This is a genomic window from Pseudogemmobacter hezensis (assembly GCF_013155295.1).
Lineage (GTDB): Bacteria > Pseudomonadota > Alphaproteobacteria > Rhodobacterales > Rhodobacteraceae > Pseudogemmobacter > Pseudogemmobacter hezensis.
Map to the genome: position 1 here is coordinate 56,114 of NZ_JABJXT010000014.1, position 55,954 is coordinate 112,067.

General features: G+C 63.6%; 54 protein-coding genes (1 of these 54 only partly in view). 35 read left to right on the forward strand and 19 right to left on the reverse strand.

Annotation, left to right across the window (positions count from 1 at the left end; all coding sequences use genetic code 11):
- Positions 1-21: 21 nt before the first annotated feature.
- The 6 genes from dapA to HOY34_RS15400 all read left to right on the forward strand — a co-directional run bounded on the left by dapA (position 22) and on the right by HOY34_RS15400 (position 5,223).
- The gene (gene dapA, locus HOY34_RS15375; protein ID WP_172364392.1) at positions 22-897 is read left to right on the forward strand and encodes a 4-hydroxy-tetrahydrodipicolinate synthase; all 876 of its coding nucleotides are present in this window, start codon (positions 22-24) and stop codon (positions 895-897) included.
- A gap of 60 nt (positions 898-957) precedes the next feature.
- Positions 958-1,851, forward strand: coding sequence for a DMT family transporter (locus HOY34_RS15380; RefSeq protein WP_216654784.1), 894 nt, complete (start codon positions 958-960; stop codon positions 1,849-1,851).
- A 71-nt stretch (positions 1,852-1,922) separates the two neighbouring features.
- Positions 1,923-2,399, forward strand: a complete 477-nt coding sequence (gene smpB, locus HOY34_RS15385) for an SsrA-binding protein SmpB (RefSeq protein ID WP_172364396.1) — start codon at positions 1,923-1,925, stop codon at positions 2,397-2,399.
- A gap of 189 nt (positions 2,400-2,588) precedes the next feature.
- Positions 2,589-2,891 carry a hypothetical protein gene (locus tag HOY34_RS15390; RefSeq protein ID WP_172364398.1) on the forward strand — a complete coding sequence of 101 codons (303 nt, stop codon included), beginning with the start codon at positions 2,589-2,591 and terminating at the stop codon, positions 2,889-2,891.
- A 237-nt stretch (positions 2,892-3,128) separates the two neighbouring features.
- Positions 3,129-3,986 (forward strand): 3-mercaptopyruvate sulfurtransferase, encoded by an 858-nt coding sequence (gene sseA / locus HOY34_RS15395; RefSeq protein ID WP_172364511.1) that lies wholly within the window; start codon positions 3,129-3,131, stop codon positions 3,984-3,986.
- Positions 3,987-4,047: 61 nt separating this feature from the next.
- Positions 4,048-5,223: an amino acid aminotransferase gene (locus HOY34_RS15400; RefSeq protein ID WP_172364400.1), complete on the forward strand. Its 1,176-nt coding sequence runs from the start codon at positions 4,048-4,050 to the stop codon at positions 5,221-5,223.
- A gap of 77 nt (positions 5,224-5,300) precedes the next feature.
- Here HOY34_RS15400 and HOY34_RS15405 read toward each other — a convergent pair whose 3' ends face one another.
- Positions 5,301-7,601, reverse strand: coding sequence for a transglycosylase domain-containing protein (locus tag HOY34_RS15405; RefSeq protein ID WP_172364402.1), 2,301 nt, complete (start codon positions 7,599-7,601; stop codon positions 5,301-5,303).
- Between the two features lie 270 nt (positions 7,602-7,871).
- On the opposite strand from HOY34_RS15405, the gene HOY34_RS15410 reads away from it, so the two are divergent.
- Positions 7,872-8,210 carry a P-II family nitrogen regulator gene (locus tag HOY34_RS15410; RefSeq protein WP_172364404.1) on the forward strand — a complete coding sequence of 113 codons (339 nt, stop codon included), beginning with the start codon at positions 7,872-7,874 and terminating at the stop codon, positions 8,208-8,210.
- 33 nt (positions 8,211-8,243) lie between these two features.
- On the forward strand, positions 8,244-9,593 hold the full coding sequence (locus tag HOY34_RS15415) for an ammonium transporter (protein WP_172364406.1): 1,350 nt from the start codon (positions 8,244-8,246) through the stop codon (positions 9,591-9,593).
- 102 nt (positions 9,594-9,695) lie between these two features.
- Here the strand turns inward: HOY34_RS15415 and HOY34_RS15420 are convergent, their stop codons facing one another.
- Together HOY34_RS15420 and HOY34_RS15425 are read right to left on the reverse strand one after the other, a co-directional pair.
- Positions 9,696-10,307 carry an MlaC/ttg2D family ABC transporter substrate-binding protein gene (locus tag HOY34_RS15420; RefSeq protein ID WP_436645204.1) on the reverse strand — a complete coding sequence of 204 codons (612 nt, stop codon included), beginning with the start codon at positions 10,305-10,307 and terminating at the stop codon, positions 9,696-9,698.
- 16 nt (positions 10,308-10,323) lie between these two features.
- A complete protein-coding gene (locus HOY34_RS15425) occupies positions 10,324-11,115 on the reverse strand; it encodes an MlaA family lipoprotein (RefSeq protein WP_172364408.1) in 792 nt (263 codons plus the stop codon).
- 177 nt (positions 11,116-11,292) lie between these two features.
- Here HOY34_RS15425 and HOY34_RS15430 point away from each other — a divergent pair, with 177 nt between their 5' ends.
- From HOY34_RS15430 to HOY34_RS15455, 6 genes are all read left to right on the forward strand, one after another.
- Positions 11,293-13,062, forward strand: coding sequence for a type I secretion system permease/ATPase (locus HOY34_RS15430; protein WP_253944491.1), 1,770 nt, complete (start codon positions 11,293-11,295; stop codon positions 13,060-13,062).
- A complete protein-coding gene (locus HOY34_RS15435) occupies positions 13,059-14,399 on the forward strand; it encodes an HlyD family type I secretion periplasmic adaptor subunit (protein WP_436645205.1) in 1,341 nt (446 codons plus the stop codon). Before HOY34_RS15430 ends, HOY34_RS15435 begins: the two co-directional genes overlap by 4 nt.
- A gap of 125 nt (positions 14,400-14,524) precedes the next feature.
- Positions 14,525-14,983, forward strand: a complete 459-nt coding sequence (locus HOY34_RS15440) for a RidA family protein (protein WP_172364412.1) — start codon at positions 14,525-14,527, stop codon at positions 14,981-14,983.
- Positions 14,984-14,985: 2 nt separating this feature from the next.
- Positions 14,986-15,759, forward strand: coding sequence for a glycerophosphodiester phosphodiesterase family protein (locus HOY34_RS15445; RefSeq protein ID WP_172364414.1), 774 nt, complete (start codon positions 14,986-14,988; stop codon positions 15,757-15,759).
- A 92-nt stretch (positions 15,760-15,851) separates the two neighbouring features.
- Positions 15,852-17,009 (forward strand): GNAT family N-acetyltransferase, encoded by a 1,158-nt coding sequence (locus HOY34_RS15450; RefSeq protein WP_172364416.1) that lies wholly within the window; start codon positions 15,852-15,854, stop codon positions 17,007-17,009.
- Between the two features lie 12 nt (positions 17,010-17,021).
- Entirely contained in the window at positions 17,022-17,378 is a 357-nt protein-coding gene (locus tag HOY34_RS15455; RefSeq protein WP_172364418.1) for a 4a-hydroxytetrahydrobiopterin dehydratase, read from the forward strand.
- A gap of 74 nt (positions 17,379-17,452) precedes the next feature.
- On the opposite strand, the gene HOY34_RS15460 is transcribed toward HOY34_RS15455, so the two are convergent.
- Positions 17,453-17,944, reverse strand: a complete 492-nt coding sequence (locus HOY34_RS15460) for a peroxiredoxin (protein WP_172364420.1) — start codon at positions 17,942-17,944, stop codon at positions 17,453-17,455.
- A 79-nt stretch (positions 17,945-18,023) separates the two neighbouring features.
- Between HOY34_RS15460 and HOY34_RS15465 the strand changes: the two genes are divergently transcribed.
- The 3 genes from HOY34_RS15465 (at position 18,024) to HOY34_RS15475 (ending at position 20,545) form a co-directional block, all read left to right on the forward strand.
- Positions 18,024-19,217, forward strand: a complete 1,194-nt coding sequence (locus tag HOY34_RS15465; protein WP_172364422.1) for an NAD(P)/FAD-dependent oxidoreductase — start codon at positions 18,024-18,026, stop codon at positions 19,215-19,217.
- On the forward strand, positions 19,217-19,783 hold the full coding sequence (gene rsmD / locus HOY34_RS15470; protein WP_172364424.1) for a 16S rRNA (guanine(966)-N(2))-methyltransferase RsmD: 567 nt from the start codon (positions 19,217-19,219) through the stop codon (positions 19,781-19,783). Before HOY34_RS15465 ends, rsmD begins: the two co-directional genes overlap by 1 nt.
- Positions 19,784-19,885: 102 nt before the next feature.
- Entirely contained in the window at positions 19,886-20,545 is a 660-nt protein-coding gene (locus HOY34_RS15475; protein ID WP_253944492.1) for an HAD family hydrolase, read from the forward strand.
- Between the two features lie 85 nt (positions 20,546-20,630).
- Here HOY34_RS15475 and HOY34_RS15480 read toward each other — a convergent pair whose 3' ends face one another.
- Together HOY34_RS15480 and rnr are read right to left on the reverse strand one after the other, a co-directional pair.
- The gene (locus HOY34_RS15480; RefSeq protein ID WP_172364425.1) at positions 20,631-21,860 is read right to left on the reverse strand and encodes a lytic murein transglycosylase; all 1,230 of its coding nucleotides are present in this window, start codon (positions 21,858-21,860) and stop codon (positions 20,631-20,633) included.
- Positions 21,857-24,103, reverse strand: coding sequence for a ribonuclease R (rnr, locus tag HOY34_RS15485; RefSeq protein WP_172364427.1), 2,247 nt, complete (start codon positions 24,101-24,103; stop codon positions 21,857-21,859). The genes HOY34_RS15480 and rnr overlap by 4 nt, the downstream gene beginning before the upstream one ends.
- Before the next feature lie 135 nt (positions 24,104-24,238).
- On the opposite strand from rnr, the gene HOY34_RS15490 reads away from it, so the two are divergent.
- Complete coding sequence (locus tag HOY34_RS15490; protein WP_172364429.1) at positions 24,239-24,583, forward strand: hypothetical protein; 345 nt, start codon at positions 24,239-24,241, stop codon at positions 24,581-24,583.
- Between the two features lie 15 nt (positions 24,584-24,598).
- Here HOY34_RS15490 and HOY34_RS15495 read toward each other — a convergent pair whose 3' ends face one another.
- Positions 24,599-25,075: a CAP domain-containing protein gene (locus HOY34_RS15495; protein WP_172364431.1), complete on the reverse strand. Its 477-nt coding sequence runs from the start codon at positions 25,073-25,075 to the stop codon at positions 24,599-24,601.
- A 172-nt stretch (positions 25,076-25,247) separates the two neighbouring features.
- Positions 25,248-26,015 (reverse strand): DUF1013 domain-containing protein, encoded by a 768-nt coding sequence (locus HOY34_RS15500; RefSeq protein ID WP_172364433.1) that lies wholly within the window; start codon positions 26,013-26,015, stop codon positions 25,248-25,250.
- 147 nt (positions 26,016-26,162) lie between these two features.
- On the opposite strand from HOY34_RS15500, the gene HOY34_RS15505 reads away from it, so the two are divergent.
- Positions 26,163-26,831, forward strand: coding sequence for a ribonuclease T2 family protein (locus HOY34_RS15505; protein ID WP_366926969.1), 669 nt, complete (start codon positions 26,163-26,165; stop codon positions 26,829-26,831).
- Positions 26,832-26,854: 23 nt separating this feature from the next.
- On the opposite strand, the gene HOY34_RS15510 is transcribed toward HOY34_RS15505, so the two are convergent.
- Together HOY34_RS15510 and HOY34_RS15515 are read right to left on the reverse strand one after the other, a co-directional pair.
- Entirely contained in the window at positions 26,855-27,853 is a 999-nt protein-coding gene (locus HOY34_RS15510; protein WP_172364437.1) for an NAD(P)H-quinone oxidoreductase, read from the reverse strand.
- 84 nt (positions 27,854-27,937) lie between these two features.
- Positions 27,938-28,642 (reverse strand): COQ9 family protein, encoded by a 705-nt coding sequence (locus HOY34_RS15515; protein ID WP_172364439.1) that lies wholly within the window; start codon positions 28,640-28,642, stop codon positions 27,938-27,940.
- 107 nt (positions 28,643-28,749) lie between these two features.
- Here HOY34_RS15515 and rpsU point away from each other — a divergent pair, with 107 nt between their 5' ends.
- On the forward strand, positions 28,750-28,956 hold the full coding sequence (rpsU, locus tag HOY34_RS15520; RefSeq protein WP_082400860.1) for a 30S ribosomal protein S21: 207 nt from the start codon (positions 28,750-28,752) through the stop codon (positions 28,954-28,956).
- Positions 28,957-29,134: 178 nt separating this feature from the next.
- Here rpsU and mscL read toward each other — a convergent pair whose 3' ends face one another.
- Positions 29,135-29,521 carry a large conductance mechanosensitive channel protein MscL gene (mscL, locus tag HOY34_RS15525; protein ID WP_172364441.1) on the reverse strand — a complete coding sequence of 129 codons (387 nt, stop codon included), beginning with the start codon at positions 29,519-29,521 and terminating at the stop codon, positions 29,135-29,137.
- A gap of 150 nt (positions 29,522-29,671) precedes the next feature.
- Here mscL and HOY34_RS15530 point away from each other — a divergent pair, with 150 nt between their 5' ends.
- Complete coding sequence (locus tag HOY34_RS15530; protein WP_172364443.1) at positions 29,672-30,379, forward strand: glutathione S-transferase N-terminal domain-containing protein; 708 nt, start codon at positions 29,672-29,674, stop codon at positions 30,377-30,379.
- A gap of 76 nt (positions 30,380-30,455) precedes the next feature.
- Here the strand turns inward: HOY34_RS15530 and HOY34_RS15535 are convergent, their stop codons facing one another.
- Entirely contained in the window at positions 30,456-31,277 is an 822-nt protein-coding gene (locus HOY34_RS15535) for an LOG family protein (protein ID WP_172364445.1), read from the reverse strand.
- A gap of 149 nt (positions 31,278-31,426) precedes the next feature.
- Between HOY34_RS15535 and dapD the strand changes: the two genes are divergently transcribed.
- Both dapD and HOY34_RS15545 read left to right on the forward strand, forming a co-directional pair.
- Positions 31,427-32,254 carry a 2,3,4,5-tetrahydropyridine-2,6-dicarboxylate N-succinyltransferase gene (gene dapD / locus HOY34_RS15540; protein ID WP_172364447.1) on the forward strand — a complete coding sequence of 276 codons (828 nt, stop codon included), beginning with the start codon at positions 31,427-31,429 and terminating at the stop codon, positions 32,252-32,254.
- An 82-nt stretch (positions 32,255-32,336) separates the two neighbouring features.
- Positions 32,337-32,681, forward strand: a complete 345-nt coding sequence (locus HOY34_RS15545) for a DUF8846 family protein (RefSeq protein ID WP_172364449.1) — start codon at positions 32,337-32,339, stop codon at positions 32,679-32,681.
- Positions 32,682-32,714: 33 nt separating this feature from the next.
- Here the strand turns inward: HOY34_RS15545 and HOY34_RS15550 are convergent, their stop codons facing one another.
- Complete coding sequence (locus HOY34_RS15550) at positions 32,715-33,968, reverse strand: DNA polymerase IV (protein WP_172364450.1); 1,254 nt, start codon at positions 33,966-33,968, stop codon at positions 32,715-32,717.
- A gap of 240 nt (positions 33,969-34,208) precedes the next feature.
- On the opposite strand from HOY34_RS15550, the gene HOY34_RS15555 reads away from it, so the two are divergent.
- Positions 34,209-36,551, forward strand: a complete 2,343-nt coding sequence (locus tag HOY34_RS15555) for a DEAD/DEAH box helicase (protein ID WP_172364452.1) — start codon at positions 34,209-34,211, stop codon at positions 36,549-36,551.
- 64 nt (positions 36,552-36,615) lie between these two features.
- On the opposite strand, the gene HOY34_RS15560 is transcribed toward HOY34_RS15555, so the two are convergent.
- The 5 genes from HOY34_RS15560 to hutI are packed head-to-tail and all read right to left on the reverse strand — an operon-like array spanning position 36,616 to position 42,399.
- Entirely contained in the window at positions 36,616-37,161 is a 546-nt protein-coding gene (locus HOY34_RS15560; RefSeq protein WP_172364454.1) for a HutD/Ves family protein, read from the reverse strand.
- Complete coding sequence (hutU, locus tag HOY34_RS15565; RefSeq protein ID WP_172364456.1) at positions 37,158-38,864, reverse strand: urocanate hydratase; 1,707 nt, start codon at positions 38,862-38,864, stop codon at positions 37,158-37,160. The genes HOY34_RS15560 and hutU overlap by 4 nt, the downstream gene beginning before the upstream one ends.
- Positions 38,865-38,873: 9 nt before the next feature.
- Positions 38,874-39,674, reverse strand: a complete 801-nt coding sequence (gene hutG / locus HOY34_RS15570) for an N-formylglutamate deformylase (RefSeq protein WP_172364458.1) — start codon at positions 39,672-39,674, stop codon at positions 38,874-38,876.
- The gene (gene hutH, locus HOY34_RS15575; RefSeq protein WP_172364460.1) at positions 39,674-41,203 is read right to left on the reverse strand and encodes a histidine ammonia-lyase; all 1,530 of its coding nucleotides are present in this window, start codon (positions 41,201-41,203) and stop codon (positions 39,674-39,676) included. The genes hutG and hutH overlap by 1 nt, the downstream gene beginning before the upstream one ends.
- Positions 41,200-42,399: an imidazolonepropionase gene (gene hutI, locus HOY34_RS15580; protein ID WP_172364462.1), complete on the reverse strand. Its 1,200-nt coding sequence runs from the start codon at positions 42,397-42,399 to the stop codon at positions 41,200-41,202. Before hutI ends, hutH begins: the two co-directional genes overlap by 4 nt.
- A gap of 92 nt (positions 42,400-42,491) precedes the next feature.
- Between hutI and HOY34_RS15585 the strand changes: the two genes are divergently transcribed.
- The 10 genes from HOY34_RS15585 to HOY34_RS15630 all read left to right on the forward strand — a co-directional run bounded on the left by HOY34_RS15585 (position 42,492) and on the right by HOY34_RS15630 (position 53,860).
- Positions 42,492-43,835, forward strand: coding sequence for a formimidoylglutamate deiminase (locus HOY34_RS15585; RefSeq protein ID WP_172364464.1), 1,344 nt, complete (start codon positions 42,492-42,494; stop codon positions 43,833-43,835).
- 124 nt (positions 43,836-43,959) lie between these two features.
- Positions 43,960-44,727, forward strand: a complete 768-nt coding sequence (locus HOY34_RS15590) for a glucose 1-dehydrogenase (RefSeq protein ID WP_172364466.1) — start codon at positions 43,960-43,962, stop codon at positions 44,725-44,727.
- A gap of 141 nt (positions 44,728-44,868) precedes the next feature.
- On the forward strand, positions 44,869-45,969 hold the full coding sequence (locus HOY34_RS15595) for an ABC transporter ATP-binding protein (RefSeq protein ID WP_366926970.1): 1,101 nt from the start codon (positions 44,869-44,871) through the stop codon (positions 45,967-45,969).
- 62 nt (positions 45,970-46,031) lie between these two features.
- Positions 46,032-47,138 (forward strand): ABC transporter substrate-binding protein, encoded by a 1,107-nt coding sequence (locus HOY34_RS15600; RefSeq protein WP_172364468.1) that lies wholly within the window; start codon positions 46,032-46,034, stop codon positions 47,136-47,138.
- Positions 47,139-47,290: 152 nt separating this feature from the next.
- A complete protein-coding gene (locus HOY34_RS15605; RefSeq protein ID WP_172364470.1) occupies positions 47,291-48,244 on the forward strand; it encodes an ABC transporter permease in 954 nt (317 codons plus the stop codon).
- Entirely contained in the window at positions 48,244-49,038 is a 795-nt protein-coding gene (locus HOY34_RS15610) for an ABC transporter permease (protein ID WP_172364471.1), read from the forward strand. Before HOY34_RS15605 ends, HOY34_RS15610 begins: the two co-directional genes overlap by 1 nt.
- 18 nt (positions 49,039-49,056) lie before the next feature.
- Positions 49,057-50,382, forward strand: a complete 1,326-nt coding sequence (hisD, locus tag HOY34_RS15615; RefSeq protein ID WP_172364473.1) for a histidinol dehydrogenase — start codon at positions 49,057-49,059, stop codon at positions 50,380-50,382.
- A 4-nt stretch (positions 50,383-50,386) separates the two neighbouring features.
- On the forward strand, positions 50,387-51,385 hold the full coding sequence (locus tag HOY34_RS15620) for a zinc-dependent alcohol dehydrogenase (protein ID WP_172364475.1): 999 nt from the start codon (positions 50,387-50,389) through the stop codon (positions 51,383-51,385).
- The gene (locus HOY34_RS15625; protein WP_172364477.1) at positions 51,382-52,680 is read left to right on the forward strand and encodes a hypothetical protein; all 1,299 of its coding nucleotides are present in this window, start codon (positions 51,382-51,384) and stop codon (positions 52,678-52,680) included. The genes HOY34_RS15620 and HOY34_RS15625 overlap by 4 nt, the downstream gene beginning before the upstream one ends.
- A 1-nt stretch (position 52,681) precedes the next feature.
- Positions 52,682-53,860 (forward strand): alpha-hydroxy acid oxidase, encoded by a 1,179-nt coding sequence (locus HOY34_RS15630; RefSeq protein ID WP_172364479.1) that lies wholly within the window; start codon positions 52,682-52,684, stop codon positions 53,858-53,860.
- 20 nt (positions 53,861-53,880) lie between these two features.
- Here HOY34_RS15630 and HOY34_RS15635 read toward each other — a convergent pair whose 3' ends face one another.
- A complete protein-coding gene (locus HOY34_RS15635) occupies positions 53,881-54,141 on the reverse strand; it encodes a hypothetical protein (protein WP_172364481.1) in 261 nt (86 codons plus the stop codon).
- A 655-nt stretch (positions 54,142-54,796) separates the two neighbouring features.
- On the opposite strand from HOY34_RS15635, the gene HOY34_RS15640 reads away from it, so the two are divergent.
- Positions 54,797-55,954: the beginning of an Ig-like domain-containing protein gene (locus HOY34_RS15640; protein WP_172364483.1), read on the forward strand. The gene runs 2,565 nt beyond the window's last position; the window shows 1,158 of its 3,723 coding nt (coding positions 1-1,158); it begins with the start codon at positions 54,797-54,799; the stop codon falls past the right edge of the window.

Sequence of the window (55,954 nt, forward strand, 5' to 3'; positions counted from 1 at the left end):
CCAGATGAGGAGACGCGTGCCATGATCCAGGGGTCGATTCCCGCTTTGGTAACGCCGTTCAAGGACGGCGCCGTGGATATGGACACGCTCAAGAAGCTGGTCGACTGGCAGATCGCCGAAGGATCCAGCGGTCTGGTGCCGGTGGGCACGACCGGCGAAAGCCCGACGCTCAGCCATGAAGAGCATGAGGCTGTGATCGAGGCGGTGGTGAAATTCGCCGCCGGCCGTGTGCCGGTGATCGCAGGCGCAGGTTCGAACAATACGGTCGAAGGCATTCGCCTGATCAGCCATGCCCAGCGGGTCGGCGCAGATGCAGCCTTGGTAGTGACCCCCTATTACAACAAGCCAAATCAGGCTGGTCTGATCGCGCATTACAAAGCGCTGCACGACGCCTGCAATCTGCCGATCATCATCTACAATATCCCCGGCCGCTCGGTCATCGATATGTCGCCTGCCACTATGGGCGAGCTGGCAAAGCTGCCGCGTATCATCGGGGTGAAAGATGCGACCGGCATTATTGGCAAGGTCAGCCAGCAGCGTGAGACCTGCGGGGCAGACTTCATCCAGCTTTCCGGGAATGACGATACCGCGCTGGCCTTCAACGCGCATGGCGGCACCGGGTGTATCTCGGTTACGGCCAATGTCGCACCGAAGCTTTGCGCCGAATTCCAGGCTGCAACTTTGCGCGGTGATTACGCCACTGCACTGAAGTATCAGGATCAGCTCTTCCCGCTGCATGAGGCAATCTTTATCGAGCCCGGCCTGGTCGGGGCGAAATATGCGCTTTCCCTGCTGGGTCGTTGCAACGAAGAGGTGCGGCTGCCGCTGGTTGGCCTTACCGATGGGACGAAAGCAAAGATCCGTGCGGCGATGATTCATGCCGGACTGCTCAACTAGCGCCCGGTTCCTTGCAAGGAACCGAGCCGGAGTTTTCGAAAACTCCGGGGTTGCGCGGTGATGGTCAGCGGGGCTTCACCCAATCTGAAGGGGGCGGCACTGATGACCGCCGCCATGGCCGGGTTTGCGGTCGAAGACCTTTTCATCAAGAAAGCCGCCCTGCATCTGCCGGTGGGGCAGGTGATGGCGATGATGGGCTTTGGCGGCGCGCTTATCTTCGTTCTGATGACGCTGGCCGCCCGTGAGCAGGTCTTCCCGGCGGCTTTCGTGTCGCGGGCGATGCTGATCCGCTCGGGGTTTGAGGTTGCGGGGCGTCTGTTCTACAGCCTTGCCATTGCCCTGACGCCGATGGCGACGACGGTGGCAATCCTGCAGGCGACGCCGCTGGTTGTTCTGGCCGGGGCGGCGCTTTTGTTCGGCGAAAAGGTGGGCTGGCGGCGCTGGTCAGCGGTGCTGGTAGGTTTTCTGGGGGTGATGATCGTGTTGCGCCCCGGGGTTGAGGGCTTTTCGGTGATGTCTTTGCTGGCGGTGGCCGGGATGGCGGGCTTTGCGGGGCGTGATCTGGCCACCCGCGCAGCCCCAAAGTCCCTGTCAAACCGTCAGCTGGGCATCCTGGGCTTTTCGATGCTGGGCACCGCCGGGCTGATCGTGCTGGCTTTCAGCGAAGGCGGCCTCAGTGGTGCGGCGCATTTGCCGGACACCACCGCTGCGGGCCTGGTGCTGGGGGCGACCGTTTTCGGCCTCTTGGGCTATAATGCGCTGACCTCTGCGATGCGGATGGGCGAGGTTTCGGCTGTGACGCCGTTTCGCTATACGCGGCTGGTCTTTGCGATGATCCTTGCCATGCTGATCCTGCATGAGCGCCCCGACCAATGGACCCTGATTGGCAGCGCCATCATCGTTTGCAGCGGGCTTTATACCCTGGTGCGGGCCCGCAAGAGCCGCGTGACCTGAGCCACAGCATCACGGCTGTTTACTCAGGCCGGGTTTACTCAGGCGGGGGCATCCCCTATCTCTGAGCGATCATGCAGAAGAAACACGATCCCAATTCGAAACTCATCGCTGAAAACCGCCGGGCCCGCTTCGATTACCATATCGAAAGCGATCTGGAGGCCGGGGTCATGCTGCAGGGCCCCGAGGTCAAAAGCCTGCGTCTGGGCGGCGCCAATATCGCTGACAGCTATGCCTCGGTCGAAGGTGGCGAGCTGTGGCTGATCAATGGCTATATCGCGCCCTATAAGCAGTCGAACCTTTGGGACAGCCATGAAGAGCGCCGCAAGCGCAAGCTGCTGGTCTCGAAGAAAGAGCTGTCGCGGCTTTGGAATGCCACTAAACGCGAGGGCATGACCATCGTACCGCTGCGGATGTATTTCAACGAGCGCGGCATCGTCAAAATCGCGCTGGGCGTGGCCAAGGGCAAGAATGCCGCCGACAAGCGTGAGACCAGCGCCAAACGCGACTGGGATCGTCAGAAGTCGCGCATCCTGAAGCAGGGCTTCTGAGGCGGCCCGCTGCTTTGCAGGTCGGCGCAATGGCAACGCTTATCTGGTAAGTTTTCGCGGATCGCATACAGGATTTGCTCTGGTGGGAAGGATCTGCCAGCATTCCCCCTGCCCGGCATGCCATTTTTCAGCCATCGTCGCCGGGTGTGAGGCCGGAAGATACCGGCCCTGAAAGAGGGATAGTTCTCTATGGATATGTCATTGATCATCCAGCTGGTCGCGGGTCTTATCGGCGGCAATGCTGCTGGGGCTGCGCTGAAAAACACCAATCTGGGGCCGATCATCAACTCGGTTCTGGGTCTTGTTGGTGGTTTGGGCGGCGGTCAGCTGCTGGCGCAACTGGGCCTTGGCGGCGCAGGTGAGGCCGCAGCGGCTGCAACCGGCTCTGGGCTTGATATCGGCTCGATCGTGCAAAGTGTATTGGGTGGTGGTGCCGGCGGCGGCGTTCTTGTCGCTATTGTTGGCGTGATCAAAAAGGCCCTGGCAAAGTAAGCCCGGGCGCAGCACAGGGCCCCCGGTGACGCCGGGCGCCTGGCTTTGAAACAACCGCCCCGGCATATGTCGGGGCGGTTTTTTGTGCCGCCGGGCCGCTGCTTTCGCCCCATCGCGGCCCCAGATCCCCCCTTCCGGCCCGAGAGCGGGCTTGCATGCGCAAACAGGCGGGCTATAGGTCAGTGACCGTTTTTGGTTCCCGTTTGATCCGAGGCTGCCATGTCGCTGACCCCCGCTCTGAAGGATGATCCGCAAACGCTGGTTTCGACCGGATGGCTGGCCAGTCACCTGAAAGACCCGGATCTGCGCATCCTGGATGCCAGCTGGTTCCTGCCGCCCACAGAGCGCAATGCGAAGGCCGAATATGAGGCCGCGCATATTCCCGGCGCGCGGTTCTTCGATCTGGAAGAGATTTCAGACCACCGCTCGAACCTGCCGCATATGGCCCCCCCGGTTGAGAAATTCATGTCGCGGATGCGGGCGATGGGCGTGGGTGACGGCCATCAGGTGGTGATCTACGACAGCAGCGGCATCTTTTCGGCCCCGCGCATCTGGTGGACCTTTCGCCTGATGGGCAAAACCGATGTGGCGGTGCTGGATGGTGGCCTGCCGAAATGGCTGGCCGAGGGGCATGAAACCGAGGATCTGCCCCCCGTCGTGCGTGATCGCCACATGACCACGCAGCGCCAGAACCAGCTGGTCAAAGACGTGACCCAGGTCGCCCAGGCCGCAAAGCTGAAACAGGCGGTGGTGATTGATGCCCGTGCCCCCGCCCGCTTTGCCGGAGAGGCACCAGAGCCGCGCCCCGGTCTGCGGGGCGGCCATATTCCGGGCTCTCGCAATCTGCCCTGGGGCAATTTGCTGAACCGTGACGGCACCATGAAAGAGCCGGCGGATCTGAAAGCGATCTTCCAGGAGGCGGGCGTCGATCTTTCCCAGCCGGTGATCACCAGCTGCGGCTCGGGTGTGTCTGCGGCCATTCTGGCGCTGGCGCTGGAGCGGATCGGCCATCGGAACTGGTCGCTCTATGACGGCTCCTGGGCCGAATGGGGCATGTATGAGGATTTGCCGGTCGAGACGGGTCCAGCTGCATAAGCCAGACCGCCGGGACGGGCGCAAATGGGGCCGATAGCTGGCCCGATCAAGTGAGGAAGATATGCTTGAGGCTCTGAACCCGCAGCCACAGGACAAGATCCTGCAACTGATCGCGATGTTCCGTGAGGACAAGCGCGATGGCAAGATCGACCTGGGCGTCGGCGTCTACAAAGATCCGACCGGCCTGACCCCGGTGATGCGTGCCGTCAAAGCCGCCGAGAAAAAGATCTGGGAGGCCGAGACCACCAAGACCTATACCGCACTTGCGGGCGAGGCGGGTTATAACGCGGCCATCACCACGCTGATCCTGGGCGAGGGTTTCGCAGATCGCGCCGCTTCGATCTCGACGCCGGGCGGCACGGGCGCGCTGCGCCAGGGCTTCGAGCTGGTCAAACTGGCCAATCCGGGGGCCAAAGTCTGGCTGTCGGCGCCGACCTGGCCGAACCACCCCTCGATGGTGAAATTCCTGAAGATGGAAATGGCGGAATATCGCTATTTCGACGCGGCGACCTCGGGGCTGGATTTCGCGGGTCTGATCGAGGATCTGGGCCGCGTGGCCGAGGGCGATGTCGTCTTGCTGCATGGCTGCTGCCACAACCCGACCGGCGCGAACCTTTCGCCCGCGCAATGGGATGAGGTGATCGCGCTTTTGAAATCGCGCAAGGCGCTGCCGATGGTCGATCTGGCCTATCAGGGCTTTGGCGACGGGCTGGACGCCGATGCCGAGGCGACGCGCAAAGTGGCGGCTGCCTTTGATGAGGTGCTGATTGCAGCGTCCTGCTCGAAAAACTTCGGCATCTACCGCGAGCGGACCGGCGTGCTGATCGCGCTTGGCGCGGCGGATCGCAAGGCGGTGGTGCAGGCCAATCTGAACTTCCTCAACCGCCAGAACTTCAGCTTTCCGCCCGATCACGGCGCGCGGATCGTGACCACGATCCTGGAAGATGCGGGTCTGACCGCCGACTGGAAGGCAGAGCTGGAAGAGGTGCGCCAGAACATGCTGGGTCTGCGCGTGCAACTGGCCGAAGAGCTGCGCAAAGCCACCAATTCTGACCGTTTCGACTTTGTCGCGGTGCATCGCGGCATGTTCTCGCGGCTGGGGCTGACAGAGGCGCAGGTCAACCGCCTGCGCGAAGAGCATGGCGTCTATATGGTTGGCGATTCGCGGATCAATATCGCGGGTCTGAACAAGGACACTGTGCCGGTGCTGGCGCGGGCGATTGCCTCGGTCCTGTAAGGATCCCGGGCTTTAAAGATGCGAAAAGGGGCGGGAGATCACTCCCGCCCCTTTTTCATGAGCCTGGCGATTGGGGATCAGTTCATCCCCATGGCTTCGCGGATGGCGCGGTCGATCTCTTCCTGGTTTTGCGAGGATGGTGCGCCCTGCTGAACCGAGCCGCCATTATAGACCGGGGCGTTGGAGCCGTCGAAATAGGGCACCTCCTCGGGCATGACGGGGCGGTCGACGCCGCCGAAATCGGGCGAGGGGCCGAAGGCGCCGCCATTCTGGACGGTGTTCTGCGGGATCTCTTTCGGCAGCGGCATCGGCGGCACGCCCTGATTGATCGAGACCATCACCTCGCGCCAGATTTCAGCCGGAAGGCCGCCGCCGGTCACACCTGTCAGCGGGCGGTTGTCGTCATAGCCCAGCCAGACGCCAACCACGAAATCCGAGGTGAAGCCGACGAACCAGGCATCGCGCGCCGAGTTGGTGGTGCCGGTCTTGCCTGCGGCCTCGCGGTCGGGCAGGCGGGCGCGGCTGCCGGTGCCGGAATTGATCACCTCGGTCATCATATAGATCAGCGCATGCGCCGCGGTTTCTGAGATCACCCGCTCGCCGATGCCGCCACCCTGGCCGAACAGCTCTTCATTCTCGCCGCGCAGTTTCAGCGCACGCAGCCCGTAGGGGGTGACCGAAGAGCCGCCGTTCAGGATGCCGGCATAGGCGCCCGTCATCTCGATCAGCGTCGATTCGCTTGCGCCAAGCGCCAGCGCCGGACCATCGGCCATCTTCGACGCCACGCCGAACTCTGACGCCACCTGTTTCACCAGATCGCGCCCGACCATTTCCGAGATCTTCACCGCAGGGATATTGCGGCTTTCCTTCAGGGCCTGAACCAGCGTGATCATGCCCTTGAATTTATTGTCGTAATTCTTGGGGCTATAGGGGCCAGAGCCGGGGACATTGATCGTATAGGGGCTGTCGTCAACGTAATCGAGCGGGCTATAGCCCAGGTCCAGCGCCACCGCATAGACGAAGGGTTTAAACGCCGATCCGGTCTGGCGCAGCGCCTGGGTCGCGCGGTTGAAATCACCCGCACGCGGGATCGCGCGGCCGCCAACCATTGCCCGCACTGCGCCGTCCGAACTCATGACGACAATCGCGGCCTGGGCGGTCGAGCCCTCTTTGACCTTGGTGTCAAAGACGCGCTTCAGCGCCTCTTCGGCCTTGCGCTGCAGATCCTGGTCAAGTGTGGTCTCGATCACCACATCCTCTGTGGTGTCGCGGGCCAGGTAGTCTGGCGTGGTTTCCATCACCCAATCGGCGAAATACCCGCCCGAGCGCTGACGCGCGGCCTCGGTCGGGGTGGCGGGATTGGCGCGGGCCTCATCCGCCTGGGCTTTGGTCAGATAGCCCTGTTCCTCCATCAGCCCGACCACCACATTGGCGCGGTTTTGCGAGCGCTGCAGGTTTGACGTCGGGGCCAGCGTTGACGGGGCCTGCAAAAGGCCCGCCAGCATCGCGGCCTCGGCCGGGGTCACGTCAGCGGCGGATTTGCCGAAATAGCGCTGCGCGGCAGCCTCAAACCCACGGGCACCGGCGCCCAGATAGGCGCGGTTCATATAGATCGCCAGCACGTCTTTTTTGGAGTATTTCAGCTCCATCGCGATGGCATAGGGCACTTCTTTCAGCTTGCGCTTGATGCCGCCGCCCCGGCAATCGGCCTCATATGCGGCCTCGGATTTCCACTCGTTCGGGTCATAGGGCACGCCAAGGCACAGAAGTTTCGCCACCTGCTGGGTGATCGTCGAGCCGCCATTGCCCTGGAACGCGCCGCGCCCCTCGGCCAGGTTGATGCGGATCGCGCTGGCAATACCGCGCGGGCTGACGCCCAGGTGCCAGTAGAAGCGCTTGTCCTCGGTCGCCACGATGGCATTTACCAGATGGGGCGAGACATTTTCGGTGGTGATCTGGCCGCCGAACATCTCACCGCGCCAGGCAAAGGTCTTGCCGTCGCGGTCCAGCATGGTGACAGAGCCGCGGGCGCGACCGTCAAGCAGCGCGTCAAGCGGCGGCAGCTGGCTGTAGAAATAGGCCACCGCCGAGCCGACGATCAGCACGCCGACCGCCGTCACGCGCCACAAAACGCCCCAGATCATCCGCCAGAAGAACAGGATCGTGCCCAGCACAAAACCATGTTTGCGCCGCGCCGCGCTGCGCTTTGGCTTTGGCTGCCGCTTTGGCGCGGGCTTTTGCGGCGGTTTCCCGCGCCCACCACCGCCACCACCGCTGCCGCCACCGCCCGTTCTGCCGCCTGCCGCAGCCGCGGGGGCGCGCGGGGGATATCGTCTGTCTGCTACCAGGGGGGTCCGGCCCCCGCCACTCGTCGCCATATGCCTGTTGTCCGCTTTGCCGCGTGCTCTTTCGTAATCCGGGCAGAATAGCGGGTTGTGGCGGCTTTGCGAAGGGCAGGCGGAAACGATTCGAATCCTCTCGCTGATTAAAAATCAGGCATCTGCCCGCATTTGTGCAAAAAATTTGCAACTGCACCGGAAAGCGCCTGTTCTGATTGCGCCGTTTTCTTGTGCTGCATCGGCAAAATACCGCCTCCTTTCGTTCAGAGGCCCGGTCGCTGCGGGCATGCTCTCAGGAAGGGGACAGATGTGAAACTCATCATTGCTGCACTGAAACCGTTCAAGCTTGACGAGGTTCGCGAGGCGCTGACCACGATCGGCGTGCGCGGAATGATGGTTACCGAGATCAAAGGGTTCGGCCTGCAATCAGGTCACACCGAAATCTATCGTGGTGCCGAATATGCGGTGAATTTCGTGCCGAAAGTCCGGCTTGAGATCGTCGTCGCGGATGCGCTGGCCGATCAGGTCGTTGAGACGATTTCGAAAACCGCAAGAACCGAGAAAATCGGCGACGGAAAAATCTTCGTGCTTGATGTCGAACAGGCCGTGCGGGTGCGCACCGGCGAAACCGGCGACGACGCGATCTGATCAGGGACCCGAGGGAAGGGGATTAAAGAAAAAATGAAAAATATCTTGAAATATTCAGGCCTTGCGGCAGCAGCATCGCTGCTGGCAGGCCTGCCCGCTTTGGCCCAGGAGGCCACAGAAGCAGTTGGGGAAGCCGTTGTCGAAGTCGTCGAGGCAGCCCCCACGCTGGATACCGGCGATACCGCATGGATGCTGATCTCGACCGCGCTGGTTCTTTTCATGATCCTGCCGGGCGTCGCGCTGTTCTATGGTGGCCTTGTGCGCACCAAGAACATGCTTTCGGTGCTGATGCAGACCACCGCCATCACCGCGATGTGTATCGTGATCTATGTGCTCTATGGCTATTCCTTCGCCTTTGGCGGCGCGGAAGGCCCCTATTTCGGCGGTTTCGGCAAGGTTTTCCTTGCAGGCATCACGCCTGACACGCTTTCGGGAACCATCCCGGAATATGTGTTCATCTCGTTCCAGATGACCTTTGCCTGCATCACCTCGGCGCTGATCATCGGTGGTTTCGCCGAGCGGATCAAATTCAAGGCCGTGATGCTGTTCATCTTCCTCTGGGTTTCGATCGTCTATTTCCCGGTGGCCCATATGGCCTGGGACGCGAATGGCCTGTTCTTCGGCTGGGAAGTCTTTGACTTTGCAGGCGGCACGGTTGTTCACATCAATGCCGGTGTCGCGGCTCTGGTTGGCGCGATCTGCGTCGGCAAGCGCGTGGGCTATGGCAAGGAAAACATGCAGCCGCATTCGCTGACCCTGACGCTGGTTGGTGCCTCGATCCTCTTCGTGGGCTGGTTCGGCTTCAATGCCGGTTCGGCGCTTGGGGCTGGTGCGGGCGCAGGCCTTGCGATGCTGAACACCTTCACCGCAACCGCTGGCGGCATCCTGGGCTGGGTGGTCGTCGAGACGATGCTGCGCGGCAAAGCCTCGATGCTGGGCGGTGCCTCGGGCATGATCGCAGGCCTTGTGGCCATCACCCCTGCTGCAGGCGTGGTCGGCCCGGTGGGCGCGATCGTTCTGGGCGCGCTGGCCTCGGTTGCCTGCTACTACTTCGTCGCCGTCGTGAAGCCGAAACTGGGCTATGACGACAGCCTCGACGTCTTCGGCATCCATGGCATCGGCGGCATCGTCGGCGCGGTTGGGGCTGGCATCTTCTGTGCGCCTTCGCTGGGTGGCCAGGGCTTTGCGGGCGACCGCGGCATGGGCGAGCAGCTCTTCTACCAGGTCGCAGCTGTCGGCATCACCGTGATCTACTGCGCCGTGGTTTCGTTCATCCTCTTCAAGGTGGTTGGCGCCCTGACAGGTGGTCTGCGCGTCAAGGAAGAGGCCGAGCGTGAAGGTCTTGACCTGACCTCGCATGGCGAGCGTGCCTATCACTACTGAGAATGCCGCCGGGGGGGCGCAATCCCCCCGGCCTTTCCAAAGAAAAAGCCCGCCGGATCAAACCGGCGGGCTTTTGTTATATCTTTGCGCGAAGGCTGCCGATCAGGACTTTTGCAGATCCTGGATCAGCGCGTCGATATTGCCTTTGCGGCGGTCCAGCATCGCGCCGATCTCGGTGCGTTCCGAGGCCAGCATGTTCACGCCCTCAATGATGATATTGAAGAACAGGTTGCGGCCCGATTTGTTCGAGACATGCCAGCGCACCTCAAACGGCTTCTCGCCGCGCAGATAGGCGGTCGAGATCACCTCAAAATAGCTTTTCAGCGGTTTCGCGCCGGTGACCTCAATCCGCCCGCCGATGAACTCGCGGAAGCGGCGGCCGTATTTTCGGCTGATATAGCCCTGGAAGGCCTGGGTGAAGGCTTTCATCTGCGCCGCCGAGGCCGATTTCGCCGCCGGACCAAGTGCTGAGCGTGCGATCTGCGCGACATCGGCATAGCTGGCGAACAGCTTTTCAAACTGCGGATACATCTGGGCCTCAGAGCGGCCCGAATTGATGATCGCGTTGATATCGGCCACGGCCTTGTCGATCAGGGCCCTGGCCTCGGCGTCAGACAGCGCGAAAGCGGGCATGGCCCCAAGCGCGGCAGCAGCAGCAAGGCCGGTGCCCAGGAAGTGGCGGCGCGAAAGGCCGGAAACCATATTAACAGACATGTCAGTCCTCGCAGCGTCAATCCGCATATGGATCAATAAAGTCGTCTTCATAGGGGTCGATGAAATCGCCATCTGCCCCGTTCCCGTCACCACCCTTCGCCTTTGCGATATCGTGGCGGCGGTTTTGCTGATACAGCAGCCGCAGCTGTGCATAGCTGTCAGCGCTGTCATATAGGATCGAATCCACCGTGTCGGAATAGCGGTAGCGATCATTTAGGCGTGAAAGCCCTTCAATCGCCAGGGTCGCGGTGGCGTCATCGCCTTTGAACACATTGCCCACCGGATCCATCGCCAGATCAACGGCAAAGCCGACGGTGTCGCGGACATTCGAGGGGCCCTCGATCGGCAGCTCGACATAGGGGCCTTCGCCCACGCCCCAGACCGCCAGCGTCTGACCGAAATCGGCATCGGTTTTCGGCATGCCCAGCACCGAGGCCACATCGAACAGCCCGCCTATCCCCGCCGTCGCATTCACCGCAAAGCGCAGCGTATTGGTCGTCGCCTCGCCAACCCGCGCCTGCAGCACCTGGTTGACCACCACGCCCGGCAGCCCCAGCGTATCGGCCACATTCGACACACCCTGGCGCAGCGGGTTCGGCACCACCGTGCCATAGGCCTTAGAGGCAGGCCGCACCAGCGCGGTATCCAGCCCCTTGTTGACCGCATGCACGCCGCGATTCATCGGCTCCATCGGGTCGTTGACCTGGCCCACGCCAGTGGTCTGGCCGCATGCAACCAGCGCCGTCAGCCCCATAAGCAGGGCAAGCGGGCGGATCAGGGACGGGTTTTGCAATTCGATGGCGGGCATTAACTCGATCTCAGGACGTCGTGGTTCAGGCTGGCATATAAGTATTATTGCGCGACAGGCTTACGGTGTGGCAAAGCTCAAGACAACGGACATTCTTTCTGTTGGGCCGTGGCTGGCGGGCTTTGGCCATAATTCTCCTAGCCGATGAGTTGTTTTTGCAGCATTTGGAGTAACGGTTTGTCTAAAAATACTGCCCATCAGGGCGTTCAGCAGGGCCAGAGAGAGCTTTCCTCGATCCGGTCGCTGTCACGCCGGGCCCTGTTGGCGGCCTTTGTGTTTTCGGTCTTTGCCAATCTGCTGATGCTGACCTCGCCGCTTTATATGCTGCAGATCTATGACCGGGTGCTGATGTCCAGGTCAGAGCCGACGCTGGTCGCGCTGTCTTTGCTGATGGTGTTTCTTTTTGTGATCATGGGGCTTCTGGACCTGGCGCGATCAAGGATCCTGGCCCGGATCGGGGCACGCTTCCAGGAGGCGCTGGATCAGCGGGTGCTTTCGGCCTCGTTCCGGCGGCTGGCGCTGGTGCCCTCTGACGTCGAGGCGCGGTCGGCGCAGCAGGATCTTGAGACGATTGCCCGCTTTTGGGCCTCGCCTTTGCTGCAGGGGCTGCTGGATCTGCCCTGGACGCCGATCTTCATCGCGGTGCTCTTTGTCTTTCATGCCTGGCTGGGCTGGTTTGCGGTTGCGGCGGTGCTGGTGCTTTTCGTGCTGGCGCTGATCAACCAGCGCCGCACCGAGGATATCACGCGTGAGGCCACCACGGCGGGGTTCATAGCAGACCGCCAGGCCGAGAACCTGAAATCTGAATCCGAGCTGGTGCGCTCACTGGGGATGAGCGGCAGTGCCTTTGCCCGCTGGTATCACCTGCGCCGCCGTGCCCTTGTCCGCGGGATGGAGCTGTCTGACCGCGCCGGTGGCTATACGGTTCTGACAAAGACGCTGCGGGTGTTCCTGCAATCGGCGATTCTGGGGCTTGGGGCCTGGCTTGTTTTGCAAAACACCCTGTCGCCGGGGGCGATGATCGCGGGCTCTATCCTGCTGGGCCGGGCCTTGCAGCCGATTGAGGTTGCGGTTGGGCAATGGCCGATGCTGACGCGCAGCCGGGCCGCGCGTGACCGGCTGGCAAAGCTGCTGTCCGATGTCCCGCCAGAGGCGGCGCGCACGCAGCTGCCGCGCCCGGCGGGCCGGGTCGAGGTAACGGGGCTGATGGTGGTTCCCCCCGGCGATACCCGCCCGGTACTGCGCGGCGTCAGCTTTCGGGTCGAGCCGGGGCAGGCGATTGGCGTGATCGGGCTGTCTGGCTCGGGGAAGTCCTCGCTGGCGCGGGCGCTTTGCGGTGTCTGGCAGCCGGTGGCAGGGACGGTGCGCCTCGATGGGGCCACGCTGGACCAATATGACCCGGATACGCTGGGCAGCTATATCGGTTACCTGCCGCAGCGCGTCAGCCTGTTTGACGGCACGATCGCCGAGAATATCGCCCGCCTTGATGAGCAGGCCGATCCCGAAAAGATCGTCGCGGCGGCGAAAAAGGCCGCCGTGCATGATCTGATCCTGCATCTGCCCAAGGGCTATGACACACCGGTCACCAGCATTGGCGGCCAGCTGTCTGGCGGGCAGATCCAGCGGATCGGGCTGGCCCGGGCCTTCTATGGCGATCCGGTGATTCTGGTGCTGGATGAGCCGAATTCAAACCTCGACAATGACGGATCTCTGGCGCTGAACCATGCGATCCGTCATGCCAAGGCGGCGGGCTGCGCGGTCTTTATCATGGCGCATCGCCCGGCGGCGATTCAGGAATGCGAGCTGCTTTTGCTGATGAAAGACGGAGCGGTGCAGAATTTCGGCCCCCGCGATCAGGTGCTGCGTGAGACGGTCAGGAACGCAGGCGAGATCAACCGCGCCGCCCAGCCGGGCAATGGCCCCGCCCTCCAGGGAGGCGTGTCATGAGTGGTGCCCCGATGGATCCGCAGAACATGACCACCCGGCCAAAGACAGGCCAATGGCCGGTGCGCGGCCCGGTTATTATCGGCGTTCTGGCGCTGCTGGCGCTGATTGGGGGCTTTGGTCTTTGGGGGGTGATGACCAGCCTCTCGGGGGCGGTGGTGGCCTCTGGTCGGATCGAGGTCGAGCAGAACCGGCAGGTCGTTCAGCACCCTGATGGCGGTGTTGTTGCCTCGATCGAGGTGGTTGAGGGGCAAAGCGTCGCCGCCGGTGACATCCTGATGCGCCTTGACGGGGCGCTGTTGCACAGCGAGCTGGCGATTGTTGAGGGGCAGCTGACAGAGCTGATCGCGCAGCGTGTGCGCCTTTCGGCCGAGCGCGATGATCTTGATCAGCTTGAATTTCCGCAAAGCCTGCTTCAGGAAATCAACCAGCGCCCAGGTATCCAGGATCAGATCGACGGCCAGATCAGCCTTTTTGAGGCCCGCCGCGCCGCTTCGGCCAAAGAGGTCGAGCAGCTGACCCGCCAGATCGACCAGATTCATGCCCGGATCACCGGAATTGACGCCCAGGCCGAGGCGATCCGCATTCAGCTTGATCTGATCCGCCAGGAGCTGATCAGCCAGAAAAGTTTGCTGGAACGAGGTCTGACCCAGGCGGCCTCGGTTCTTGCTCTGCAGCGCGAGGAGGCGCGGCTTCTGGGGCAAACGGGCGATATGATCTCGATGCGCGCCCAGGCCGAAGAGCGCATCACCGAGATCAATGTCATAATCGGCAGCGTTGATCTGAACAGGCGCGAAGAGGCCACGGATCGCCTGCGCGAAATCGCCCCGGCCGAGCTGGAACTGGCCGAGCGCAGGCGTGCGCTGCGCGAACAGATCTCACGGCTTGATATCCGCGCCCCGGTTTCGGGCATAGTGCTTGGCCTTGGTGTGACGACGCCGCGCGCGGTGATCCGCGCAGCTGACCCACTGCTTTATGTTGTGCCGCAGGATCGGCCGCTGATGATTGCGGTGCAGGTCTCGCCCATTGACATCGATCAGGTCCATGTCGGGCAGCAGGTCGAGCTGGTTTTCTCGGCCTTTTCCTCACGCACAACGCCGCATCTGCAAGGCAGGGTTACGGTGGTATCGGCAGATGCTTTCAGCGATCAGACGACCAAAGCCAGTTTCTACCGCATCGAAATTGCTTTGAATGAGGGCGAACTGACAAAACTGGGCAGACTTCAGCTGATGCCAGGCATGCCGGTTGAGGCCTTCATTCAAACCGAAGCCCGCACGCCACTTGGTTATTTGTTGAAACCCTTCATGGATTACTTCAACCGTGCGTTTCGTGAAAGCTGACCGGAGTTTTGCAAAACTCCGTCGCGGAGCCTTTAAAGGCTCCGTTCCGATTTCTTTCAAGAAATCGGGTTGCACCTGACCCGGGGGCAGCTAGGCTCTGCGCAGATATATCACTGGAGAACACCATGTCCGTGGAAGCCCGCCTGAAAGAACTGGGCGTAACCCTGCCCGAAGCCCCGGCCCCGGTTGCGAATTATGTGGGCTTTGTCAGGACGGGGAATCTCGTCCATATTTCTGGGCAGATCAGCGCTGACGAAAACGGCCCGATCAAGGGCAAGCTGGGCGCAGATTTCTCGGTTGAGCAGGGCGCATCAGCAGCGCGTCGCTGCGCAATCTCGCTTTTGTCGCAGCTGCGTGCGGCATGTGAGGGCGATTTGTCGCGGGTGGTGCGGCTGGTCAAAATGAATGGCTTTGTCAATTCGACAGCGGATTTCATTGAACAGCCAAAGGTCATCAATGGCGCCTCTGATTTCATGGTCGAGGTGCTGGGGGACAAGGGGCGCCACGCCCGCGCGGCGGTATCGGTCAACTCTCTGCCGCTGGGCGTCGCGGTTGAGATCGACGCAATTTTTGAGATCCTTTGACCATGGCGATGATCCCTCTTCCCCAGGGGCTGCGCCGGCGGCCGGTTGCCCATCGCGCCTTGCATGACCGCGCAAGGGGGATCATCGAAAATTCGCCATCGGCCATTCGTGCCGCGATAAGCGCCGGCTATGCGATTGAGATTGACCTGCAGCTCTCAAAGGATGGGGTTGCTATCGTATTCCACGACGAAGAGCTTGACCGGCTGACCCATGAGCGCGGGCCGCTGAACCTGCGCGATGCTGCCGAGCTGGGTCAGATTGCTCTCCGGGACAGCCAGGACCGGATACCCACCTTTGAGGATGTGCTTGAGATCGTGGCGGGCCAGGTGCCTTTGCTGATCGAAATCAAGGATCAGACGCTTACAATGGCCCCGACTGACGGCAGGCTGGAGGCGGAAACGGCCCGCCTTTTGGACCGTTATCAGGGTGAAGCTGCGGTCATGTCTTTCAATCCGCATGCGATTGTGAATATGGCGCGGCTGGCCCCGGGGATCGCCCGTGGCATCACCACCTCGGCCTATGATCCTGTCGATTGGGCCCCGCTTGATCCGGCCATTTGCGATCGGCTGCGCGAGATCCCCGATTATGGGCCCAGCCTTTCGTCCTTCATCAGCCATGAGGCAGGCGACCTTTCGCGCCCCCGCGTCGCAGAACTGAAAGCGCAGGGGGCTGACATTCTGTGCTGGACCATCCGTTCGCCCGGCGAAGAGGCGCAGGCCCGTCAGATCGCCGATAATATCACCTTTGAGGGCTATCTCGCGCCCTCAGGCGCTTGACCCTGTCACCCGCGCCCCCATCTTTTGCCTGAAGCAGACCCTATGCCGCGGCCGCCAGAGCTAAAGCTGCGCCCGTATCTGACAGGACCAGGATGGCCGAAATCACGCTCTCTGATGGTATCTCGGCCATCCCATCTGCTGAATGGGATGCGATCGCTGCGCCCGAGCAGGCCGATGGGCGTCCGCTTGATCCGTTCTCGACGCATCGCTTTCTGATGGCGCTGGAGGGTTCTGGCTCGGTCGGTGGGGGCACTGGCTGGCTGCCGAAGCCATTGGTTTTGCGTGAGAACAACCGCCCCATTGCCGCGCTGCCGCTTTTTGTCAAAACCCATAGCCAGGGCGAATATATCTTCGATCACGGCTGGGCAGAGGCTTATGAGCGGGCAGGCGGGCGCTATTACCCCAAGCTGCAGGCCGCGATCCCCTTTACCCCCGTCAGCGGCCCGCGTTTCCTTGGCCCGGCAGACTGCCGCCAGGCGCTGGCTGCCGCTGCCATCTCGCTGGCCAGCGGCAATCAGCTGTCCTCATTCCATGCCACGTTCTGCACCGCCGATGAGGCCCGCAGCCTGAGTGGGTTTCAGGGGCTGATGGCGCGCAAAAGCCAGCAATTCCACTGGCTCAATCGCGGCTATGGCAGCTTTGACGATTTTCTCGCCGATCTTTCGTCCCGCAAGCGCAAGATGATCCGCAAAGAGCGCGAGGCCGCCCGCGCCCATGGCCTGACCATTCGCGCCCTTACCGCAGAGCAGATCGAGCCGCAGCATTGGGATGCCTTCTGGGCCTTTTATCAGGACACCGGGGCCCGCAAATGGGGCAGGCCCTACCTGACCCGCGAGGCCTTTGCCGCCTTTCATGCAACCATGCGTGACGACATCCTGCTTGTCCTGGCCTTCGACGGTGACAGGGCCGTTGCAGGGGCGCTGAATTTCATCGGCAGAGAGGCGCTTTTCGGCCGCTATTGGGGGGCTTTGGCCGATTATCCGGCGCTGCATTTTGAGATCTGCTATTATCAGGCGATAGACTATGCGATCCGCCACGGGCTGAAACGTGTCGAGGCCGGGGCCCAGGGCGAACATAAACTGGCCCGGGGCTACCTGCCGCAAGAGACCTGGTCGCTGCACTGGATCGCAGATCCGGGTTTTCGCAATGCGGTTGCCGATTTTCTGCAACGCGAGGCGGGCGCACTGGACGAAGAGATCGAAATTCTTACCCAATACGGCCCCTTCCGCCGCACTCACTCTGATGACTGAAAGGCCAGACCGATGAGCAGCCTTCTTACCACCGCTGAGCGCAACGCCCTGCTGCCGCCCCTTTCGCAAAGCGGCTGGCGTGCCCATCCAGAGCTGGATGCAATCCGCAAAATATGGAGATTTCGCAGCTTCTCAGAGGCCTGGGCCTTCATGAGCCGCGCCGCCCTTGCAGCCGAACGGGCCAATCATCACCCGGATTGGACGAACCGCTACAATATCGTCGATGTCACGCTGACCACGCATTCTGCGAAAGGGCTGACCAGCCTCGATACCTCTTTGGCCCAAAAGCTGGACAGCTTCGCCCCTGAGGCTGCGATCATCACGGATCATGGCGAACCAGCGCTTTGCCTTTGCCAAAGCCGCGCCTGATCGAAGCCCCTCTTCGGGTCGGGATAGGGGGGGGGCGGGGGGCCTGGCAGCCCCCCGTGACCTATGAAAAAGGCTCAGATCTCAGCCAGCAGCGCTTCGCCGCCCGAAATCTCGCACTGACCGGGCGAGGCCTCAAGGTGAAGCGCCTTCACCACACCATCCTCCGCCACCAGCGCATAGCGCTTTGACCGCCCCAGCAGCCCTGCGGGCGGCGCGTCGAAATCCAGCCCGATCGCTTTGGTGAAAGATCCGTCAGCATCGCCCAGGAAGGTCAGCCCCGCCTTGTCAGCGCCGGTCGATTTCGCCCAGGCATCCATCACGAAGGGGTCATTGACGGATACGCAGATGATCTCATCGACGCCTTTCGCGGTGAATTTCTCAGCGGTGCGGATAAAGCTGGGCACATGCGCATTGGTGCAAACGCCGGTATAGGCGCCCGGCAGCCCGAAAACCACCACTTTGCGGCCCTTGAGCTTTGCGCCCAGGTCCACCGCCTCGGGGCCATTTTCGCCAAGTTTCAGAAGTTTCGCTTCGGGCAGCTTTGCCCCGACCGTGATTTGCGACATGCTGATGTCTCCTCGCGCGTTGCGCCTGTTGTCAGGCAAGTTATAGGCTCTCGCGGGTAACATTCCAGAGGGGGCGGCAATGCGGGTGGTAATTGTGGGCGCGGGGCAGGCGGGGGCCTCTGTGGCGGCAAAGCTGCGGGCGCTTGGCGCGACCGGGCCAATCACCCTGATCGGGGATGAGGCCGCGCCCCCCTATCAGCGCCCGCCGCTGTCAAAGGCTTATCTGCTGGGTGAGATGGAAGAGGCCAGGCTCTGGCTGCGCAGCCCTGAATTCTGGGCGGAAAACCAGATCGAGCTGCGCCTTGGCCACCCCGTCACCGCCATTGATCGCCAGGCCAAAACGGTAACCGTTGGGGATCAGCAGATCGCATACGATCAGCTGGTGCTGACCACCGGCTCCAGCCCGCGCCGCCTGCCCGCTGAAATCGGCGGTGATCTGCCGGGCGTGTTCACGGTGCGCAATCTGGCCGATGTTGATCAGATGCGGCGCGAGTTTACCGCTGGCCGCCGCCTCGTGGTGATCGGCGGCGGCTATATCGGGCTTGAGGCGGCGGCCGTCGCCCGCAAACTGGGCCTTGAGGTCACGCTGGTCGAGATGGCCCCGCGCATCCTTGGCCGCGTCGCCTCGGCTGAGACCGCCGATTTCGTCCGCAAGACCCACCATGAGAAGGGCGTGACGATCCTTGAGGCAACCGGGCTGGAACGCATCATGGGCCAGGACCGTGTCACCGGCGTTCGCCTGCAGGACGGACGCGAGATCGCGGCTGATTTCGTGGTGGTGGGCGTTGGCATCACCCCCGGCGCCGCGCTGGCCGAGGCGGCTGGCATCGCGCTGGACAACGGGATTGCCACCGATGCCCATGGCCGCACCTCTGACCCGGCGATTTGGGCAGCCGGGGATTGCGCCTCTTTCCCCTGGCAGGGCGGGCGCATCCGGCTGGAATCGGTTGGCAATGCCATCGACCAGGGCGAGATCGTCGCCGAAAATATCCTCGGGGCGGCAAAAACCTATGAGGCAAAGCCCTGGTTCTGGTCTGACCAATACGACCTGAAGCTGCAGATCGCCGGGCTGAATATCGGCTATGACCGCGTCGTCACCCGTGATCTGGGCGGCGTCTCGCATTGGTATTACCGGGGCGAGACCCTGCTTGCCGTCGATGCCATGGGCGACGCCCGCGCCTATATGGTTGGCAAACGCCTGATCGAGGCCGGAAAATCCCCCGCGCCTGATCAGATCACCTCCACCCCTGACCTGAAGGCCCTGTTGAAATAATGCGCATTATCGGAGGGCAAAAGCGGGGCCTGCAACTCGCTGAGGTCGGTCAGGGCGATGAGGCCGCCCATCTGCGCCCCACCTCAGACCGGGTGCGCGAGGCGATCTTCAACCTGCTGCTGAATGGCGGCTATGGCAATCCGGTTCAGGATGCCCGCGTGCTGGATCTGTTCGCAGGCACCGGCGCCCTCGGGCTTGAGGCACTGTCGCGGGGCGCTGCGCGGGTGGCCTTTGTCGATGATGGCACGGCGGCCCGGGCGCTCTTGCGCCGCAATATTGAAAAGATGCAGGCGATGGGCGTCACCGATGTCTGGCGGCGTGACGCGACGCGCCTCGGCCCCAATCGCGGCCCGGGCTATGACCTGGTGTTCCTTGATCCGCCCTACCACAAATCGCTGGGCGAGGCGGCGCTGGCCTCGGCGCGCGCGGGCGGCTGGCTGGCCGCCAATGCGCTGATCGTCTGGGAAGAGGGCGCGCAGCCCCTTCCGCCTGAGGGCTTCACCCTGCTTGACCAGCGCCGTTATGGCGACAGTCACATCACGGTGCTGCGTGCCCCGGCGGCGTAATCGTTACCGCTGGCACACAGCCCGCCCGAAACCGCGATCGCGGCCCTCGCGGGGCCTGCGCCAGGATGATAGCCAGCCATCACCCCATAAGGAACCGAGCCCATGATGCCAGCGCCCGCCGCCGTAATCTTCGACTGTGACGGTGTGATCGTCGACAGCGAGGGCCCGACCTTCGATCTGATGATCGCCGATCTGGCCGATCACGGCTTCCCCCTCACCCTCGAAGAGCTTGAGCGCGACTATATCGGCGGCACGGTCGAAGAGGTGGCCCGCCGCGCCATCGCCAAAGGCGCAAAGCTGCCCGCCGATTGGGTCGCGGTCTTTTACGAAAAGATGTATGCGATGCTGGCCAATGATGCGCCCCTGATCCCGGGCATCATCGACCTCTTCGACCGTCTCGATGCCGCAGGCATCCCCTACGCGGTCGGCTCGAATGGCACGCCAGAGAAGATGCAGATCACGCTCGGCCGCCGTGGCCTCTTGCCCCGCTTCCGCGCCACGCTCTCAGGCCAGGCGATAGGCAAGCCAAAACCCGCCCCCGACCTTTACCTCGCCTGTGCCAAAGCCTGTGGTGCCGCGCCTGAAAACTGCGTGGTGATAGAGGACAGCCCCACCGGCGCCCGCGCCGCCATCGCGGCGGGTATCCCCTGCCTCGGCTTCGCGGCCCATGGCCAGAACACAGCGCCCGCCAAAGGCCTCAAAGCCCTCAACATACCTCTCTTCCACAGGATGCAGGATCTGCCTGCCCTGCTCGGACTTTGAATTTCATCTGTCCGAAAATATCCCGGGGGTCCGGGGGCAGAGCCCCCGGCTTTCCGCCTGGTCCGGGGCGCAGGGCCCCAAATCGTCACTTCCCCCGCAAATCGCGCAAAACATCCGGGCTGGCATAGCCATCGGCCACCAGCCCGCGTGCCCGCTGCCAGGCCTTCACGGCAGCCACTGTTTTCGGCCCGATCCGCCCGTCAACGCCGCCGGCATCAAAACCAGCCGCGCTTAGGCGCTCCTGCACTTCTTTGCGCTCTTCCAGCGTCAGCGCCTTCCAGTGGCGGGGCCAGGCGGTCCTGATCGGCTCACCCCCGGCAATCCGGTCGGCCAGGTGACCAATGGCGATCACATAGGCGTCGGCGGGGTTATAGCTTTCAATCGCCTGGAAATTCGGCCAGATCGCAAAGGCCGCCCCCTGCGCCCCGGCGGGCACCAGGATCGACACGCGCTCGCCCGCAGGCAAGGCCCCGCCCGCCGCAGGCGTGACGCCAAGCGCCGCCCATTCCGCCGCCGTCTTTACCACCCGCTCTGAGGTCAGGTCATAGTCAAACCCTTTGGGAAGGGTGACTTCCATGCCCCAGGGCACGCCCGCTGCCCAGCCATGTTCGGCAAGATAATGCGCCGCCGAGGCCAGCGCGTCAGCCGGATCATCCGACCACAGATTGCGCTTGCCATCACCGTCGAAATCCACCGCGAAATCGCGCCAGCTGGTCGGCATGAATTGGGTGTGGCCCATCGCGCCCGCCCAGCTGCCCTGCATATCGGCGCGGGAAATCTCGCCCGCCTCCAGGATACGCAGCGCCTGCAAAAGCTGCTCGCCGAAAAACGCCTCGCGCCGCCCGTCATAGGTCAGCGTCGCCAGCGCCGAGATCGTATCGGTATTGCCCCGGAAATTGCCGTAAGAGGTCTCTAACCCCCAGACCGCCAGCACGATCTCTTTGCGCACGCCATATTGCGCCTCGATCTTTTCCAGCAGCGGGCCGTGCTTTTTCAGCGCAGCCTGGCCCATCGCCACCCGCTCATCCGAGACGGCAATGTCCAGGTAATCCCAGATCGTGCGGGTGAATTCGTTCTGATTGCGGTCACGCCGCACCACATCGGGCAGGAAGGTCGCGCCGCGCATCTCACGGTCCCAGGTTGCCGCCGAAATCCCGGCCTCCAGCGCTTTCACGCGGTAATCCTGGATCCAGGCGCGAAAGCCTGCCTCGGTCTCGACCTCGCGGCCCTCGGCCATCGCGCCCTCCGGTTCAGCCAGGGTCTGCGCCAGCGCGGGCAGCGGCAAAAGCGCCAGGATCAGTGCCAAAACCCTCATTTGCGGCGCCTCATTACGCGGCGTTTCGCGGCCTCGGCGGCGCGCGATTTGCCTTGCGCCCGGCGCGGGGCCTTGCCGCGTTTGCCGCTGCGGCCTGCGGGCAAGGCGCGATCCTCCAGCTCGATCAGCTCAAGGATCAGCCCGCCGGTGACCGGAACCGCCTCGGCCAGCCGGACGGTGACCTTCTGGCCGATGCCGATGGTCAGCCCGGTATCCGCGCCCATCAGGGTCTGGCTGTCGGGGTCGAAATGGAAGAACTCGCGCCCGACCTCGCGGATCGGCACCAGGCCATCGGCCCCGGTTTCATCCAGCTTCACAAACAGCCCGAACCGCTGCACGCCGGACACCCGCCCCGTGAATGTCGCGCCGACCCGGTCGGAAAGATAGGCCGCCAGATAGCGGTCAACGGTGTCACGCTCGGCCGCCATCGAGCGGCGCTCGGCATCCGAGATCAGCTTGCCGGTCTCACCCATGTTTTCCATGTCGAAGTCCGACAGCCCATCCGGGCCCAGCCCCAGCCCCCGGATCAGCGCCCGATGCACGATCAGATCGGCATAGCGGCGGATCGGGCTGGTGAAATGCGCGTAATTCTTCAAAGCCAGCCCGAAATGGCCGAAATTCTCGGGCGCGTAATAGGCCTGGGTCATCGAGCGCAGCGTCGAGAGGTTGATCAGCTCGGAAAACTCGCCGCCCTCGGCCTGTTTCAAAAGCTGGTTCAGATGCGAGGTTTTCAGCACCTGGCCCTTGGCCAGCGTCAGCCCGGCGCTTTCGGCCACCTCACGCAAAGCCTCCAGCCGGTCGGGCGCGGGCTCTTCATGTACGCGGTACAAAAGCGGCTGTTTCACCCGCTGCAATTCCTCGGCGGCGGCGACATTGGCCATCACCATGCATTCCTCGATCAGCTTATGCGCATCAAGCCGTTCTTTGAAATCGACCGACAGCACCTTGCCCTCATCCGAGAGCACGATCTGCCGCTCTGGCAGGTCAAGATCCAGCGGCTGGCGCAGCGCCCGCCCGCGCTTCAGCGCCGCGTAGCAGTCGTAAAGCACCTTGAGCTGCGGCAGCAGCGGCTCTGTCGCCTGATCGGGCTGGCCGTCCACCGCCCGCTGCACCTGGCCATATTCCAGGCTGCCCTTTGACCGCATCACGCCCCGGGTAAACCGATGCGAGATCTTCTGGCCAGAGGAATTGACCCGCATCCGAACCGCCATACAGGGGCGGTCAACATGTTCGTGCAGGCTGCACAGATCGCCCGACAGCGTATCGGGCAGCATCGGCACCACGCGGTCAGGGAAATATGTCGAGTTTCCACGCCGCCGCGCCTCACGATCCAGCGCCGATCCGGGGCGGACGTAATTCGCCACATCGGCAATCGCCACCCAAAGGACAAAGCCCTCGGGATTGCCCGGCTCATCATCGACCATGGCCAGCACCGCATCGTCGCGGTCGCGGGCGTCCTGGGGATCGATGGTCACAAGGTCCAGATCCCGCAGATCCTCGCGGTGTGACATGGTGAAGGGGGGCGCATTGTCGGCCTCTTCCACCGCTTTGTCGGGGAATTGGTCGGGGATGCCATGCTGATGAATGGCGATCAGCGAGACGGCCTTTGGCCCCGCCGGATCGCCCAGTCGGCTGGTGATCTTCGCCTGCGGCAGGCCCATGCGGCGATTGCCGACGGCCTCTGCCTCGACCAGCTCGCCATCCTTCGCGCCCATGTCCTGATCGGCGAGGACGCGCCATTCCTTGTCCTGGCCCTTGTCGATGGGCACGATCCGCCCACCCTCAGACCCCTTGCGGAAGATGCCCAGCACTTTCAGCGGGTTCGAGCCGATGCGCCGGATCAGCCGCGCCTCCCAGACGTAATCGTCGAGGTCGACCTTCGCCAGCCGCGCCAGAATGCGGTCGCCCGCGCCAAGCGCCGGATCGCCCCTTTGGGCGATGATCAGGATGCGCCCGCTGTCGGGATCGACGCCCTCTTCCATCGGCTCGGCAAACAGATCGCCCGCCGCATCGGGCGGCAGCACTTTCAGCAGCGCAATCGGCGGCAGCTCGCCTTTGGGCAGGAAGCGGCGGGCGCGTTTGGTCAGATCGCCCTCGGCCTCCATCTCGCGCATCAGGCGTTTCAGCTCATTGCGCTGATCTGCCTTCAGGCCAAAAGCCTTTGCGATGTCGCGTTTCGACGACAGGCCGGGATTGTCGGTGATCCATTGCCGGATCTGCTCTTTCGAGGGAAGCTGTGTCATGCCATAGCGCTAGCACGGCGCAGGCTGCACGGAAAGCATGCGCTTTGCCCCGGGCCGGGGCGGCGGGCGGTTTCCCCCGCTTATACGGCCCGTCCGCAGATCTGCCCACAAAGCCGCATCCGGCAGGAGTGAAGAATGCCCCCGAAGAAATCGTCGCAAATGACCCCCGAAGAGGCATTCCTGCATCCGCTGGCGGCGCTGGCGGCCAGTGATCCTGAAATCGAGGCGCTGGTTTTCTGGGGCGGCCCGGATGGCTGGTCTGCGCTGCCCGCCGAGGCGCTGGAAAGCGAAGAGATCACCTTCTGGGCCGAAGGCCTGATGCCCGAGGGCTTTCACCTGCAATGGCGGATCATGGGGCGCGGTGATGCCACGCCAGACCATATCCGCATCTACGCCTGGGAAGCCGGAGAGGCCCCGCCGCCCGAGGTTGCCTCTGACAGCGGGCTGGTCACGCTGTCAAAGGCGCAATGGCCGCTTTGACACAGGTCGCGGCGGTCAGCCTTTCGGACGCCCGCCGACGAACACATAATAGGTGTGGCGGTCATTGACGGCGACGGCCAGGCCCATCTCTGTGATATTCGGATCCAGCAGGTTCACCAGATGGGTGGGCGAATTCAGCCAAAGCCGCGCGGCCGTCGAGGATGAGGGCGGTGACGAGCTGCGGGCCAGGTTTTCATTGGCCATCCGCAGACCATAGCCCGCCCGTTTCAGCCGCATTTTCAGATTTGACCCGTTCGAGCCGCTATGGCTCATGAAGGAACGCGTCGCCATATCGCAGACATGGCCGACAGCGGCCTGGTCCAGCGTCTGGTTCAGCCGCAGCGGCGAAAGCCCGCGTTCGGCGCGCAGATCATTCACCCAATGCGTGAACTCCTGGCGGATTTGCTGGCGCTCAGACGGCGAAGTGCAGGCCAGCGCAGGCGTGGCCAATGCGATGACGGCAGCAGCCATCGCAGGAAGCAGAACTCTCATAGCAGCAGTAACCCTGGTTAAGGTTATGGAATGGCAGACTCAGATCAGCCCCCGCTGATCAATCTCTGTTCTGACTGTGAAAAAGTTCTCAACTAAGGCAAGAGAAAGAAAAAAGCCGGGCAAAATGCCCGGCTTTTCGCCTGTTTTATATGAAAGTCTGGCGAAAATACGCTTAGCGACGGGCGTCGCCTTCGTCCTCGTCATCTTCATCCTCGCCTGCGGGCAGGCTGAAGAAGCTTTCGGCGTCAGAGAAGTCTTTGGCCTCGGCGGGTTCTTCTTCCTGGGGTGCGTCGGCGCCAAAGACCTCCAGCCCGGTCAGGGTGGTTTCAACGCGGGCCACCGGCTCCATGCCGAGGCTTTGCTCGGTCGAGACCAGCTTGCGGCGCTCGTCATCGGACATCACGCCGCCCTCGGCTGCCTTGCGGCGCACGGCCTGCTGCACGGCCGCGTCCAGTTCGGACTGACGGCACAGACCCAGGGCAACCGGGTCAACCGGGGTGATGTGCTGGATGTTCCAATGCGTGCGCTCGCGGATCGACTGGATGGTGGGCTTGGTGGTGCCGACCAGCTTGCCGATCGCACCATCCGACAGCTCGGGGTGGAATTTGACCAGCCACAGGATCGCCGCCGGACGGTCCTGGCGCTTGGACAGCGGCGTATAGCGCGGGCCACGGCGCTTTTCCTCGCCCACGGCTGCGGCATTGTATTTCAGCTTCAGCTTATAGAGCGGATCTTTCTCGCCCTTTTCAATCTCGACCTGCTCCAGCTGGTTGTTGCCGACAGGGTCAAAGCCCTTCACTCCGCCGCCGACATCACCGTCGGCAATGCCCTGAACCTCAAGCTCGTGCATGCCACAGAAATCGGCGATCTGTTTGAAGGTAAGGGTCGTGTTGTCCACCAGCCAGACGGCGGTCGCGCGGGCCATAATCGGCTTCGACATGGGACTTCCTTTCAGTGACGGGGCCCTGATGCAGGGCTGGCCTTTACAAATCTCTCCCGGGCCGGGAAAACGGCTGTGAACCAGGGTTCACGATCTCCGATGTCGGGGAATCCGCCTCTATATACTGCGATTCCTGCGAGAGGGAAAGTGAAATTGCGCCGTATCCTTAGCCTGCTTGCACTGGTTTTATTGCCTTTCGGCCTGGCTGCGGGCCCTGGTGGGCCTGCCCGCGCCGATGGCGAAAAGGCCGGGGATTTCGACTATTATGTCATGGCGCTGTCCTGGTCCTCGGCCTGGTGCGAGGTGGAAGGCGATGCCCGACGTGAGCCGCAATGCGATATCGGGCGCGGGCTGACCTTTGTGCTGCATGGCCTTTGGCCACAATATGAACGCGGCTGGCCCGCCTATTGCCGCACGGTCGAGCGCGATCCGACCCGGGGCGAATCTGCGGCTATGGCCGATATCATGGGCGGCTCTGGCTATGCCTTCTACCAGTGGAAAAAACATGGCCGCTGCTCGGGCCTTGCGGCACGTGACTATTACAAAACCGCCCGCGCCGCCTATGAGAAGGTCAAAATCCCGCCGGTTTTCGCCAAAATGTCAAAGACGCTGAAAGTGCCCGCCGATGTGATCGAGGGCGCGTTTCTTGAGGCAAATCCGGGGCTGAAAGCCGATCAGGTGACGGTGATCTGCCAGGGCGGCATGATCCGCGAGGTGCGGATCTGCCTGACCAAAGACCTGGAGCCGCGCCGCTGTGGTGCGGATGCGATCCGCGATTGCCGGTTGAAAGACGCGGTGCTTGAGGCGATGCGCTGACCCCCTCAGGTATTGAGGAGGACTCAGACCTTGAGGACGATCTTGCCGATATGGCCGGGGGATTCGATGCGCTCATGGGCGCGTGAGGCCTCGCGCAGCGCAAACTCGCTGTCGAGCACCACTTTCAGCGCCCCCCGCGCGATCATCGGCCAGACCTCACGCTCCAGCGCGGCGGCGATGCGGGATTTGGCGATATCGCTTTGCGGGCGCAGGGTCGATCCGGTGATGGTCAGGCGGCGCATCATCACCTCGGCAAAGTTCACCTCGGCCTTGGCGCCTTGCAGGAAGGCGATCTGCACGATGCGCCCGTCATCGGCCAGGGCTTTGATATTGCGGGGGATATAGCTGCCGCCGACCATATCGAGGATCAGGTTTGCGCCGCCGATTTTGCGCATCTCGGTGACGAAATCGCGGGTGCGATAGTTGAAGGCGGCCTCGGCCCCCAGATCCAGACAGACCTGCGCCTTCTCATCCGATCCGGCGGTGGCAAAGACCCTTGCGCCAAGCGCCTTTGCGATCTGGATCGCCGTCGTGCCGATCCCGGAGGTGCCGCCATGGACCAGGAAGATCTCGCCCGCCTGCAGCCCGCCGCGCATCACGATATTCGACCAGACGGTGAAGCAGGTTTCAGGCAGGCAGGCGGCCATTTTCATCGACATGCCCTGGGGCACCGGCAGCGCATGGGTTGCATGGCAGACCGCATATTCCGCATAGCCGCCGCCGGGCAGCAGCGCGCAGACCTGGTCGCCGATCTTCCAGCGGGTGACGCCGGGCCCGATCTCGACCACGGTGCCCGAGCATTCCAGCCCAGGCAGCGGCGAGGCATCGGCGGGCGGCGCATAGGCCCCGGCGCGTTGCAGCGCATCGGGGCGGTTTACGCCCGCATAGGCCACGCGGATCACGATCTGGCCATGGCCGGGCAGCGGCACGGGCAGGGTGCAGGGCTGCAGCACATCCGGGCCGCCGGGGGCGACGATCTCGATGGCCTGCATGGAGTCAGAGAGCTTGTCGGAAAGGGGCATGGGCTTGCGGTCTCTTTTGCGGGCGGTTGTGGGCGGGCGGTTATGGGGCGGGCAGTTACGGTGCGGGCGGGTGTCGGAAATGCTTCAGAATGGGCGCGGCGCTTTGGTCTCTGATGCGCCGCTTTCATGGCCGGGCAGGCCAGCGGGCCGATGCGGCGGGCGGATCCGTGCCAAAAACCCAAGCGGGCCAGACATCAGTGCCTTGCCCAGAGGGTTCTTTGCAAGCGCCGCTTTGGTTTTTTCAAACCACATCACGCCCTCGATGCGGCGATCAAGGAAGTCGCGGGTCGCCTGCAGATCGGGGCTGTCATCGCCCAGCCAGAAAAGAACCGTCGCGCCGTAAACTGCCGAAAGCGTGGCGCGTTTGGTGTACCAGTTCACATCATCCGAGGTATCGCCAAGCGCCGTCCAGATCGCATCCGCGCTGGACCAGATCGCGCCTGCGCCATCGGCTGCATGCTGGGGCAGGGCGAAAAGCGTGGTGCCACGGCGCACAGCCTCGCGGTCGGCCAGCTCAAGGCGCAGCATCACCGCCCGCGCCACCCGGTCCCGAAACCGCAGGGCGCTGAGATCCTCTTCGCCCAGGCGGCGGACCATCTCACGGTCGCCCGCCTGATGCCAGGCCAGCGCCAGATCGACGCCGCCGCGCGGGAACAGCGCCTGCGCCAGCCCCGGATCCACCCCCGAATCAGCGGCGGCGGCCTTCAGCGTCGCCTCTGACCAGCCATCGAAAGCCACATGCGAAAGCGCCGCATCCAGCAGTTTTTCCCTTGTGATCGCTGCTTCCATTGCCGTCTCTCCTGGTCGAATGGTGGACAGATGTCCTTTGGTCTGCTATGCGCGGCGGGCCTGCACGAATATGTGCAACTCTAGCTTAGGAAGGTGGTGACAACCACATGCAGGTCAGCGTTCGTGACAATAACGTCGAACAGGCACTCCGTGCCCTGAAGAAGAAGCTGCAGCGCGAAGGCGTTTTCCGTGAAATGAAGCTTAAGCAACATTTCGAGAAACCGTCGGTTAAAAAAGCTCGTGAGCAAGCTGAAGCGATCCGCCGTGCGCGTAAACTCGCGCGCAAGAAGGCGCAACGCGAAGGCGCACTCTGAGTTTTACCGCGAGGTAACTTTGAGGCGTTCCCCGATTTATCGGGACGTGAACACTGGGGCCGTTCGGCCCTTACAAGGTCAACCCCCGCCCCTTGTGGTTGGGGGTTTTCCTTTTTCTGCGGCAGGTTTTGGCACGCAGACAGAAAAACGGCCCGCACAGGGCGGGCCGTTCGGTTCGTCAGGCTTTCGATTTCAGCTCGACCAGGATCTGCTGCAGAAGCTCTGCCTCGGTGGGGGCGGCGGGTGCCTCGGGTGCGGCCTCTTCTTTTTTCTTGCCCAGTTGCGAGACGCGGTTGATGCCCTTGACCAGCAGGAACACGACCCATGCGATGATCAGGAATTTGATGACGGCATTGATGAAGCTGCCGATCTTGAACTGTGCGTCGCCAAGGCCGAAGCTGAGGTTCGAGAAGTCGATACCGCCGATGATCAGGCCGATCAGCGGATTGACCAGGTCATCGACCAGCGAGGTGACGATGGCGGTGAAGGCGGCACCGATGATGATACCGACGGCCATGTCGATGACATTGCCGCGCGAGATAAAGGCTTTGAACTCATTGAGCATCTGACTGTGTCCCTTGTTTCGTCCGGCTTTTGCCGGTCCTGTTGCTATGCGCCCCCCGCACAGCTGCGGGCGGAATATCGCACATAAATTGGGGCTTACCCACAGGGAAAAATTGCCTATCTGTTATCAAAACCGCCGCAGGAGGCCAGATTGACCAGTCTTTCCGATTTCCCGATTACCCGCAGTTGGCCACCACTCCACCCAGAGAGGTTGCAGCTTTACGCTTACCCAACCCCCAATGGTGTGAAGATCTCGATGATGCTTGAAGAGATCGGCCTGCCCTATGATGCTTATCTGGTCGGATTCGACAAATCCGGCGAAGAGGGCAAGAACTTCACCGCCACCTTCCCCAACAACAAGATCCCCGCGATCATCGACCCGAATGGGCCCGATGGTAAACCGATGGCGCTGTTTGAAAGCGGCGCGATCATGCTTTACCTGGCGGAAAAGACCGGGACAAAGCTGATGCTGGAGGGGGCGGCGCGCTGGCAGGTGATCCAGTGGATCATGTGGCGCATGGCGGGGCTGGGGCCGATGTTCGGCCAGTTCGGCTTTTTCCACCTTTATGCCGGGACCAGGGTCGAGGATCCGATCCCGCGTGAGCGGTACCGCCTGGAGGCAGAGCGCCTCTTGAAAGTGCTGGATGGCCAGCTTGAGGGCCGCGAATGGGTGGTGGGTGATTACAGCCTGGCCGATATTTCCATCGCGCCCTGGGTCGATGCCTTTGTGAAATACTACAAAGGCCATGAGAAGGTCGACTGGGCCAGCCTGCGCAATGTTCCCGCTTATCTTGAGCGTTTCCGCGCCATTCCGGCCTATCAGCGGTCGCTGAACATTCCGCCGGTGCCTGAAAAGTAATCCCGTTCCGGCTTTGAGCCGGGTTTTGAAGCGGGTTTTGAATGGGGCCGCAGAGCGATCTGCGGCCCGTTTGTTTTCAACAGGGCTTTTTCCAGCCGTCGATCACCTGAATGGCCTCTTCTGCGGTCTCGACCAGTTTGAAAAGGTCGAGATCCTCGGGGCTGATCACGCCCGCATCCGCCAGCTGCTGCCAGTTGACCACATTCTCCCACCATTCTTTGCCAAACAGCAGGAAGGGAACCGGCTTCATCCGCTGGGTCTGGATCAGGGTCAGTGCCTCGAACATCTCATCCATGGTGCCAAAACCGCCAGGGAAGACCACGATCGCCTCGGCCCGCATCAGGAAATGCATCTTGCGGATGGCGAAATAGTGGAAGTTGAAGCAAAGATCCGGCGAGACATAGGCGTTCGGCGCCTGCTCGTGCGGAAGCACGATGTTGAGGCCGATGGAATGCCCGCCCGCATCGGCGGCGCCGCGATTGCCCGCTTCCATCACGCCGGGGCCGCCGCCGGTGACGATCACGCCCTTGCGGCCATAGGTGGCAAGGCTGCGCTCTGTCATGATTTTCGCAAAGCGCCGCGCCTCTTCGTAATAGGGCGAAAGATCGGCAAGGGTTTTGGTCTTTGCGCCGTCACGATTTTCGGGCGCGGGGATGCGGGCACCGCCGAAAAGAACGATGGTGGTTTCAATCCCGCGCTCATCCATGATCAGCTGCGGTTTCAGCAATTCCAGCTGCAGGCGAACGGGGCGCAGATCTTCGCGGGTCAGGAAATCCTGGTCGGCAAAGGCCAGCCGATAGGCCGGGGCGCGGGTCTGCAGCGTATCGGGGCATTGATCGGCTGCCGCCAGATCCAGAGCGCTGTCCCGAAACGGATGATTGCGCGACTCGTCGTTCATGATACCTCCCACTGTGTTCTGACGGGCCCCCACCGGACCGGGGTCGATTGCGTGAGCCCGCCTCAACCTCTATAGCGCGTAAAGTACAAACAAAACACTGCCCCGAACGAAACCCTGCCCCCGAACGAATGCTGCCCAAGGAGTTGCACATGTCGAATGCCGCGCTGGAAACCGCAATCGAGGCTGCCTGGGAGGCCCGCGATACCATCACCCCCGCCACCAAAGGCGAGGCCCGCGATGCCATCGAGGCAACGCTTGAGGCGCTGGACAAAGGGGCGCTGCGCGTGGCCGAGCGCCAGGCGGATGGCCACTGGCATGTGAACCAATGGGCGAAAAAGGCGGTGCTGCTGGGCTTTCGCCTGAAGGACATGGAAATCCACGCAGGCGGCCCGCAGGGCGGCACCTGGTGGGACAAGGTCGACAGCAAGTTCAATGGCTGGGGCGAGGCTGACTGGAAAACCGCCGGTTTCCGAGCGGTTCCGAACTGCATCGTGCGCCGCTCTGCCTATATCGCCAAAGGCGTGGTGCTGATGCCGTCTTTCGTGAACCTCGGCGCCTTTGTTGACGAGGGCACCATGGTCGACACCTGGGCCACGGTTGGGTCCTGCGCCCAGATCGGCAAGAATGTGCACCTCTCGGGCGGCGTCGGCATCGGTGGCGTGCTGGAGCCGATGCAGGCTGGCCCGACGATCATCGAGGACAATTGCTTTATCGGTGCCCGTTCCGAGGTGGTCGAGGGTTGTATCGTGCGCGAGGGCTCGGTGCTTGGCATGGGCGTGTTCATCGGCAAATCGACCAAGATCGTCGACCGCGAGACGGGTGAGATCATGTATGGCGAGGTTCCGGCAGGGTCGGTCGTGGTGGCAGGGTCGCTGCCGTCAAAGAATGGCGTGAACCTTTATTGCGCGGTGATCGTGAAGCGGGTCGATGCGCAGACCCGCTCAAAAACCTCGATCAACGAGCTTCTGCGCGACTGAGCGCCAGGTGGTAACGGGGCGGGGCCGGTTTCTTCGAAGAAATCGGTCCTGATCCTTTGAAGGATCAGGGGGACAGCGCGATATGGCTGAACAGGACGAAAAACCGGTTAAGGAAAAACGCCCGCAGCAGGTCTACACCCTGGTGGTCGAGGTGGGGCGCAAGGCCGGTGACGGCTTGCCCGACAAGGCCACCGGGGCTGCGCTGATGTGCTATGCTTCTGGTGTGGACGAGGCCGAAGCGGTGCGCGAAACTGTGGCCATTCTCAAAGACGCCGATCTTGCGCCGCTGGAGGTGCAGGGAATGGGCACCCTGGATGAGCGCCGTGCCGCTGGCGACGAAATCGGTGAGGAAGAGGCCGAGCTGATGCAGCGTGCTCTGGCCGAAAACTCGGTCATTGTGGCGCAGATGACGCCGTTTTTCGACTGATTTCCCTTTAGTGACAGCTTGAGTGGCAGGGAGCTAGCGCAGCGCCCGGCCCTTGATGATCGCATTCTTGCCAAACCGGGCCCGGATTGTATCGGCAGCATGCTCGGCGCGGGCCCTTGTGCGGGCGCCTGGGTCCAGCAGATCGGGGCTGCTGTCAGCCAGATCTGCGGCGCAAAGATCGGTGATCCCGGTGCCGATCAGCCGAAACGGGCCCGTCGCCCCTGATCTGTCCAGCATGTCACGCGCGGTGCGATAGATCCGGTCTGCCAGCTGGGTCGGATCGGCCAGCGCCTGCCGCCGGGTCACGGTCTGGAAATCGCTTTTCTTCAGCTTCAGCGTCACGGTGCGCCCCGCAAGGCCCTTGGCCTTGGCCCTGTCTGAGGCCTGCTCGGCCAGCCGCCACAGATGCCCGTCCAGCAGGTCTGGGTCTGACAGATCGCCGTCGAATGTCGTTTCTTTCGAGATGGATTTCGGGATTTCGTCGCGGCTGACGGGGCGATTGTCCTCACCCCGGGCCAGATGCCACAGGCGGCTGCCCATCTGGCCAAAGCGCGCGGTCAGATCGGCGCGCTCCCACCGCAGAAGATCGGCGATGGTGCGAATCCCCGCCGTTTGCAGCGCCGCCTGGGTGCTGGTGCCAACCCCCCAAAGCAGGCCAATCGGCTGTGGCGCAAGGAAAGCCGCCGTCTCGGCACGGCCGATCAGCGAAAAGCCGCGTGGCTTATCAAGATCCGAGGCGATCTTGGCCAGAAACTTATTATGCGACAGCCCGACAGAGCCGGTGATGCCCAGTTCGATCTCCATCCGTTTGGTCAGCCTGGCCAGCATGATCGCAGGCGGTGCCCCATGCAGCCTTTGCGTGCCCGACAGATCAAGAAAGGCCTCGTCCAGCGACAGCGGCTCTATATCCGGGGTCAGCTCTTCCAGCATGACGCGGATCTGGCGTGAGACCTCGGCGTAATGGCTGATCCGGGGCGGCACCACCACGGCCTCGGGGCAGAGTTTCATCGCCTGGAACATAGGCATAGCCGACCGCACGCCCCGGATCCGCGCCAGATAGCAGCAGGTTGAAACCACACCGCGCCTGCCCCCGCCGACAATCAGCGGCTGATCGCGCAGGGCCGGATTGTCGCGCTTCTCGACGCTGGCATAAAAGGCGTCGCAATCCATATGGGCGATTGAAAGCGTCTCAAGCTCGGGGTGCGCAATCACCCGCGGCGAGCGGCAGACCGGGCAGCGCCGGCCGCTTTCAAATCTGCTCTGACAATCGCGGCAAAACCCTGGCATGATGGGGAGATCATATCCAGAACATCCGCCGCAGAACAGGGGGGATGGGGGCCGCCCCCGCAGGCAGGGCGCATATCATTTGGCTATTCCTTGCGCAGCTTCATGGACAGCGGGGCAAAAACGCGGTATGGCGCGGTCAGGCCTGAATGCTCCGGGCCGTAACCGGGAGGGTTGCGGCGGGGCGGTGGGCTGATCTCTGGCTCATATTCGGGGGCATCTGGCCCCCTGACAGGACAAATAATGACGATTGATTCTCTGGCGGCCCCGCTTCAGGCGGCGCTCGCAGCCAAGGGCTATTCGCAACTGACTCCGGTGCAGGAATCCGTGCTGGAGCCCTCGCTGGCCGGGCGCGATCTGCTGGTCTCGGCGCAGACTGGCTCTGGCAAAACCGTGGCCTTTGGCCTTGCAATGTCGCCCGAGGTGCTGGGCGGCATCGACAGCTTCCTGCCCGCCGACAAACCGCTGGCGCTGGTGATCGCACCGACGCGCGAGCTGGCGCTGCAGGTCCAGGCCGAGCTGGTCTGGCTTTATGAGGGCGCGACCGTCGCCTCTTGCGTCGGCGGCATGGATTACCGCACCGAGCGCCGGGCGCTGGATCGTGGCGCGCATATCGTGGTCGGCACCCCCGGCCGTCTGCGCGACCATGTCGAGCGCAAATCGCTGGATCTGTCAGAGCTGCGCGTCGTCGTCCTCGATGAGGCTGACGAGATGCTGGATATGGGCTTTGCCGAGGATCTGGAGTTCCTGCTGGGCGCGGCCCCCGAAGACAAGCGCGTGCTGATGTTCTCGGCCACGGTGCCCAAAGAGATCGCCCGCCTCGCTGAGACCTATCAGCGCGACGCCCGCCGGGTTGAGGTGAAATCCGCGGCCAGCCAGCATGCTGACATCGAATATAAGGCGATTTCGGTCTCGAACCGCGACAAAGAGCCGGCGATCTTCAACCTGATCCGCTGGTATGACGCCAAAGTGGCGATTGTTTTCGCCAAGACCCGCGCCAATGTGAACCACCTGCATGCGCGGATGGTGAACCGGGGCTTCCCGGTGGTGGCGCTGTCGGGCGAGCTGTCGCAAAGCGAGCGTCTGCACGCGCTGCAGGCGCTGCGTGATGGCCGGGCGCGTGTCTGTATTGCGACCGACGTGGCCGCACGCGGCATCGACCTGCCGGGGCTGGATCTGGTGATCCACGCCGATCTGCCGACCAACCCGGAAACGCTTTTGCACCGCTCTGGCCGGACGGGCCGCGCTGGCCGCAAGGGCACCTCGGTTCTGGTGGTGCCGCAGGCCGAGTTCCGCAAGGCAAACCGCATCCTGCAGGGCGCCAAACTGGTTGCTGAATGGGGCAAGGCCCCGGGCGCCGATGAGGTTCAGGCCCGCGAGGATGAGCGTCTGGTCTCTGACCCGGCGCTGACGGCGGATGTCGGTGAAGAGGCAGGCATCGCGGCAGAACTGCTGGAAGCACATGGCCCCGAATCCATCGCGGCGGCCTTTGTGCGCCTGTGGCGGGCCAAGCGTTCTGCCCCCGAAGAGCTGGTCGAGGATCTGCCGACCCCGGCCCCGCTGCCGCCCCGCGAGCGTGGCGAATTCGGGCCCTCGGTCTGGTATAAGCTTTCGGTCGGGCATGAGGGCCGGGCCGAGGCCCGCTGGCTTTTGCCGAAAATCTGCGAAGCCGGTGGCATTGCGAAAGACGGGATCGGCGCGATCCGCGTGCAGCAGGACGTGACCTATGTGCAGATCGCCGAGCCGCTGGCCGGGCGTTTCCGCGAAATGACCGAGATCGAGCCTGGCCTGACCATGGAGCGCGTGGCCGAGGCCCCGGAATTCGGGCCGAAAGGGCGCGTGACCTCTGATCGTCCGGCCCGCGCCCCGCGTGAGGGCAAGCCCGCCTGGGGCGCAAAGCCGCGCTTTGGTGATGATGAGGGCGATGCCCCGCGCAAGCCCCGCGCCCCGCGCGAGGCGGCAGAGGGCGCATCCGCCCGCAAGCCCTGGGCGAAACGCGAAGACGGCGACGCGCCGAAAAAGCCCTGGGCGAAGCGTGAAGAGGGCGACGCCCCGAAAAAACCATGGGCAAAGCGCGAAGACGGTGATGCACCGAAGAAGCCCTGGGCAAAACGTGACGATGGCGATGCGCCGAAAAAGCCCTATGCCCGCCGTGACGAAGGTGACGGGGCAAAGCCGCGCTGGACACCCACCGAAGGCGAGCGTCCGATGCGCGACGACCGCCCGGCGAAATCCGCGCCGCGCTCGGCCGGGTATCGCTCGCATGGGGGCAGCCCTGACCGGCCCGCCCGCTCGACCGGGTTCAAAAGCCATGCGGCAGGATCCAAACCCCGCGAGGGCTATGGCGCGCGTGACGATGCGCCGCGCAAACCGCGTGGTGAAGGTGGCGCCGAGGGGCGGCCCTTCGTGAAGCGTGACTATGCCAAGGCAGACGGTGGTAAGCCTGCTGCCCGCAGCGCCGGGGCCAAAAGCCATGGCGCGAAACCCGAAGGCAAGCCCTTTGCGGCGCGTAAACCTGCGGCAAAGCCGGTTGACGCCCGCGACACCTCGAAGCGCTTCGTGCCGCCGAAACGTCCGCGCGGCTGATCGGCCAGGGCTGAAGCAGCTATGATCTGACAGCAGCCCGCCGGTTTTCGGCGGGCTGTTTTCGTCAGCGGGGCTTTGAGGTGGTCTCTGCCTCAAAGCAGACGGCGATCCCCCTGGCGCCGCGCAGCCCCTGGCGCAGATCGGGCCGCTGGCTGAAATCGATCAGGTCCAGCCGTTCAAAGCCCGCCCAGGGCTCTGTCAGCAGCAAAATCTGCGCCCCCAGATCCGGGTTGAACTGGCCCTTATGCGTGTGGGCTTTGCGCGGGCGGCGCAGCATCAGGTTGAAGTCCAGAAGCGGCGGGCCCAGCAGGCGGGCGGTAACGGCGGCCTCTCCGGCAAAGGTCAGGGCTGGGCTGGTTTCATCCATCACGATGGGCTTGCCCTCGACCTCCAGCAGCATCGGCCCGCCCTCTATCACCGTCAGAATGCGGTCGATGCCGGGGAAGTGCGAGAATGGCCCGTCCTGCGCCACCCAGGCCGTCGAAATTCGCCAGGAAAACGTCTCTGTTCCTGCGGAAACGGGCGATATTGCGATCTCGGCCGTCTCGCCGCCGCCGTTTTTCCAGGGCCGGAAGATCCGGCCCCGGGCGGGGTAGATCCCCTCGCTCACCGCATGATACCGGGCAGGCGCAGGCCATGCAGACGGGCGCAGTCTTTGGCGATCTGATACCCCGCATCCGCATGACGCATCACGCCCGAGGCGGGGTCGTTCCACAAAACCCGCTCCAGCCGTTTCGCGGCTTCGGGGGTGCCATCGGCGACGATCACCACGCCCGCATGCTGCGAAAAGCCCATGCCAACGCCGCCGCCATGGTGAATGGAAACCCAGGTCGCGCCTGAGGCGGTATTCGTCAGCGCATTCAGCAGCGGCCAGTCAGAAACGGCGTCTGAGCCGTCCATCATGCCTTCCGTCTCACGGTTCGGGCTGGCGACCGAACCAGAATCCAGATGATCGCGCCCGATCACGATGGGGGCTTTCAGCTCGCCGCTTGCCACCATCTCGTTGAACATCAGCCCGGCGCGGTGACGATCCCCCAGCCCGATCCAACAGATGCGGGCGGGCAGGCCCTGGAACGCGATCCGCTCGGCGGCCATATCCAGCCAGCGATGCAGATGGGTGTTTTCCGGGAAGAGCTTTTTCATCGCCGCATCGGTTTTGGCGATGTCCTCGGGGTCGCCGGACAGCGCGGCCCAACGGAACGGCCCGATCCCCTGGCAAAACAGCGGCCGGATGCAGGCAGGCACGAAACCGGGGAAGGCAAAGGCGCGTTCAAAGCCCTCTTCCTGGGCCATCTGGCGGATATTGTTGCCGTAATCAACGGTCGGCACGCCCGCGTCGTGAAAGCCGACCATCGCCTCGACATGATCCCGCATCGAGGCCCGCGCGGCGCGGTCTACCGCGGCTGGATCGCTTTCCTGACGCGCGCGCCACTCGCCCACACTCCAGCCTGCCGGGCAATAGCCATGCACCGGATCATGGGCAGAGGTCTGGTCGGTCACGATATCCGGGCCGCCATTCGGCAGTGCCTCTCCGGCCAGCTGACGGCGCAGGATCTCGGGGAAGATCTCGCTCGCATTGCCGAGAAGGCCCACCGATTTTGCCTCGCCCCTGGCCGTCCATTCGGCGATCAGCGCCAGCGCCTCGTCCAGGGTTTTGGCCTTCGCGTCCAGGTATCTGGTGCGGATACGGAAATCGATCCGGGTCTCATCGACCTCAACCGCCAAACAGGACGCGCCCGCGAAAACGGCGGCCAGCGGCTGCGCCCCGCCCATACCGCCAAGGCCCCCGGTCAGCACCCATTTCCCGGTCAGATCGCCGTTGTAATGCTGGCGGCCCATCTCGGCAAAGGTCTCATAGGTGCCCTGAACGATGCCCTGCGCCCCGATATAGATCCAGGAGCCAGCGGTCATCTGGCCATACATCATCAGGCCCTTTTTATCGAGCGCGTTGAAATGTTCCCACGTCGCCCAGCGGGGCACGAGGTTCGAATTGGCAATCAACACGCGGGGCGCATCCGTATGGGTGCGCACGATAGAAACGGGCTTGCCCGATTGCACCAGCAGCGTCTCATCGGCCTCAAGGTCGCGCAGCGCATCCACGATCAGGTCGAAATCCTCCCAGCTGCGGGCGGCGCGACCGATGCCGCCATAGACCACCAGCTCATGCGGGTTCTCGGCGACGTCGGGGTGCAGGTTGTTCATCAGCATGCGCAAGGCGGCCTCGGCAGCCCAGGTTTTACAGCTGATCTCTGTCCCGGTCGGCGGATAGATGTCGCGGGCATTGTGTCGGGTTACTGTCCCGGAATTGGTCATGTGAACCTCTTAGCGTTTTGCCAGGCTGGGCGCGATTTCGGCCAGCTTAGAGACTATTTTTGTCAGGGTGATGCGCAGATGATCGGCCTTTTGCGGGTCGGTCATGAAGGGCGGATCCTCGGTCTTCAGATAGCTGATCTGGGCCAGCTCCATCTGGATCGCATGGACGCCTGTGTCCGGCTGCCCATAGTGGCGCGTTGTCCAGCCGCCTCGGAAACGGCCATTCAGCACCGAAGTATGGCCAGAGGCGCGGGCGATCTCGACCACCGCTGCCTCGATTTCAGGCGCACAGGTTACGCCGCCATCGGTGCCGATATTCAGATCGGGCAGCACGCCGTCAAACAGCCAGGGGATCTGCGAGCGGATCGAGTGGCAATCATAGACAATCGCCACGCCATGCCGCGCTTTCACCCGCGCAATCTGGGCCTGCAGCGCGGCGTGATAGGAGCGGTGCAGCCTGGCCAGCCAATGCGTCACATCGGCGGGTGTCGGCCCGGCACCCTCACGCCAGATCGGCACATTGTCGAAGGTGGTTTCCGGGATCAGCCCGGTGGTGGTTTGGCCGGGATAGAGACTGTTTCCGCCCGGATCACGGTTCAGGTCGATCACATAGCGCGAGGTATTGGCGGTAATCGTGGTCAGGCCGGGGATCAGATCAGCATAGAGGTGCTGGATCTGCCAGTCGGTATCACGGCAAAGCCGCCCCTCGTCATTCAGACGCGCGGCCACCTCACCCGGCAGCGCAAATCCCGCATGCGGAAAGGCCAGGATCATCGGGCTGTCGCCCTGCTGCAGCGTGAAGGGTTCCATCAGCCCACCTCGGGCAGCAGACCTGCGCCTGCGGGTTCCAGCGCGCCAGAGGCGATCAGCTCGCCCGCCGCCTCCATATCCGCGCCCATGAAACGGTCGGTATCCAGCACCGGGATGCGGGTGCGGATCGCCTCAATCGCGGCCTCAAGCCGGGGCGAGGATTTCAGCGGCCCGCGCAGATGCACGCCCTGAGCGGCGATCATCGCTTCGACGCCCACGATCCAGTAAAGGTTCTGCGTCATCGCCAGCAGTCTGCGCGCCCCGTGGCAGGCCATCGAGACATGGTCCTCCTGGTTGGCCGAGGTGGGGGTGGAATCGACGCTGGCCGGATGCGCCATCTGTTTGTTTTCGCTCATCAGGGCCGCTGTGGTGACCTCGGCGATCATCATGCCGGAATTCAGACCGGGCTTTGGCGTCAGGAACCCGGGCAGGCCATAAGACAGCGCCGGATCGACCAGCAGCGCGACGCGGCGCTGCGCGATTGCACCGATCTCGGCCACGGTCAGCGCGATCATATCGGCGGCGAAAGCCACCGGCTCGGCATGGAAATTGCCGCCCGAGACCACCTGACCGTCGGACAGGATCAGCGGGTTGTCGGTGGCGGCATTGGCCTCAATCTCAAGGGTGCGGGCGGCCTGGCGCAGCACATCCAGCGCGGCGCCCGCGACCTGCGGATGACAGCGGATGCAATAGGGGTCCTGGACGCGCTCATCCCCCTCGACATGGCTGGTGCGGATCTGGCTGTCTTCCAGCAGCTCGCGCAGGGCCCGCGCCACGTCGATCTGGCCCTGATGGCCGCGCAGGGTGTGGATTTCTTCGGCGAAAGGCGCGGTCGAGCCCATTGCGGCATCGGTCGAAAGCGCCCCGGTGATGATCGCGGCCCTGAGCGCCCGCTCGGCGCGAAACAGTCCCGCCAGCGCCAGCGCGGTCGAGACTTGCGTGCCGTTGATCAGCGCCAGCCCCTCTTTCGCGGCCAGCACCACGGGTTTCAGCCCGGCCTGCGCCAGCGCCTCGGCCCCGGAAAGGCGGGTGCCGTTATAGAATGCCTCGCCCTCACCGATCATCACGGCGGCCATATGCGCCAGCGGCGCAAGATCGCCCGAGGCCCCGACCGAACCCTTTTCGGGGATCACCGGAATCACGTTTTTGGCCAGCATAGAGCCTAAAAGCGCCACGACTTCGGGCCGCGTGCCCGAGGCGCCGCGCCCCAGAGACATCAGCTTCAGCGTCAGGATCAGCCGCACCACCGCCTCGGGCAGGGGCTGACCGACGCCGCAGCAATGCGACAGGATCAGATTGCGCTGCAGTGTGGCGACATCGCGGGCCTCGATGCGGATCGAGGCCAGTTTGCCAAAGCCGGTATTCACGCCATAGACCGCCTTATCGCCGGCGGCGACCTCGGCGATGCGGGCGGCGGCGCGGTTGATCCCGGCATCGGCGGATGGATCAAGGCGTGGGGTGATCCCCTCCCACCAGATGCGGCGCAGCAGGGAAAGTGGCACCTGGCCGGGGATAAGTGTCTCTGTCATTGGCTTTTTCCCTGGAAAATGCGGGTGTGAAGGGGGTTGAAACCGATCCGCGCCACCAGTTGCGCGGGCCGGGTGACATTCCAAAGCGCCAGATCGGCGGAAAGGCCGGGCGCGATGCGCCCCGTCTCGCCCTGCAGTCCCAGGGCGCGGGCGGCATTGGCGGTGACCGCCAGCAGGCATTCGGCGACGGTCAGCCGGAAAAGCGTCGCGCCCATGTTCATCGTCAGCAGCACCGAGGTCAGCGGCGAGGTGCCCGGGTTGCAATCGGTCGAAAGCGCCATCGGCACGCCGTGATCGCGGAAGGCCTGAACGGGGGGCAGCACCGTCTCGCGCAGCATATAAAACGCGCCGGGCAGCAGGGTGGCCACGGTGCCAGAGGCCGCCATAAGCGCCGCATCTGCGGCAGTCGCATGTTCCAGATGGTCGGCAGAAAGCGCGTTGAAGCGGGCGGCCAGGGCCGTTCCACCCTGATGCGAGAGTTGCTCTGAATGGATTTTCACTGGCAGGCCCAGGGCCTGGGCGCGCAGAAAAAGCGGCTCTAACATGGCTGAACTGAAGGCTATGCCCTCACAAAACGCATCCACCGCGTCGACCAGACCCTCGGCATGGGCAGCCTCCAGCCCGGCAATGGCAACCTCCTGGATATAGGCCGCGTGACGCCCGGCGTATTCGGGGGGCAGCGCATGGGCGGCAAGCCAGGTCGTCAGCACCCGCACCGGGCGGATCTGCCCAAGGCGCCGCGCGGCGCGCAGCATGTTCAGCTCGGCCTCAATGGAAAGCCCATAGCCGGACTTGATCTCTACCGTGGTGACGCCCTCGGCCAGCAGATGGTCCAGGCGCGGCAGACTGGCCTGCACCAGCTCCTCGACCGACATCGCCCGCGTGGCCAGCATCGAGGCCCGGATGCCACCGCCCTGGCGGGCGATTTCCTCATAGGCAACGCCATCGAGGCGCATCTCAAACTCATTGGCGCGGTCGCCGCCGAAGACCAGATGCGTGTGACAGTCGATCAGCGCTGGCGTCATCATCCGCCCCCCGCAATCGACGATCTTTTGCCCGCGCCGTGGCAGATCCGGACCGACGGCGGTGATACGCCCGGCCTCGGTCTGAACCTCAAGCGCGCCTGCCGCAGGATCGCGGCTGACCTGGCCATCGCAGGTTACAATCCGCGCATTTGTGTAAAGCGTAGCAGTCATACGGCTTCTTTCGCTTTGCCTTGGGTGTTTTTAAGTCTATACATAATGGCGGCACTGAGGGAAGCGATTTTTACATCAGGCGGGGGCGGGCAATGGCCATTCATGCAAAGACGGCGCTGACACCGGCGGGCTGGGTGCGGGATCTGCGCCTGGAGATTGCGGGCGGGCAGATCACCGGGCTCTCGGCGGGTGTCGCGCCAGAGCCTGGCGATCACCGCACCGAAATCCTGCTGCCGGGAATGAGCAATCTGCACAGCCACGCCTTTCAGCGCGGGTTTTCGGGCCTGACAGAGCTGCGCGGGCCGGGGCGTGACTCATTCTGGACCTGGCGCGAGGTGATGTACCGCTTTGCGCTAAGCCTGACGCCGGATCAGATGCAGGCGGTGGCCGCGCTGGCCTGTGTCGAGATGCTTGAGGCGGGCTATACCCGGCTGGGCGAGTTCCACTACCTGCACCACGCCCCGGATGGCGGGCGGTATGCCGACCCGGCAGAGATGTCGACGCGGATCTTTGCCGCCGCGACAGAGACCGGGATCGCGTTGACCCATCTGCCGGTTTTCTACGCCCATGGTGGCTTTGGTCCGCAGCCCGCGGGCGAGGGGCAGCGGCGCTTTCTGCATGATTATGACAGCTTTGCACGGCTGGTTGAGGCCTGCGAGGCGATGGCCCGTCCGCAGGACCGTGTCGGCGTCGCGCCGCACAGCCTGCGGGCCGCCAGCATCGCCCAGATCAACCGCCTGGCGCAGGATTTCCTGGGCCGCCCCTTCCACATCCATATCGCCGAGCAGGTGAAAGAGGTCGAGGATTGCCTTGCCTTTTCGGGCGCGCGTCCGGTCGATTATCTGCTGCAAAATGCGCCCGTTGGGCCATCCTGGTGCCTGATTCACGCAACCCATCTCAGCCCGGATGAGCTGCGCGGGATCGCAAATTCGGGTGCAGTGGTGGGCCTCTGCCCGCTGACAGAGGCCAATCTGGGCGACGGTATTTTCCCGGGCGCCGATTTCATTGCGGCAGGCGGGCGTTATGGGATCGGCACTGACAGCAATGTCGAAATCACCCTGAGCGGAGAGCTGAAGCAGCTGGAATACTCGCAGCGGTTGGCGCAGCGGGCCCGCAATGTGATGACAGAGGCGGGCTCGACCGGGGCGTCGCTTTATACGGCGGCGCTGGCGGGCGGGGCGCAGGCGCTTTCGGCCCCCGATCCGGTGATTGCAATCGGGGCCCCCGCCGATCTGGTTGCGCTGCATGATCCGCTGGGGCTGGATCTGGCTGGCGGTGATCAGATCCTGGATCGCTGGATCTTTGGCCGCGATCTGCGGGTCGCCGATGTCTGGGCCAGTGGTCAGCATCTGGTGAAAGAGGGACGTCACCATCTGCGAGACCCTATTGGTGCGGCGTATTCGCAGGTGCTGCGCGAGGTTGTTGCCGCAGGGTGACCGCCCGAAAAGGAGGCTGCGCCCCTGATTTGCCGAACGCGTCGCCTGCAAAAGTTGTTGCGAGGGCGTTTTCTCTCGCGTGAAAGGTGATAAAGCCTGCGGTATCGCCGCATGGATGCCTGACATGAGCCTGGATCAGCCCCTCTCTCTTTTCTCGCTGCACGGACGCCGGGCGCTGGTGACCGGGGCCAGCCGCGGGCTTGGCCAGGCTATTGCGCTTGGGCTTTCGCAGGCCGGGGCTGAGCTGGTGATCACGGCCCGCAGTTTGGCCGCACTGGAAGAGACCGCCGCACAGATCCGGGCGGCCGGTGGCGTGGTGACGGCACTGGCGCTGGATCAGGCTGATATTGCAGGCGCAGAGACTGTTTTGGCCGATATCGGCGCGATTGATATCCTGGTGAACAATGCCGGGGTGGAAGAGATCCACCCGTCTGAGGATCTGCCCGAACAGCTTTGGGACAGGATCGTCGACACCAATCTGAAGGGTGCGTTTTTCGTCACCCAGGCCGTGGCGCGGGGCATGTTGGCGCGGGGGCGGGGTGCGGTAATCAACATGTGCTCGCTGACGTCCTATGTGGGGGTGCCGACGGCCACGCCTTATGGCGCGTCGAAATCGGGGCTGTTGGGGATGACGCGGGCGCTGTCGGCCGAATGGGCCGGGCGGGGTGTGCGGGTCAATGCCATCGCGCCGGGTTATTTCCGCACCGCCATGACCGAGGTTTTCTACCAGAATGAGGACTGGGCCAGCGCGATGCTGGACAAGATCCCGCAGCGCCGCTTTGGCCAGGGGCAGGATCTGATTGGCGCGGTGATTTTTCTGGCCTCTGACGCTTCGGCCTATATCACCGGGCAATGTATCGGTATTGATGGCGGCTATCTGGCCTCGATCTGAGCGGGCTGCACAAATATCGGGCAATCACCCCCGGGGTGAGGGCCGGAATGCCTCTCAGATATATACATGAGCATTGGTCAGCGTGAGAAAAGACAGCGGAAGGGCCCAAACCATGGGCAGAAACGACCGGAGGAAACAGGGGTGAGCGGCGTGCAGCAACCGGCAGCAGTGGTGGCCGAGGGTGTCGATATGGATTTCGGCACCGGGGCCGCGATGGCGGTGAAAGACGCGGGCTTTGCCCTGGGCCGGGGGCGGTTCCTGACTATTCTGGGGCCATCTGGCTCTGGCAAGACCACGCTTTTGCGGATGATCGCCGGGTTTCAGACGCCGACGCGCGGCCAGATCCTGATCGGCGGCAAGCCTGCGGATGCGGTCGCGCCGCATCGGCGCTCGGTCGGGATGGTGTTTCAGAAGCTGGCGCTTTTTCCGCATATGACGGTGGCGCAGAATGTGGCCTTCCCGCTGAAGATGCGCCGCTTCAACCCTGCTGAGATCGCGGGCCGGGTGGAGCGTTATCTGGAGCTGGTGCGGCTGGGCGGCTTTGGCGCGCGCCGGATCCATGAGCTGTCGGGCGGACAGCAGCAGCGCGTCGCCATTGCACGGGCGCTGGTGTTTGAGCCGGAACTTTTGCTGCTGGACGAGCCGCTGGCCGCGCTGGACCGCAAGCTGCGCGAAGAGATGCAGCTGGAGTTTCGCCGCATCCAGAAAGAGCTGGGCGTGACGACGATCAATGTCACCCATGATCAGCGTGAGGCGCTGGTGGTCTCGGATGAGATCATCGTCATGGATCAGGGGCAGATCCAGCAACATGCCGCCCCCGCCGAAATGTATCGCCGCCCGGCCAACCCCTTTGTTGCCCATTTCATCGGGGTCAGCAGTTTTCTGAAGGGCCGGCGCAGCGCGGCGGGGATAGAGGTGAACGGCATCGATTGCGCGGGCCAGGCCGTGGCGGATCTGGCGCCTGGGGTGGCCTGTCTGGGCGCGATCCGGGCGGAACAGATCCGCATCGCGCCTGCGGGTGCGCCGCTGCCGGGCTGTGACACCGTCGTGCAGGGTCAGGTGACGGATATTGTTTTTGAGGGCGAGCGTCTGCTTTGCTTCGTGACGTTGCCTGCTTTGGCCGCAGAGGTGCAGATCTACCATCATGACCCCGCCGGGCTTGATCAGCTGGCAAAGGGCGCAAGCGTCAGCGTCGGCTGGACCGCGGGCGATCTGCTGATCTTTGCGGCTGACAAAGGGTGAAAAGACTGTGTGCCAGTCCGATTGCGGGCCATGTGGGCGCAACCAACAAGGAGACCTGAGACATGACGAATATGCTTTATCGCCCCAATCGCCGCGCTCTGTTGCGCGGAACGGCGGCGGCGGGTGCGGCGGCGCTGATGGGCACGCTGCCCGGGCGGCTGATGGCGCAGGATGCGCCCGCCAAACCGGCTGAGATCATCGTGCGAGCCTGGGGTGGCTCCTGGGTTGAGGCGCTGAAGAAGGGCGTCTCGGATCCGTTCACCGCCGCAACCGGCATTCAGGTGCGCCACGACCTGACCGAGGACAATGAGATCCAGCCGAAGGTCTGGGCCGCTGTGGCTCAGGGTCGGGTGCCGCCGATTCATATCAACTGGGACACCACCACCAATGCGACCAAATCGGCGCTGCGGGGCGTGACTGAGGATCTTTCGGATCTGTCGAACCTTGCCGGGACGACGGATCTGGCAAAGCCGGTGGGCCTCGACGGGTATCCGATCGTCAACACCTATGGCTATGTCTATGTGCTGGCCTACCGCCCCGAGGCATTCCCGGATGGTGCGCCGACCTCCTGGAAGGCAATGCTCGACCCGAAGTTCAGGGGCCGCATTGCGCTTTACAATGACGGGATCGGCTTCCACTTCCCGGCCCAGGTGGCGGGTGGCGGCAAGCTGGAAGATATTCCGGCCAATATGCAAGCGGCCTGGGATTTCATTGCCCAGGTGAAAGAGCAGCAGCCGCTGCTGGGCGAAGACCCCGATTTCACCGCCTGGTTCCAGAATGGCGAGATTGATCTGGCCTGCACGATTTCCACCAATGCGCGGGAAGCGAAGAAGAACGGCGTTGATCTGGCCTGGACCGTGCCGGAAGAGGGCGCGAAGTTCGATACCGATGGCCTTTGGATCCCGAAGGGCCTGCCGGAAAATGAGCTTTACTGGGCGAAGGAATATATTAACTTCGCCATCTCGAAAGACGCGCAGCAGGTCTGGTGTGACGGGCTGGGCCTGCCGGGCGTGGTGCCTGGGCTGACGCCGCCCGCCGATCTGGTGGATGATCCGTCTTACCCGGATACGCCCGAGGAGATGTCGCATCTGATCCGCATCTCGACCAAGGTGCAGGTCGAGAATGAAAGCGAATGGTTCGGCAAGTTCAAAGAGATTATGCAGGGCTGAGTGCCCGGATCGGGGGGGCTGACGGTTTGCGTCCTGGCCTTGCGGCCCGGGCGACACCGTCAGCGGTAGCCGGGGGGCAAGCCCCCCGGACCCCCTTAGCGCTTCTGCCCGCCGGGGGTCTGGCGGGCAGGCCAATTTTTCGGATGATGCTGATGTCTGAGCCTGGCCCAAAGCAGGATTTTCGCTACCCGCTGCATTGGCGGCTGATGGATGGCGTTGAACGCCTGGCGGATATTGTCTGGCCGCGCTCGATGGCGCGCCACACCGGCTGGTTGTTCATCGCGCCTGCGCTTTTGCTGGTCGGGCTATTGGTGCTGGGGCTGGTGCAGATCGCGGATTCGTCTTTGCGGGTGCTGGATACGGCGACGTTTTTGCCCTCGGAAGACTGGTCGCTGACGAATTATGAGAAGGCGCTGGGGACGAAGGTCTATCTGACGGTGGCCTGGCGATCAGTCTCGGCGGCGGCTTTGACGACGGTGCTGACGCTGATCCTGGCATTTGCCTATGCCTATGCGCTGGTGAGGGTGCGGAAGGCCTGGATCCGCAAGGCGCTGCTGATCACGCTGTTTTTGCCGTTTTTCATTGGCCAGGTGGTGCGGGCCTATGGCTGGCTGATCATCCTGGGCAATTCCGGCATGGTGAATGAGGCGCTTGGCCTGATCGGCGTCGCGCCGATGCGGCTGTTGTTCAATTACGGCGCGGTGATTTTCGGGCTGGTGCAATATATGCTGCCCTTTGCGGTTTTGCTGCTGGTGCCCGCGCTGACCGCGATCCCGGAGGAAACCGAGACGGCGGCAGGGTCTCTGGGCGCAAGCTGGCCCCGGATCTTCTGGCATGTGCTGTTGCCGATGGCGAAGCCGGGGCTGATCGGCGCGGGGCTGGTCGTATTTACCCTGACGCTGACCGATTTCGCGGTGCCTGCGATGCTGGGCGGCGGCAGCCAGGACTTCATCGCCAATGCGATCTATGACCAGTTCTTCCGCACGGCGGATCAGGGGCTTGGCGCGGCGCTTGCGCTGATGCTGGTGGCGGCTGGATCAATTCTGGTGGGGCTGGTGTTCATGGTCTTTGGGGCGGGCACACTGGCGATGGGGGGGCGCAAGTGATGTCGCGCAGCCAGAAGATCACCATCTGGGGCCTCGTGTGGTTCTCGATCATCACGCTGTCTTTGCCGACGCTGGTGGTGCTGGGGGCCAGTCTGACGGCGGGGAATATGGTCGCCTTTCCGCCGCAGGGCCTCTCGTTGCAATGGTATGAGAAGATCGCGCTGGCGCGGGATCTGCAGCAGGCGTTCTTACGCTCGCTGATCGTGGCGGCGATCTGCACGGCGGTGGCGATCCCGGTTGGAACGCTGGCCGGGCTGGCGCTGTCGCGCTTTCGGCTGCGGTTCACCACCGCGATCCAGGTCTATCTGTTGTTGCCTTTTACCATTCCGCTGATCGGCTCGGGGATTGGGCTGATGCTGGTCTTTGGTCAGTGGCATGTTCTGGGCAGCCTTTGGCCCGTTGGCATTGCCTGTGCGGTGATTAACCTTCCGTTCATCATCTGGTCGGTCTCATCTTCCGCCGTGCTGTTGGACCCGGATCTGGAGCTGGCGGCGCAAAGCTGCGGCGCGGGGCGGGTGCAGACGTTTTTCCACGTCACCCTGCCGGCGGTCATGCCCGGCGTCATCACCGGCAGCCTGTTGATGTTCATCCTGGCGATGAATGAGTTTCTGGTCAGCCTCTTGCTGGTCGACGCGCGGATCGTCACGCTGCCGGTGCTGATCTACAACTCGATCCGCTCGATCATCACGCCCGATCTGGCTGCGGTGTCCGTCGTGTTCATCGTGATCGCCCTGGCGGTGATCTGGCTGCTTGACCGCCTGGTCGGGCTTGAAATCTTCCTGAAATCCAAATGACTGTGAGAGGGCCTTCCCATGGCTGAGGTCAATTTCAAAATCCTGGCCGATCTGAGCGCGGCCGAGCGTGAGGCGCTGCTGGCGCGATCCGAGACCGACCTTTCGGCCTTCCTGGAGAAGGTTCCCGCGATCATCGAGGCGGTGAAGACCCGTGGCGACGCGGCGCTGGTTGAGTTCGGCGTGACCCTGGACAAGGCTGAGGGGTTGACGGCAGACCGCCTGAAAGTGACCGAGGCCGAGTTTGACGAGGCCTTCACCCTGGTCGAGCCCGAGGTGATCCGCGCCATCGAGTTGGGCATCTCGAACATCCGTTCCTTCCATGAGGAGCAACTGCCAGAGCCGATGACGCTGAAGGAAATCCGCCCCGGTGCCTTTGCCGGGGATCGGTTCATCCCGATTGACTCGGTCGCGCTTTATGTGCCGCGCGGCAAGGGGTCTTTCCCCTCGGTGACGATGATGACCGGGGTGCCTGCGGTGGTGGCTGGCGTGCCGAATATCGCCATTTTCACGCCACCGATTCCGGGCGGCAAGGTCGATGCGGCGACGCTGGTCGCGGCGCGTCTGGCGGGGGTGAAAACGGTCTATAAGGCGGGCGGCGCCCAGGCAGTGGCGGCGGCGGCCTATGGCACGGAAACCGTGCGGCCCTGTCATAAGATCGTCGGGCCGGGCAGCCCCTGGGTGGTGGCGGCCAAGCGCCTTTTGTCGGGCGTGATCGACCCGGGCCTGCCTGCCGGGCCGTCGGAATCGATCATCTTCGCCGATGAAACCGTGCATGGCGGCCTCGCGGCGCTGGATCTGCTGATCGAGGCCGAACATGGCCCCGACAGCTCGGCCTGGCTGGTCACGAACTCGCGGCGTGTCGCTGACGAGGCTCTGGCCGCGCTGCCAGAGCATTGGTCGCGGATGGGTGAGCAGCGCGTCGGCTTTTCCAAAGCGGTGCTTTGCGGCACCCATGGCGGTATCCTGGTGACGGAAACCCTGGCTGAGGCCTATGCCTTCATCAACGATTACGCGCCCGAACACCTGCAGCTTTTGTCGGAAAACCCCTTCGAGCATCTGGGCGAAATCACCGCTGCCGCCGAGATCCTGATGGGCCCGCATACGCCGGTTTCCATCGGCAATTTCTGCCTCGGCCCGAATGCTGTGCTGCCGACCTCAAAGGGCGCGCGGACCTATGGCCCGCTTTCGGTCAGCGATTTCATCCGCCGCTCGTCGGTCGGCTATGTCACCGCCAAGGCCTTCCCGGAACTGGCGCAGGCTGCGGGCACGCTGGCGCGCTATGAAGGGTTCGACAATCACGCCAATGCGGTTTCCGACATCCGCAAGCAATATCTGAAGGGCTGAGGCAATGCAGGCGGTTCGCCTTTACGGCGTCAGGGATCTGCGGGTCGAGGAGATTGCCTCGCCCGCGCCGCCGGGGGCGGATGAGGTGACGCTGCGGGTGACGGCGGCGGGGATTTGCGGCTCTGATCTGCATAATTTCGCAACCGGGGCCTGGATCAGCCGCAGCCCCTCGGTCGCGGGGCATGAGTTCACGGGCATGATCACGGCGGTGGGCGCGGGCGTCAGCCATGTGGCCCCGGGCGATACGGTGGCGGTCGACAGCCGCGTGACCTGCGGCGTCTGCGACCACTGCCGCGAGGGGCTAAGCCAGATCTGTGAAAAGCTCGGATTTCTGGGCGAGGTGATCGACGGCGGCTTCGCCGAATACGTCACTATTCCGGCTAAAAACGTGGTTAAGGCCTCTGCCGATATCCCTGCAAGGCATCTGGCGATGGCCGAGCCTCTGGCGGTCGTTTTGCATGCTGTGCGCCTGCTGGCCGCGCCCACCGGCGCCCCGGTGCTGGTGACGGGCGCGGGGGCAATCGGTGCGCTTGTCGGCCTTGTGCTGGCGCATTACGGCCACCCCGTCAGCATCGTTGATCGCAATCAGACCCGGGCCGCGCGGGCGGCAAAGGCCTTTGGCGGCACGATTGCCAGCCTCGACAGTCCAGGGGCGAAGCCGCCGCGATATGCGGTCGATGCCACGGGCAGCCCCGAGGTGATCGGCACCCTGATCCAGACCCTGCGCGGCGGTGGCGCGATTGCGCTGGTGGGGATCGGATCGCGCGATCTGACCCTCAACCCGACGCTGCTGGTCGAGCGCGAGATCCGGCTGGCGGGATGCCATGCTTTCGGGGAGGAGCTGCCCGAGGCGGTGGCCCAGCTGCCCGCCCTTTCCGCGCAGCTGGATCAGCTGATCGATTCAGAGATTGCGCTGGCGGATGTGCCCGCAGCCTATGCCCGCCATCTGGCGGGAGAGGTGCTGGGCGCGAAAACCATAATCCTGCCGGGGAAGCAGGCATGACCATGTCACGCACCGCCGAAATCCGCGCTGTCGCCGCCAAAGACCCCGCCCGGGCCGAGGCAATGCTGGCGGCCTTCCTGGGCCAGACCTTTGGCATCACCGCCGAGGGCGTCACGATCAATCACGACCAATATTCGTTGAACTCTCTGAACGGGTTCTTCACCTGCGAAAAGGGCGCGTGTTTCTTCAAGTTCCACCAGGAAGAAGGCGAGGAAGAGATGCGCGGCGAATATTACCGCGCCGATATCCTCGCCCGCGCCGGGCTGCCGGTGGATCAGCCGATCCTGTCCTCAACCCTGCCAGGCGAGCAGATCCTCGTCTATCGCCGCCGCGAAGATCCGCGCTTTTCCGATGTGCTTCGCGCCCTGGATCTGGCCCCGGATGCTGCGGCCGAGGCACGTGCGCTCTCGGCGGAGCGCGGGCTGAACGAGAAACTGCTGTCGGTGGCGAAAGACAGCCTGCACCGGATAACGCCAGCGCAGTCGCGGGCCGAGCCCATCCACCGCCTGTTCCATGAGCGTCTGATTGACCCCGCCAGTGGGACATATCCCGCCGGGCGGCTGGCGTCATTCTATATCGGCAAGGAATTCACGCTTCCGGGGGTGAGCGCGCCCTGGGATCAGATCAGCACCGCGACCCCGGTGATCAATGGCGTTGAGTATGACCGCCCGCTCGGCGCACTTTTCGACGCCGCGCATCAGCGCCTGATGCCAGAGCGCCTGGCCGATGCGGGCGGGATCGTGGCCCATGGCGACGCCCATAACGCCAATGTCTGGTATGAGCGCGGGGCGGAGGCCGATCATCTCGCCTTCTTCGATCCGGCTTTTGCGGGCGAGGACGTGCCCTCACTGCTGGCCGAGGTGAAATCCACTTTCCACAATATCCTGGCCCATCCGCTTTGGCTTTATGACAGCGATATGGTGCCGGGGCGCTGGCAGGTCTCAGCCCGGCTGACGGGCGAGCACATATATATAGAGAGTGACTGGCAGCCGGGCCGCCTGCGTGAGGCGCTGCTGCAGGTCAAGGCCGAGGCCTTCTGGAAGCCCTGGCTTTCCCATCTGGCCGCGCAGGGCATGCTGCCCGCTGACTGGGAAGAGGTGGTGCGGCTGGCGCTGTTCCTCTGCCCGACGATGGTGATGAACCTGCGGGCGGGGGCGGGGCGGCACAATCCGCAAAGCTCGGCCATCGGGCTTTCGCAGGCGATCATCTGCGGGGCGCGACCTGTGCAGGGCCAGGACCGTATGACCCGGTTTTTCGATGCGATCCGGCCATCCGGGTCAGATTCGGGGGTATAAGATGTCACGCGAGCGCCGCTATCAGAACAGCGAAGACTTCCGTCTGGCTGCCCGCAAGCGTCTGCCAAAGATCTTCGCCGATTATATCGAGGGCGGCGCGTTTTCCGAGACCACCCTGCGCCGCAACAGCCAGGAGTTTGAGCGCTATGCCCTGGCGCAGCGCGTGCTGCATGATCTGGCGCCGGAACCGGATCTTTCGGCCAGCTATCTGGGGCGGCGCTGGTCGCGGCCCTTCTTCCCCGGGCCGGTGGGGTTTCTGGGGCTTTACCGTCGCGATGGTGATCTGCTGGTGGGGCTGGCGGCAAAGGCAGCGGGGGTGCCCTTTGGCCTTTCGACATTCTCGATCAAAGGGATTGCCAGCCTTGCGCCGCGGCTGGGCGAAAACCTGGCGTTTCAGCTGTATCTCGACCGCGACCCTGCGGTGAATGACAGCTATCTTGAGGCCTGTCGCGCCGCCGGGGTGCAGATGATCTTCCTGACCGTTGACACCGCGATCACCTCGGTGCGTGAGCGCGACAACAGAAACGGCTTTCGCGCGGTGACGCGGATCACGCCGGGGCTGGCCTGGCAATTCGCGCAGCGTCCGCGCTGGTCGCTGGATCTCTTGCGCAACGGTTTTCCGGGGGTCGAACTGGTTGAGGGCAGGTCCGAATTTGGCCGGGGCGCGCTGGCCCAGGCCTCGGCGCTATCGTCGCGCCTTGATAAGCGGCTGACCTGGGACAAGGTGAAGTGGTTGCGTGACCGCTGGCCGGGGCGGCTGGTGATCAAGGGCATCGCGGATCCGAGGGATGCTGAAATCGCGCGGGAAAGCGGCGTCGATGGCGTGGTTCTGTCCAATCACGGCGGGCGGCAGCTGGATCACGGCCTCTCAACAATCGCGCAGGTGGCGGGGATGCGGGCGGCCCTGGGGCCAGCACAGGGATCAGGCCCCGAGCTGTTTGTCGACAGCGGTTTCCGGCGCGGCAGCGATATCGCCAAGGCGCTGGCTTTGGGCGCGGATGCGGTGATGATGGGGCGGCCCTTTGCCTGGGCCGTCGCCGCCGAGGGGCAATGGGGCGCTGCGCGGCTGATCGATCTGCTGTCGGCCGAGATCGGCATCACGCTGCAGCTGATGGGGCTGAACTCGGTCGATCAGCTGAAGGCGGGCCCGGCAGATCAGCTGCTGCGCCGCCTGGACTGAGGACAGGATAAGCGGCAGGTTTAACCTGCCGCGCCCCGCCGCGCCTCTTCCCGGCTGATCTCAACCGCCTGTTTGCGCAGCCATTCATTGGCGGCAGCCTCGCCATCGCGCGAGCGCCTCGTCCAGAAGTCGGGCTCAAGCGCGCGCAGCCGCGCCTCGACCCGCGCTTTTCCGGCGGCATCCAGAACAGGCTCGGCCTGCGGGGCTGGGGCGGGGGCAGGTGCTGTCGCTGCGGTCGTGGGCGGGGCCGCCGGGGCGACGCAGGCGGCAGTCAGTGTCATAAAAAGCCCTGCCAGAGCAGCTGGTATAAGAGAGTGGTTGCGCGGCTGGTTCATCAGGACACCTTTGCAGATATTTACGGCCAATTTGCCAATGGGCGCACCCAAAGGGCACGACGGGGGCTGGACAGAGGGCGCCCGGCGGTCCGGGGCGCACGGCAGGATCAGCGCATCCCGCCCGAAAGCCAGAACATGCTGGCTGGAGATGCAGGCTGACGCCCGGCGGGACAAAGACTGTCATGAAGCCCCGCAATCTGCAATCGGCGAGGCCGCGCCAACAGATCACGCATCTGTCAATCAAATTTGTCAGGCGGCTGTGGTTTTTGGGTCTTCGTGATTTGTTCTGCCCGCCACCCCCGGTTTCGGGCCGGGTGAAAACAGGGTTTGGTATTGGGGGGAAATGCTGCCGCAATAAATAGGCGTATTGGCCATATCTCGGTTTCTACCCGGGGTAGAAATCGCCTCTCCAGGGGTTGCCGAAAAGACCCACTTTCGGGTGGAACCTGGGAAAAATTGTGGCGATCCCCAGGGGGGCAGCCTCTTACCTACTGGAAATGAAAGTCAAAGCGGGCTATTCAGGTCGGCAATAGACGCCACAAGTGCGTCAATAAAAATATGCCGGGCCAAAGAGTCCGGCGGAATGAGGCGGAGTAGTAAAATGGCTAAGGCGATTCAATTCGTCGTCCGCGATTCTGCGGGCGGTACGGCACGCGGTTCTGTTGCGGCCGATACGAACAATAATTTCATTCAGATGGGTGCTGGTGATTCGGTTTCGCTGAATCTGTCGCGCCAGAGCATTGCCAGCTACACCAAGCAAGGCGACGACCTTGTTGTGACGCTGATTGACGGTCGCACGGTTGTTCTTGATGGCTATTTCGTCACCTCGGGCGCGGCCAATCAGCTGTATCTTTCGCAAAATGGCGAAATCGTTGCTGTGCAGCTTTCGAATTCCGGCGAAGGCGGGCTTTATGCCAGCTATGGCGCGGTCGAGGGCTGGGACAAATACTCGAACCTCGATGCGCTGCGCTTTGCTCAGGGCGATGACCTGGCGCTGGCTGGGGGCGCTGTTGATGAGCCTGCAGGCATGGCGATGTTCGCGCCTGGCCTGATTGGCCTGGGTGGTCTGGGCGCTGGTGCGGCTGGGCTTGGTCTTGTTGGCCTGGTGGCTGGCGGCGGCGGTGGCAGCGATGGTGATGGTGGTCCCACCGGCCCCGTTGATCCGACTGGCCCGACCGGCCCCGTTGATCCGACTGGCCCGACCGGCCCCGTTGATCCGACCGGCCCGACTGGCCCCGTTGATCCGACCGGCCCGACTGGCCCGGTTGATCCGACCGGCCCGACCGGCCCTGTTGATCCGACTGGCCCGACCGGCCCTGTTGATCCGACCGGCCCGACCGGCCCCGTTGATCCGACTGGCCCGACCGGCCCCGTTGATCCGACCGGCCCGACTGGCCCCGTTGATCCGACCGGTCCCACCGGCCCCGTTGATCCGACCGGCCCGACTGGCCCCGTAGATCCGACCGGCCCGACCGGCCCCGTTGATCCGACCGGCCCGACCGGCCCCGTTGATCCGACCGGCCCGACCGGCCCCGTTGATCCGACTGGCCCGACCGGCCCCGTTGATCCGACCGGCCCGACTGGCCCCGTTGACCCGACTGGCCCGACCGGCCCTGTTGATCCGACCGGCCCGACCGGCCCCGTCGATCCGACCGGCCCGACTGGCCCCGTTGATCCGCGCCCGCCGACCGTTGACCCGGCCGATCCGAAAACCGTGATCATTGCGACCCCGGACAAGGATCTTGAGGTTACCGGCACG

Excerpts from the sequence above, each read along its gene's own strand:
- dapA (WP_172364392.1), top strand. The coding sequence starts at position 22 with ATGATCCAGGGGTCGATTCCCGCTTTGGTAACGCCGTTCAAGGACGGC.
- HOY34_RS15380 (WP_216654784.1), top strand. The coding sequence starts at position 958 with ATGGTCAGCGGGGCTTCACCCAATCTGAAGGGGGCGGCACTGATGACC.
- smpB (WP_172364396.1), top strand. The coding sequence starts at position 1,923 with ATGCAGAAGAAACACGATCCCAATTCGAAACTCATCGCTGAAAACCGC.
- HOY34_RS15390 (WP_172364398.1), top strand. The coding sequence starts at position 2,589 with ATGGATATGTCATTGATCATCCAGCTGGTCGCGGGTCTTATCGGCGGC.
- HOY34_RS15400 (WP_172364400.1), top strand. The coding sequence starts at position 4,048 with ATGCTTGAGGCTCTGAACCCGCAGCCACAGGACAAGATCCTGCAACTG.
- HOY34_RS15405 (WP_172364402.1), bottom strand. The coding sequence starts at position 7,601 with ATGGCGACGAGTGGCGGGGGCCGGACCCCCCTGGTAGCAGACAGACGA.
- HOY34_RS15415 (WP_172364406.1), top strand. The coding sequence starts at position 8,244 with ATGAAAAATATCTTGAAATATTCAGGCCTTGCGGCAGCAGCATCGCTG.
- HOY34_RS15420 (WP_436645204.1), bottom strand. The coding sequence starts at position 10,307 with ATGTCTGTTAATATGGTTTCCGGCCTTTCGCGCCGCCACTTCCTGGGC.
- HOY34_RS15425 (WP_172364408.1), bottom strand. The coding sequence starts at position 11,115 with ATGCCCGCCATCGAATTGCAAAACCCGTCCCTGATCCGCCCGCTTGCC.
- HOY34_RS15435 (WP_436645205.1), top strand. The coding sequence starts at position 13,059 with ATGAGTGGTGCCCCGATGGATCCGCAGAACATGACCACCCGGCCAAAG.
- HOY34_RS15440 (WP_172364412.1), top strand. The coding sequence starts at position 14,525 with ATGTCCGTGGAAGCCCGCCTGAAAGAACTGGGCGTAACCCTGCCCGAA.
- HOY34_RS15445 (WP_172364414.1), top strand. The coding sequence starts at position 14,986 with ATGGCGATGATCCCTCTTCCCCAGGGGCTGCGCCGGCGGCCGGTTGCC.
- HOY34_RS15450 (WP_172364416.1), top strand. The coding sequence starts at position 15,852 with ATGGCCGAAATCACGCTCTCTGATGGTATCTCGGCCATCCCATCTGCT.
- HOY34_RS15455 (WP_172364418.1), top strand. The coding sequence starts at position 17,022 with ATGAGCAGCCTTCTTACCACCGCTGAGCGCAACGCCCTGCTGCCGCCC.
- HOY34_RS15460 (WP_172364420.1), bottom strand. The coding sequence starts at position 17,944 with ATGTCGCAAATCACGGTCGGGGCAAAGCTGCCCGAAGCGAAACTTCTG.
- HOY34_RS15465 (WP_172364422.1), top strand. The coding sequence starts at position 18,024 with ATGCGGGTGGTAATTGTGGGCGCGGGGCAGGCGGGGGCCTCTGTGGCG.
- rsmD (WP_172364424.1), top strand. The coding sequence starts at position 19,217 with ATGCGCATTATCGGAGGGCAAAAGCGGGGCCTGCAACTCGCTGAGGTC.
- HOY34_RS15475 (WP_253944492.1), top strand. The coding sequence starts at position 19,886 with ATGATGCCAGCGCCCGCCGCCGTAATCTTCGACTGTGACGGTGTGATC.
- HOY34_RS15480 (WP_172364425.1), bottom strand. The coding sequence starts at position 21,860 with ATGAGGGTTTTGGCACTGATCCTGGCGCTTTTGCCGCTGCCCGCGCTG.
- rnr (WP_172364427.1), bottom strand. The coding sequence starts at position 24,103 with ATGACACAGCTTCCCTCGAAAGAGCAGATCCGGCAATGGATCACCGAC.
- HOY34_RS15490 (WP_172364429.1), top strand. The coding sequence starts at position 24,239 with ATGCCCCCGAAGAAATCGTCGCAAATGACCCCCGAAGAGGCATTCCTG.
- HOY34_RS15495 (WP_172364431.1), bottom strand. The coding sequence starts at position 25,075 with ATGAGAGTTCTGCTTCCTGCGATGGCTGCTGCCGTCATCGCATTGGCC.
- HOY34_RS15500 (WP_172364433.1), bottom strand. The coding sequence starts at position 26,015 with ATGTCGAAGCCGATTATGGCCCGCGCGACCGCCGTCTGGCTGGTGGAC.
- HOY34_RS15510 (WP_172364437.1), bottom strand. The coding sequence starts at position 27,853 with ATGCCCCTTTCCGACAAGCTCTCTGACTCCATGCAGGCCATCGAGATC.
- HOY34_RS15515 (WP_172364439.1), bottom strand. The coding sequence starts at position 28,642 with ATGGAAGCAGCGATCACAAGGGAAAAACTGCTGGATGCGGCGCTTTCG.
- rpsU (WP_082400860.1), top strand. The coding sequence starts at position 28,750 with ATGCAGGTCAGCGTTCGTGACAATAACGTCGAACAGGCACTCCGTGCC.
- mscL (WP_172364441.1), bottom strand. The coding sequence starts at position 29,521 with ATGCTCAATGAGTTCAAAGCCTTTATCTCGCGCGGCAATGTCATCGAC.
- HOY34_RS15535 (WP_172364445.1), bottom strand. The coding sequence starts at position 31,277 with ATGAACGACGAGTCGCGCAATCATCCGTTTCGGGACAGCGCTCTGGAT.
- dapD (WP_172364447.1), top strand. The coding sequence starts at position 31,427 with ATGTCGAATGCCGCGCTGGAAACCGCAATCGAGGCTGCCTGGGAGGCC.
- HOY34_RS15545 (WP_172364449.1), top strand. The coding sequence starts at position 32,337 with ATGGCTGAACAGGACGAAAAACCGGTTAAGGAAAAACGCCCGCAGCAG.
- HOY34_RS15550 (WP_172364450.1), bottom strand. The coding sequence starts at position 33,968 with ATGCCAGGGTTTTGCCGCGATTGTCAGAGCAGATTTGAAAGCGGCCGG.
- HOY34_RS15555 (WP_172364452.1), top strand. The coding sequence starts at position 34,209 with ATGACGATTGATTCTCTGGCGGCCCCGCTTCAGGCGGCGCTCGCAGCC.
- hutU (WP_172364456.1), bottom strand. The coding sequence starts at position 38,864 with ATGACCAATTCCGGGACAGTAACCCGACACAATGCCCGCGACATCTAT.
- hutG (WP_172364458.1), bottom strand. The coding sequence starts at position 39,674 with ATGGAACCCTTCACGCTGCAGCAGGGCGACAGCCCGATGATCCTGGCC.
- hutH (WP_172364460.1), bottom strand. The coding sequence starts at position 41,203 with ATGACAGAGACACTTATCCCCGGCCAGGTGCCACTTTCCCTGCTGCGC.
- hutI (WP_172364462.1), bottom strand. The coding sequence starts at position 42,399 with ATGACTGCTACGCTTTACACAAATGCGCGGATTGTAACCTGCGATGGC.
- HOY34_RS15585 (WP_172364464.1), top strand. The coding sequence starts at position 42,492 with ATGGCCATTCATGCAAAGACGGCGCTGACACCGGCGGGCTGGGTGCGG.
- HOY34_RS15590 (WP_172364466.1), top strand. The coding sequence starts at position 43,960 with ATGAGCCTGGATCAGCCCCTCTCTCTTTTCTCGCTGCACGGACGCCGG.
- HOY34_RS15600 (WP_172364468.1), top strand. The coding sequence starts at position 46,032 with ATGACGAATATGCTTTATCGCCCCAATCGCCGCGCTCTGTTGCGCGGA.
- HOY34_RS15605 (WP_172364470.1), top strand. The coding sequence starts at position 47,291 with ATGTCTGAGCCTGGCCCAAAGCAGGATTTTCGCTACCCGCTGCATTGG.
- HOY34_RS15610 (WP_172364471.1), top strand. The coding sequence starts at position 48,244 with ATGTCGCGCAGCCAGAAGATCACCATCTGGGGCCTCGTGTGGTTCTCG.
- hisD (WP_172364473.1), top strand. The coding sequence starts at position 49,057 with ATGGCTGAGGTCAATTTCAAAATCCTGGCCGATCTGAGCGCGGCCGAG.
- HOY34_RS15620 (WP_172364475.1), top strand. The coding sequence starts at position 50,387 with ATGCAGGCGGTTCGCCTTTACGGCGTCAGGGATCTGCGGGTCGAGGAG.
- HOY34_RS15625 (WP_172364477.1), top strand. The coding sequence starts at position 51,382 with ATGACCATGTCACGCACCGCCGAAATCCGCGCTGTCGCCGCCAAAGAC.
- HOY34_RS15630 (WP_172364479.1), top strand. The coding sequence starts at position 52,682 with ATGTCACGCGAGCGCCGCTATCAGAACAGCGAAGACTTCCGTCTGGCT.
- HOY34_RS15635 (WP_172364481.1), bottom strand. The coding sequence starts at position 54,141 with ATGACACTGACTGCCGCCTGCGTCGCCCCGGCGGCCCCGCCCACGACC.